Here is a 57,671-nt window from a genome sequence, read left to right as displayed (position 1 = left end):
ATGCCGACAGGAGCAAAAGGGATCGAATATTCGGCCGGCTTCGAGAAATCGTTCGCGGGGGCGGAAAGCAATGTCGCGATCGGGCTCGCCCGGCTCGGTCACAAGGTCGGCTGGTGCGGCCAGCTTGGCGACGATCCGCTTGGCCGTTATGTGCTGAAGCAAATTCGCGGCGAAGGCGTCGACGTGTCCCGCGCCAGCCTGGTCGCAGGGGCTCCGACCGGGCTCATCATCCGCGAGGTCGTAAACGGCAAATCGTCCGTTTACTATTACCGCCGTTTTTCGGCGGCCAGCACGATGCGTCCGGAGCAGCTGGACGAGGCGTATATCGCCGGAGCGAAGCTGCTTCATCTGACGGGGATTACGCCAGCGCTCAGCGAAACTTGCCGGGAGACGGTCAAGGAAGCGGTGCGGCTCGCTAGGAAGAACGGCGTCAAAGTGTGCTTCGATCCGAACCTCAGGCTGAAGCTGTGGTCGGCTGCCGAGGCCAGATCGTTCCTGCTGGGGCTTGCCGAGGAAGCGGACTACTTTTTGCCCGGGCTGGACGAGCTGAGGCTGCTGTACGAGACGGAGGATTTCGAAGCGATTGCGGAGCGGCTTCATAGGCTGAAAGCCGTCTCGATCGTCAAGGGCGGAGGCGACAGCACTTATGTGGTCGAGAATGGCGCGATAGCCGAGGTGCCCTACTTCAAGGCGGAGCGCGTTGTCGATACGGTTGGTGCCGGGGACGGATTTTGCGCGGGCTTCATCGCCGGGCTGCTGAACGGGGAGTCGAACGTCGAGGCGGTCCGTCTCGGCAATTTGATCGGCTCGATGGTCGTGCAGGCCGAAGGCGATTGGGAAGGGCTGCCGACGTGGCCGCAGGTAAGGGCAATCTTAAACAACGAGCAGCATGTGGAACGGTAACATGCGGTCGCAACATCTTTGGAACCGATTCGTTATGGCGGCAAAGGACTGGAGGCCTCAGGGCCCTTCCGGTCTTTTGCATAGGGAAGGAGGCAATTGCACAATGGCCGTTGCTACAATAGCGCTATTCGGATTGCTGATTTTCTATGCGATCGCATTTGTGGCGGTGCTCACTATTGTACGAAAAAAGTTCGGAATCAAATACGCTCTCATGGTCATTGGAATAGCGCTGCTTGCGGGACTGATTTATTCCGTATGGATCGGAAACTGGCTGCTAGCCGCCACCATGGTACTGCTTGGCGTCGGCATCCGTAAACATGCTTCTCGCTTAGCTGCATTGGCAAAACGATCATGAAACAGAAAGCGGCGCCCATGCGCGGTGCACGGTGTCACGCCTAACACAGACATATCAGCGTCATAACAGAAGTCGAACTGGATCGACAGAAATGGGTGGACTCGCGATGAAAAAAATAAAGCTTGTGCAGCAAATAGCGGAGGAGGGCGTCGTCGCTGTACTGCGCGGAGAGACGCCGGAGGAAGTCGTCGGCATGGCGAAACATGCAATCGCAGGCGGCATCAAAGTGATCGAGGTGACGATGACCGTACCGTTCGCACTCCGGGCGATCGAGGAGCTGGCGCGGACGTATTCGAGCGCGAAGCCGGGCAGCGACGATTACGCCATCATCGGTGTCGGCACCGTGCTCGACCCGGAGACGGCGAGAGCGGCGATTTTGAGCGGAGCGGAGTTCGTTGTAGGACCATCGCTCAATCCGCAAACGGTGGTGCTGTGTAACCGATACCGGGTGCCGGTTATGCCGGGCGTGATGACGGTTCAGGAAATCCAGTCCGCACTGGAGTTGGGCGTGGACATCGTCAAGCTGTTCCCGGGCAATCTGTATTCGCCTTCGATGATCAAGGCGATCAAAGGGCCGATGCCACAGGCGAACATTATGCCGACGGGAGGCGTATCGCTCGCGAATCTGGGCGAATGGATCGAGGCGGGAGCGGTAGCCGTCGGCATCGGCTCCGATCTGACTAGCGAGGCGGTTAAGACAGGCAACTACGCGCTCGTAGCGGACAAAGCGGCGCAATATGTGGCCGCTTACCGTAAGGCGAAAGGCAAGCATTAAGGCGAAAAGCGAAGGGACCGGGCGCTTATGGCGCATCCGGTCTTTTTGTTTGCTCCGCACTGCAAAAGGATCATTTCGTCGTCCGGTTGCGCTTCGCTTCCTCGATCCGTTTCAGCGCCAGCTCCTCCGCTTCCCGGAACGCCGTATTCATATCTTGCGTTCCGTTCGCCACGCTCAGGGCGGTGCCGGCATACACGCTGTTCACCGCGAACGTATAGTCCGCGAAAGGAGGGATGGCGGCGTTTTTGTACTTGAACAGCGCCTCGTAATGTTTGTCCGGAAACGCCGTTTCCTTCCCGTACTCCTTCTTCGTTTCGTCCGTCGTCAAAGTCGGAATGAAGCCGCGCCGCGCGACCCAGCTTTGGTATTCGTCCGAAATCATAAACTTCAGAACTTCCGTCGCCGCGTCTTTATCCTTCGTCATATTGGTCAGTCCGAAGTAAAACGGAGTTGTTTGCGTGCCGACACCAGGGGCATCGGGAAAGACGGGGATCGTCACCATATCCCAATTGAATTTTTGCATGGCGGGAATGAGACTCGGGCTGATGTAGATCGCAATATTGTAGGCGTACATCGCCAAATCCTGCTTGGTGACGAAGGCGTCGTTGCCAGGAATGCTCTTCAGCTCCAGCAGTTTGTTGCGGACGCCCGTGTCCTGTAGTGGCTGCACGAACAGCGCGTCGAACAGTCTGCGCCAAGCGGGGTTCGTATTAATTGTCGGCATATCCTTGGCGTTGTCGACCATCGGAACCGACAGCTGGTTTTGCGCAATGAATTGGCTCGGGGATGTGCTTAGACCGACATACTGCTTGCCGTCTTCGATCCGGGTCAATTTTTTGCCGAGCGCGATCGCTTCGTCCCAGGTCATGCCGTCTTTCGGGTAGGCGACACCGAACTTGTCGAAAATATCTTTGTTGTAGAACAGGATGAACTTCATATCGCTGACCGGAATGCCGTACGTCTTGCCCGCGGAAAATTGCTTCATCGCTTTGATCGATTCCTGCTCGAGGCGGCTCAGGTCAACGTTATGCTTCTTCATCAAGTCGGTCATGTCGTATTGCAGCCCGAGTGAAAACAGCGTATTCTCGAAAATGCCGATATTGTTGTAGAAAATATCGATCCGCTGGCCTTCCGTAAGCAGCTTGGTCGTCGCTTCCTGAATGCTCATCGAGGCGGGCATCTGTATATATTTGAACGTATGCTGAGGAAATTTTTTGTACAGCAGCTCGCCGTACTGCCTGTCGAAAAAATCTTGCGGCTGGGCCGAGCCTCCATAAAACACGATTTCGGCCGGAGCTGCCGGAGCCGGTGCCGACGGCTCCGAGGAGGGCGGATTCGCACCGCCTCCGTCCGATTTGCCGCAAGCCGCCAGAAGCAGCAAAGATACGACTGAAGCCATGTGGAATCGTTTTGTTTTCATTGCCTGTTCGCTCCTCTCGATTCACCAATATTGGAAGCGTTTACAATGGTGGTCGTATGTCTTCAGCGGAACTTTTTTCCGCTTACATCTTGATGCCCAGCTTGCCGTCCTCCAAGATAACCTCATAGCGGAGCAGTCTCATGTTCGGCTTTACGAGCGATTTGCCGGTCTTGATGTCAAACTCCCAGCCATGCCACGGACAGCGCACAATCTCGCCCTCTCTGCCAAAATCGTACGCGTAAACGTCCGAAGGTAGCGTCGTGCCGCATACCCGGCCCTTGCAAATTTCGGCTCCTTGATGCGGGCAGTAGTTGAAGTAGGCGAAATATTCGCCGCGTCTATGATAAACGACGATAGAACGGCCGCCGACCTCGAACACGCGATGCTGCCCGTCGGGAATCTGGTCGGCTGAGCCCAGCGCGTATACCGTCATGGCGTTGCTCCTTTCTACAGCCCGTATAGCTGCTTGGCGTTCTCGTAAAAAATGCGTCTTCGCTGCTCCGGCTTTAGCCATTTCAGGATATGATCCGGCGAATCGAAATCCCAATGCGGATAATCGCTCGAATACAGCAGCATATGCTCCGCGTCGAACATCTCGAAAATTTGCTTCAAATGGATGAACTGGCTCGGCTCCTCGATCGGCTGCGTCGTCAAATAGATGTGTTCGCGAATATAGTCGCTCGGCAGCTTTTTCAGCCACGGCACCTGGGAGCGAAGCGCCGTATAGTTTTTATCGAGCCTCCACATCAGATGCGGCAGCCACGAGACGCCGCCTTCGATCAGAACAACCTTCAGGCGCGGATATTTCTCGAACACGCCCTCGCAGATCAGACTCGTCAGCTGCGCCATAAAGGTGGTGGACAGGCAGGTGTGCCATTCGATATACCAGGTCGGGTAGCCGACGGCCGTCGGCGGATTCGCCTGTCCGGCGCCTTCCGCTCCGGGGTGGATGGCGACGGGCAGCCCGTTTCGCTCTGCCGCTTCATAGATCGGATGATAAAACCGCTGGCCGAGCGGCATGCGCGAGGCGCTGCTGCTGACGACCTGCACGATGCCCGGATGGGAGCCGAGCCGGTCGATTTCTTTGGCGGCGAGGTAGGGGTCCTGAAGCGCCACGAGCAGCGAGCCTTTGAATCGCGGGTCTTTGTCCAGCCAGTGCTCGATCGTGTAATCGTTAAAGGCGCTCGCTATGGCGGCGGCGAAATCCGGATCGTGACCGACCGATACGCTGAACAGATTGCCGGTTAATATCGCATGCTCCATGTTGTACGGCTCGAGGAGCTGCTTCACGACAAAATCCGGGTCGGACCCGGCTGGCCCTCCGCCTGGAGGTTGCGCATCCTGTCTGCCGACGCCGACCGGCGAATAGTAGCCGGAGTACAGGAGCCCGAGTCCGGCGCGGGCGACCCGGTCTTTCCACGTGTCCGCCAAGTACGGCAGCAGGTCTCTGTCGCTTCGCAGCGAATGGTGCACGTCGCTATCGATCACTTTCAATTTTTCACTCAATCTCTTGTCCCCTTTCTTTCTCTGGCGTGAAGCGCGGGCGAAACGCTAGCCCGGAAAAGCTCGCACAGCGCTTACCCTCAATGTATCACGGTGCCGAACCCATATCCATGAACGTTAACGATTCTTTTTGAACGATTCAACCGTTTTCGCGACAAGCTGTCGGCTGGGCATGTACAATGAAGGCAGGACCTTTCCGAAAGTGGCCGTCGTTTTAATTTCGGAAATCCGTCTTAGCATCGTAAGTAGGGGAGGCAGCGCCGCTTATGATTCATCTAAAGTCCGTCTTGTACGACGACCGTATCGAGAAATGGCAAATTCGCGAGGACCGGGTGCCGCACCATATTTTCATTTTCGTGACGGGAGGAACGGTTATTTATTATATAGGGGGAGAGCGGATCGAGCTGAATCCGGGGGACATCCTGTTCATCCCGTCCGGCACCGTCCGCTCCTGTCACAACGACAGCAAAGGTCCGCATCAGAAGTATTCCGCCCACTTCACGACCTCGGACGATGAGGAGGAGGCGATCCGTCTGCTGCAGGAGCGGGGAGCGAACAAGTGGAGCGCGCATAATGCGAATTACTTCCGCCAGCGCTTCGCCATGCTGCTGCTGCAATGGTTCGAGCAGACGCCGGGCGGACGGCTCATCTGCCAAGGAATCGTGCTCGAGCTGATCGGAAGACTGATTAACGACGCGTTGTCGAAGACCAGTTCGGCGGTCAAGAAGGATTTGATCCACAAGCTGCAAAATTACATCGTCCACAATCATAACAAGCCGATCCAGCTGTCCGATCTGGCGCATCACATCGACCGCTCGCCGAACCATGTCACCCGCATCTTCAAGGAAGTGCTCGGGCAAACGCCTATCGAATATATTCATCAGGTGAAAGTAGCGGTGGCATGCGAGTTGCTGAAGAGCAACCTGATGACGATTGCAGAAATTTCCGATCATCTGGGCTATTGCGAGCAATCGTACTTTCATCGCGTATTCAAAAAGTTTACGGGCGTCGCCCCCACGGCTGTGCAGAAAGGGGCTCCGCTTTCCTTCATTCCTCATCCGGCGATCCGCACGGCGGCAGCCAAATAACGGCGCAATAGAAAAGCTCCCTTCGGCGTAAGGCCGCAGGGAGCTGGCAGCGCATATGCGATCGGGAGCTATCGATACCTATTTATTGATCACAAATCGATGTACCAGTTCAGTCTGGCAAGATGAGGCTTGTCTTCATACGCATACCGTTCGATCGTTCCCAGATGGGCTCCTTGCTGCGCATAGAAGCGGCACGCCGCTACATTGTTGCTTTGCGTTTCTATTTTCAATTGCTTGCATTCTTTGGATCGGGCCCATTCCACGGCTTTCTCCATAATGGCCTTGCCTACTCCTTGTCCGCGAAAGATCGGTTTAACCCGCAAATCCCATAGACCGGCGATGTCCGTCCTGTCCTCCAGAAAATGTACCCCTGGCGTGTCATAGGCCAGCACCGCGCCACCGATGCGCTCCTCTTGCTCGTTGTAAGCGGAGACGACGCACCAGTTGCGTAAATCCCATCTATTCAGCCAGCGCTCCGGGCCGCGTCCTTTTTCCGCATCGTAATCGACCGTATACGGACGCTCGATCGGGACCTCGCGCAAGAGGAGACCGCCGAGACCTTGTTCCAGCGGCTCAATGTGGTATTCGCTAGTTGCTACGAAGGCGATGGTGATGTCTCCGTAGCTGGGCAGTACGTCCGGCTTTTCGTATTTCAGCGTAATGTTCATTTATGGTCCACCTCCAAGCGTAAAGCGGTTATTCTTTTAGATAAGCTTCGACTTCTTCTATGTAGCTTTCCAGAGCTTGTTCCGTATCGACGATGACATAACGGGCTTCGGAGGGTCTTATGCTTTTGCTCTGTTCGGGGGTGAGGATCGTGTTTTTCAGCTCTGCGGGCAGTTCGCCCACCTGGCTGATTTTTCGCTCGCGCGTCTTCAATCTGTGGTCCCGGATCTGGTTATCCCCAAGAAAGCACTCTACATATTTGTACCGTACCCGATACCGCTCGGCGAGCGCCGTTCCTTTTTCCAGTTGGATCGAATATAAGCAGGGGCTGTCCATAATGACGCTTCTGCCTAAAGAGAGCTGGAACTCTACGAGCGCCCAGTCGATCTCGTACGAGATGCCGCCCGCGTCATCCGGGACGCGGGATGCCATCGCTCCCAGCAGCGCCGATTTCACCACATCATGGTCGACAATAACCGCTCCCGTTCGTGCGGCTATCGCTTTAGCCAGCGTAGACTTTCCCGAGCCGGGATAGCCAGACATTTGCAGAAAGAACACTTGAAATCCCTCATCTCTCAGCATATTAATTGTACGAAATGGATGCGGACGTGTGAATGTATAAAGTAATTATATAAAAGGTTTACACGTTCGCGCGAAGAAAGTCGTGGTAGTATAGATGAAATAATGGATTGCTGGAGGAGCACCGGAATGAGCATTCAATTTCGCCATATTGCCAGAGCGGTTGTAGTAAGTGACGGCCAAATTTTGATCGCCAGGATGAAAGGAGCGCATTCCTTTTTGCCGGGAGGGGGCGTCGAGCATGGGGAAGGAGCCGTAACGGCTCTCAAAAGGGAACTGCGAGAGGAGTTGGGCGTCACTGCCGTGGAAGTCGTCCGTTTCCTCGGTGTTGTCGAGTTTGGCCTTGAGCATAAACAATATCACGAGATCAATCATGTGTTCGAAGTTCGATGCGAGGAATTGAGGGGCGGAACGAATCCAAAATCGCAGGAGTCGCATCTGGAATTTTACTGGACCCAGCCTACGGCCGAGAAGCTGAAAGAGCATGACGTTCTGCCGTACCTGGTTCAAGAAATGATTCCGGAGGCATTAAGAGAAGGCAGGCCGCTGTGGGTGAGCAATATGTCCGGAGAGGGCTGACAGTGCAGCCGAACTTGTTTACTTTGGAGCAGTTGGCATTCGGCCTATTGTGCGGCCGGCTCTACGTTCGAGTTTTGTTAACAACGAAGGAACTTATGGAGGTGAAGCGAGATGGGGGTAAGGTTCCGGCCATATGTTGAAGAAAACGATTACACCGTACTTCGAGAACTCATCAGGCAAAAGTTCGCGGACCCGGAGCGCCGGTTTTATCCGAGTCTGGGCGACTGGGATTACAATCGCGCATTTGGCGGCGATGCGTTTCGTAACCAGGTGACAGTCTGCGAGCTGGAGGACGGTACGACGATCGGGGCGATTTGGCCGGGGCATTACCGGATCTTGTACGTTTTTACCGGCCCCGAATACGCCCATCTCGAGAATGAAATTTTCGCTTGGGCGGAAAAGCGGTACTGCGGTCCTTCGCTGGAAGATCGAAGCGGGCAAGAGGTGTACGTGTGGGCCTATCTCGAGGATCGGATACGCGCTCCCATTTTGCGGGACAGAGGTTATACGCCGCACACCTGGTATATGTACTCGGGCGTGATCAATCTGGAGCAAGCGATTCCAGAGCCGAATTTTCCGGCAGGCTACTCCGTACGGCCTATCCAGCCCGGCGATTTACCGCAAAAAGTGGCTATAATGGCAGGTTCCGCAGGACTCACTAAACCGACGTTGGATATATACAATCGCCTTATGTCCGGCTTGACGTACCATCAGGAGCTGGATTTGGTCGTCGTCGACGAAGCGGAACAGGTTGTCGGCTTCGCCAACGTATGGCACGATACCGCGAACCGTATTGCCATTATCGAGCCGTTCGGCACGGCAAAGACACACAGAAGACGAGGACTCGCCACTAACCTGCTGTACGAAGCGATGCACCGGTTGAAGGAACGGGGAGTCACTCAGTTGTATATCAATCATGGCGGGCTGTGGACGCTCGATCGCGAACCGGACGACGCGATGCGCGTTTATACGAGAGTAGGTTTTCGGGAGCTAGGCAACATGTTTGTCTGGTGTAAATCGTGCTCCCAGGTGGACTAGAGTCTTTGCTTGTGGCGGTGGGCCGTCAAAACGAATACGAGCTGGAGCAAATCTGAATGTTTGATGCAGCTATGGCGACGCTGATTGAAGATTTCCTGCCAGATCCCGGTTCAGGGGAGCAGCTTCACGAAATTTGCACTTATGTGCTTCAGCCGATCGGCGGCTGGATGAAGGAATCTTGGAAGTCGTAGCGAATCAAGAGGATGACAGGGCGCCGAGGATCATGGCATGTTCATCGCAGTTAGAAAATTTGGAGCAGTGCATGCAGTCTTTCCACACTTTGGCCATCGGCAATTGCTTTTTATCTACAAGACGAAATCCGCATTTTTCGAAAAAATCAACCTGATAAGTTAAGGACAATAAGGTTTGAATCCCTAAAGCTTTCGTCTCGCGAATGGCGGTTTGAACGAGACGCTTCCCGATTCCTTTTCCAAAAAACTCGGATGAGACGGTAAGCGATCTTACCTCCGCCAGATCTTTGTCCAAGATGTGCAGACTTACGGTACCGATCACTGCACCGTTGTATTCCGCCACATAAAAGCATTGGAGATGTTCATAGATCGAGCCAAGCGTCCGATGCAGCAGTTTCCCTTCTTCGGCATAATCGTTAATGAGCTTAAACATGTCCGGGGTGTCGTCCATAGTCGCTTTTCTAATAGGGTACATGATGCGTATCGCCTCCCTAAGATAGAATTTTAATTAATGTACAACCATTTGTATAAAAATACAACAAATTTTAAGGAGGAGCGCTATGAGAATTGCTGCCGCAGAAGATTCGGATTACGGGTACATACACGATCGGGACGCTCATATTCTGGAAAGCTTAATACTGCCGAAAATCAGAGGAAACGAAATTTATATCTTTCTGAGTGAAGAGGAGCAGCGCATCGGCTGGATGCGGTACGGTTATTTTTGGGATAACACGCCTTTTCTGAATATGATCTGGATCGATGAGCCGTACCGGGGGCAAGGAACGGGAAAGCAGGCTGTACTGTTCTGGGAAGAGGAAATGAGGCGGAAAGGCTGCAATCGGGTGATGACTTCGACTATGGCGAATGAGGCTGCCCAGCATTTTTACAGAAAATTGGGGTACCGGGATGCCGGCTGTTTGCTGCTCGAACAGGAGCCGCTCGAGATTCTGATGGTGAAAACGATAGGATGCGGCTGAAGGCTCCGCCTCGTTCCCGCAGCGGGAAAAGACCGGGACATTTCAGCGCAAAAGCGTTGTAGAAGCGCTGAACGGAGGGACTCTATGTTGTCACAAAACCGGATCGACCGCATCCGGGAAAGCGAAAAGTTGTATCACGACAACTGCTATGAAAACCATACGCTTTTTCAAGAAGGGTCTTGGCTGCATAAGCCCGTCAAAGCCGTGCTGGATGTATTCGAGCTGCTGGAGCGGCGGGACGATCTGCGGCTGCTGGACCTCGGCTGCGGTGTCGGAAGGAACAGCATTCCGCTGGCGCGCAAGCTGGCGGGTACGAAGGGAAAGATCGTATGCGTCGATTTGCTCGAGTCGGCGATCCGCCATCTGGACAAATACGGTCGCGAATACGGTGTTCCTGACCATCTGGACTTGGTCGCCGCGAACGTTGCGGATTTCCCAATAGCGCCTAATGAGTACGACTTTGTGTTCTCCATCTCCACCTTGGAGCATCTGGATAGCAAAATGGTGTTCGAACGGACGATTCGCAGGATGATAGAGGGGACAAGGTCGAGTGGCGTACATTGCCTGCTCTTGAACTCGAACGTCAAAGAAATCGTAAAGGAAACGGGCGAGGAGCTCGATCCGATGTTTGAGCTTGTGTTCGATACGGAGGAGCTGTTGCAGGCGCTCTCGACTCTGTATGAGGGCTGGAACGTACTGCTGCGGAAGGTGAAGCCGTTCGCTGTGGAAATAAACAGGGACGGCAAGCCGGTTATTCTGAAAAGCGAGGTTGTAACTTGGGCGGCGCAAAAAAGATAAGGATGGGGCGATGAGCGGTTACCTCCGGATATAGTGTTATCCCGACCGCTTTTTTGATGGAAAAACAGCTATAAACATTGACAGTATAGTAGAAGCTGCACGATTATCGTCGTGTAGCGGCTGGTGCGGAATATGGCATATATTTTGCAAGTTTTGGCTTGTCGGCTCAGAAACCGATTGCTATAGTGATCATAGAACTTGGAAGCGATTGACGAATGCAATCCGTATCCGACCTAAGGGGGATCCAACGATGTCGTACCGATTTGGAATTTACGGCTGCCAGCACGCCCATATCGCATCTTTTGTCGATCAAATGCTTGCGCTCGGGGCTACATGCGCGGGCATTTACGAGCCGGAATCGCCAAGCTTGGCGCAGAGTTTGGCACAGCGCCACGGCATTATGCTTGTAGACAGTCCGGACGCCTTTCTGGATAGCTCTGTGAATGTAATTGGCTCGTCTGCGGTCAACAACCGGAAAATCGATGTCATCGAATGGTGCGAGCGCCACGGCAAACATGTCATGCTGGATAAGCCGGTCGCAACGAACCGGGAGCAGCTCGAGCGGCTGGAGGCGGTTTTGAACCGGGGGAGCATTCAGGTTGGCGTTATGCTGACCGAGCGGTTCCGAGCGTCGATTCATACGCTGAAGCAGGCGATCGACGCGGGGAAGCTCGGGCGGATCGTCAGCATCTCGACGCGGAAGCCTCACCGGCTGTCCCCGGCTTCCCGGCACGCCTGGCATTTCTCCAAGCGGGAGAGCGGAGGCCTCGTGATCGATCTGTTCATTCACGACTTCGACCTGCTGCGCTTTTTGACCGGTCAGGAGGTCGCTTCGGTGCACAGTCAGGTGGCGAAGCACATCCTTCCCGAGTATCCGGACTTCTACGATACGGCAGCCGCTCAAGTATCGATGAGCGGAGGAACGATGGCCCAGCTGTATACGGATTGGCATACGCCGACCAAAAGCTGGACGTGGGGCGATTGCCGCATTTTCATCGTCGGCACGGAAGGCTGCGCCGAGCTTCGGCTGAACGGGGACCCTTCTGTCGGTCAGGAGGAGCTGTATTTCCAGATTACGCACGACGAGCCGTTTGCGAAAATGGAACTGACGAAGCCGGAGACCAACTTGACGCAGGACTTTATCCGCCGCATCGAGAATAAACCGAGTGTGCTGACGCACCGGGATATTGCCGAGACGATCCGGGCGACGGTGCTGGCCGACGAGAACGCTTCTGTATTCAACGCGTTCCACTCTTAACCGCGCATGAGCGGACAACAAAACGATGGGTATCCGAGCATCGCTGCCGGACCCATCGTTTTCGTTAAAGGGGCATATTTTTGCCTATATCGCAATCGTCCGGCCGCCGCTTGCCTAGAGCTTCAGCTCTCCCGGCGTAATCCCCCAATAGTTGCGGAAAACGCGGATAAAGTACCCGGTATCCTTGAAGCCTGCTGCCAAACCGGCATCGGCGACTTTGCTCCCGTTCTGCATTAGCCGTTTGGCATATATCATTTTTTGTTCCATCATGTAGTCGGAGAACGACTTGCCCGTTTCCTGTTTGAATAGGCGGCTCAAGTGGGAGGCGTTCACATGCAGCCGCTGCGCGGCCACGTTCAGCGTGAAAAATTGCTGGTCCATCTCCTGTTCGACCATTTCCTGAAGCTGCTGGACTAGCGGGTGCAGGGCGGATGTCCGCGACGTTTGCGAATAGTCCGCGATTCGCTCCGCCACCTGAAGCAGCACCTGGCCGCTCGTTTCGTCCCCAGCCTCCGTCTGCAAGCTCAAGAAGCGTTCGTACAAATCCCCGACGACTTGCTTCATCGGCCACTGTTTCCGTTCGATAAACCCGGCGAGCAAGCCGCTGACGTAGAGGAGCTGTTCGCGGTCTTCTCCCGAAGTCCGTTCTTTGGTCTCCTCCGCCATAAGCCGTTCCAGGGCAGAGCGCAGCTTCCCTTTGTTGCCCGTCTCGAGGCCCATCTCCAGATGCTTCTCGAACTGCGACGGCGACGGAGCCCGGAAGTCGCGACGGTCTGCTGCCGGCGCGGCGTACGCCTCAGCTTGCCTGACCGCCGCTGTTCCACCTGCTGCCGCGGGCCGCTTGGATGTCGTCCAGCTTTTGCGAGCCGCCTCGCCGCCGTGCAGCAGCTCGATCCGTACGGAACCCGACCGGTTTTTCCGCTCCTCTACATGGAGGTGAAGGACGCCGGTTGTCCTGTCGAACGACCAGCCCGCCTGAAGCTGCGACTTTTTCGCCCGAGTCGTTTCCTGGTATTCGCTCCCGTCCACCGTCACAAGCGAAGGCTTCGTTTGCAGATGGACGAACACGTCATAGCTGCGTTCGGCCGACATGCCGTCGTACTGTCCGTTTCTCGCCCCGATATGCACCAAGGTGCGGTGTTCGGACGATTCGCAAAGCACCGTAGTGAGGGAAAACGCCCCCTCCTCGTATTTGCAAGTGACGCCGTCATCCTCATACAGCGTAAACTCGCTGTCCTTGTGCGGATAAATGTGCAAGCTGATCGTGTCGACCGGCTTCTGTCCGACATGATTCATCTCCGGCCACATCGGGAGGATCGCCCCGGCGCGGACGAATAGCGGCCCGCCGGCCTGCTCGGGGGCGTGATACTCCAGCTTCGCCGGTCCCCGGTAGCGTCTGCCCGTCCAGTAATCGATCCATTCGCCTTCGGGCAATTCGATCTGTTCGGTAAATGCGCCCACCAGCAAACTGTCTCCGAACATATACTGCGTCGTCATCTCCGCCATCTCCGTCTGGCGCGGGTACATCAGCGGCATTGCCCGGATGATCGGCATGCCCGTTGCGTATGCCGTGTAGGCCGACGAATAAATATACGGAATAAGGCGGTACCGGAGCTTCGCATACCGTTTGAACATTTCTCGCAGCGGAACGTCGAGCAGGCACGGGTGACGCCAATACGCCCAACTGTTCACCTTCGACCACGGCTGCAAAAAGCCGAAATGGATACCTTCCGGGGAATGAATGTCCATGTCGTTGGCCATATTCGACAAGCCGCATAAGCTGGCGTTTAAAATTTTGACGAGCGATCGCGGCTCGTCGGGCTCGTCGGCCAGCCCGCCGGCCCACATGGCCGCGTACTGCTGAATGCCTGCATAACCCTCGGCTGCGTACACCATAGGCCGTTTTCCCGTTTGCCGCTTGAAGCCGTCATGCATTTGCTTGGCGAGAAGCAGCGGATACAGATGGTGCATCTCCTCGTCGCCCATGCCGTTGCTCCAGCTTTTGCCCTTCAGCGCTCCGCTGTTCTCGGTCAATTTGAAGGCGCTGACGCCTTGATCGACGAACTTCTCCAGATGGGTATACCAGATTTCCTCCTGCTCCTGCTCCCCGTTCGATTGTCCGGCCGTGTCTGGGCTCGCCGCATCCCCGTCCGAAAGCTTGACGCGCTCGGCCGCGAGCCGTTCCTCGTAACGAGTCAGGTCGAAATCGGAGCCGAGCCACAGGCTGAGCTTGAAGCCCATCGCCCGCAGCGTGCCGATAAACGTATGCTGCCCTTTCGGGTTCCAGCGAGGGATAAAAAACCGCTCCGGGTGCCAGTTCTGGTTCGTGGAACGGTCATAATGAACTTCCATCCACGTCGCGTCCAGGCCGATCATATCGCAGGGGATGTCCGCGTCCCGGAACTTCATCGCATCCTCGATCGTTTCACGCGCGTTCGCCTGCTGATTGCCGATAAAAGCGAGGCCATATGCCCATAGTGGGAGCAGCCGCGGCTTTCCGGCAATGGCGGTATAGCTGCTCAGCAGCTCCGCATACCCGCTTCCGGCGAACAGCAGATAGTCTAGCGTTGGGGACGGGACGCGTAGCATGATCCGGTCGGGGTCAGCATGCCCGATATCGAAATCGTGCGGGTCCGAAGTATTCGCGTATAGCCCCCAGCCCCGGCTGCTCATCAAAAACGGCACCGGCGTATATGCGTCCCGCTTCATCATGCGCATACGGATATGCTGGCCGCGTTTCATGATCGTATCCGACCCGATGCCGGTGCCGTATATCCGTTCCTCCGCATCCAGCTCGAACCGGGCCTCGAAGAATGTCCCAGACGGATCGGAGAGCTCGGGAGAGGAGGGGAGGGGAGCGTGGCCGATGGCCAGTTCGCCGCGCGAATGCTGAAACGACAGCCGCCCGTCGCGTTTGGCCGCCCGCAGCGAGGCGCGGCCGGTTCGGAGCGTATACGCCTCGTCGTCCTCCTCGAGCTTGAAGTCGGGACGGCTTGCGGGGAAGCGGACGATATCGTAGCGGACAAGAGGTGATTCAGGGAAATGCTCCGTTTCACTGACGGTAATATGAAAAATGTTGGAAGCGATTGCATTGATGCGCAAAAAGGAGCCTTCAGCGGTTTGGAACTGGGTACATGTTGGTTTTCTGCGCATAAACCGACCTCCGGACAGTGGATTTAAACGTTACAGGAAGCTTTTCTTACATATTATAGCATATTTTTAGTGCAAACGCATGAGATTACGATTCGCTGCAATCAAATTCCTATCGAGCCGCTTGCGGGCACGAAGAGGCGAGCTTGCGAGGTCAAGACGCAGCCCAAAAAGCCTCCCGATTCCGCCGTTTTGGCGAAACCTGGAGGCTCTTGAAGCTGTATTTCTTGGATGCATTGCGAAAAGGAAGAGGACGGGCCGAGGCCACTTCCTCACAAGAGAATTAGTGCGATAGTTCGACAATCACGCCGTCCGCTTTGGCGCGATCCTCAGCAGCCAGGAGACGCACGATCGATTCCGACGAATCGAATGTCCACGCCGAAGCCGGAGCGCCGGAAGCGGCTGTCGTACCGGGATCGGTCGCTTCCTGCCATACGACGCGGTTAACCGTTACCTGCTTCGGTTTTGCGGCGGTATGGATGGACAGCTCGTAGCTGCGGTGTTCCGGCATACCTGCGTATTCGCCCGAACGGAGGCCGATTTCGATGGCCGTGATGCCACCGCCGGTACGGCAGCTTATCTTTGTGACGGCCACCTGTCCGTCCTGGTAGGAGTAGCTCATGCCATCATCCTCGTACAGCGTAAACTCGCCGCCTGCGAAAGGATATACGTTAAGGCCGATTGTATCCACCGGCTTTTCGCCGACGAAGTCCATCTCCGGCCATTCCGGGATAATCGCTCCCGCTCGGACGAACAGCGGACCTCCGGCATACGCCGGGACGCTGGTGGGCAGCTCCTGCGGGCCGAAGTAATGGGCGCCCGTCCAGTAGTCGATCCATTCGCCCTCGGGCAAATAAACGGTATCCGCAAAGGCGGCTACGAGCAGCGAATCGCCGAGCATATACTGCTGCAGCAGCTGGCTGGAGCGGGGATCGTCCGGGAAGGCGAGCGGCATCGCCCGCGCGATCGGGAAGCCGGTACGGGCGGCGACATGGGCCGCCGAGTACAAGTAGGGCAGCAGCTTGTAGCGCAGCTTCGCGTACAATTTGAACATTTCCAGCAGCGGCTTGCTCAGCAGCCACGGATGCCGCCAATACGCCCAGCTGTTCACCTGCGACCACGGCTGCAAAAAGCCGAAGTGGATGCCTGCCGAGGTGAATACTTCCATATCGCAGCTCGTATTGGCATGCCCGGACATGCCGTGGTTCAGCACGGATACGAGCGGCTTCGGCCCGCCTCCCGTATCGCCCGCCCATGTGGCGGCGTACTGCTGGATACCGGCATAACCGCCGGCCGTATAGATCATCGAACGCTGTCCGGTGTGTTCCTTGAAGCCCAGGTGCATCTGCTTGCCGAGCAGGAGCGGGTACAGGTTGTGCATCTCGTTGTCCGGCAGCCCGTTGCCCCACAGCCGGTCGGGATGCTCCAGCGTCTGGTTGGACGCATCGAGCTTAAACGCCGAGACGCCTTGATCGACGAATTTTTGCAGATGCGTAAACCAGGCCTCGTCCGGCTTCGTTATTTTGTCCAGATACGTTGGCTGCTGCAGTCTTACGTCCTGCTCGTAATCGTCGGCATGAGGCACGAACGATTCGTCCTCCGAGGCGGAAACATCTTCTTCGCCGCCTGCAAGCAGACGCTCCTCGTGATGGGTCAGATCGTATTCCGAGCAGAGCCACAGGCTCAGCTTGAAGCCTAGCCGATCGAGAGCGCCGATGAACGTGCCCGGCCCCTTGTCGGCCCAATACGGCAAATAAAACCGTTCGGGATGCCACTTTTTGTTCGTCGAATAATCGTAGTGCTTATCCATCCAGCCGGGCTCGAGTCCGATCAAGTCGCACGGGATGCCCTCCCTGCGGAAGTTCAGCGCGTCGGTCAGCATTTCCTTCGCATCGGCCTGCTGGTTGCACACAAACGTCAGCCCGTACGCCCACATCGGGAGGAGCTGGGGTTTGCCGGTCAAATCCGTATAGCTGTCGAGCAGGTTCTCATAGCCGTCCGCCGCGAACAAATAAAAATCGAGCTGGCCGCTTCGCCCCCAGAGGCGCATCCGGTCCGGCGCCGTTTTGCCGATATCGACGGCATGCCGCGAAGTCGTGTTCATGAACAGTGCCCAACCCTTGCTGCTCATCAGAAACGGGATCGGGGCGTACGATTTTACGTTCTGCACCCACATATCGGCGCGGTGGCCTCTTAGGTTGATTTGCTCCCGGGTCACGTCGCCTAACCCGTAAAACTGTTCGTCCTCGGCCAGCGCAAATTCGGTTCCGAAGCCGGCCTTCCGGCTGGACCAAGGGGGGATGGAGTGAGAGGTCAGCAGGGCGCCGTTCGCCTTGCGCAGCGAGAGCTGTCCGCTCTCCTTATGAACGTCCAGAACGGCTTGCCCGGTATGGATGGAGAGGAGGTCGCCGGCATCGCGGACCGAGCACGGAAAATCCGCCTCGGGATGAACGACGATGCCGTAGCGGACGAGAGGCGGCTCCGGAAACGAATCGGTCTCGTCCATACGAATGCGGAACGAATGAGGGGAGATCGCTTCGATTCGCATATAGCTGCCGCTTGCCAGCCGATGTACAAAAGTGGTCTGCTGCAAGCCCTCCCCGGATCTATTTGAAACGAATGGTTCGGTAGTAGACATTCGCGTTCTCCTTTCGCGGTAGATAGGCTCATTATACGAGCGGCCGCCGAGGAGTTGTAGGGAATCGGATTGCATTTCATCGTAATTTGATGCGGGAATGGAGCCGTTATGCGACTGCCTGCCACAGGGGAATGACGGCCAGCGTGACGATCGCGGCGACGATCATCGAGATGCTGGCGATCGCGCCTTCCTCGCTGCCCCATTCGTAGGCAAGCGACGTACCTGCCCCGTGGGCGCCCATGCCGAGCAGCACGCCTTTCGCCACCGATCCGCGGATATGCAGCGCACGGATCAGCAGCGGAGCGACCACCGATCCGCCGATGCCGGTGACGATGACGAACACCGCCGTTACCGACGGAATGCCGCCGATCGTTTGCGAAACCGACATGGCGATTGGCGTCGTGATCGAGCGCGGGACCATGCTCGCGATCATTTGCGGGCTGGCGTGCAGCAGCGCCATGATGGAGAATGAGGAGAGAACCGCAACGGACGAGCCGAGCACGACGCCGGTGAGGATGGCGACGGCGTGTTTGCGCAGCAGCGCGTAATGCTTGTACAGCGGGACGGCAAAAGCGACCGTCGCGGGCTGCAGCATGTCGGACAGCAAGCTTCCGCCGCGGTCGTAAACGGCAACGGACGTGCGGGTGAGCGTCAGGCAGACGATCAGCGCCAGCGGCACGACGACGATCGGCGACAAGTACCATTTCGGAAACCGGACGTACAACCGCTGCGCGACGAGGAAACAAACTACCGTAACCGCGATCCATACTACTGTTGTCATCGTTTAGCCGCTTCCTTTCTGCGCGAGATGAGTTCGGCCGCTACACCCGAGCAGCCCATGACGGCAACTGTGCCAAGCCCGATAACAAGAGCGAAGCCGATTCCGGACAAGCCGAACAGCTCCTTGTGGCCGATAATGCCGACGGCCGCCGGAACGAAGAAGAGCAGCATTTTCGAGAGCAGCCAGTTCGCCCCCGCTTCGAGCCATTCGACGCGAAGGACGCCGAGCTTCAGCAAAGCGAAAACGAGCAGAAGTCCAACGATACTGCCGGAGACGGGCAGCTTTAGAAGAGCCGAGATGAGACTGCCGATATAGGAGAAAGCGATCAGCACGACGATTTGCCGGACGATCGCGAAGTATGCTTGCATTGATATCGCCACCTTTCCCCGTCAGTATACAGCCGCCATCGTCATAGGTAAAATACATATATGGAATCAAAGTCATTCCATTTGTCTATGACGATTTGCTAAGGGGGAATCGCGCGATATGGATATCCGCCATCTGAAATATTTCATGGAAGTCGTACGCTACCGCAGCTTTACGAAAGCGGCCGATTCGCTGCACGTCACGCAGCCGACGATCAGCAAAATGGTCAAAAGCATCGAGGAGGAGCTCGGAGTCGTCCTACTGGACCGCTCGGGGAAGCATGTAGTGCCGACGGATGCAGGGGAGGCGATGCTGCAGCAGGCGCAGCTGATCGTGAACGCGTTCGACAGCCTGTCGTCCGACCTCGCCGATATCGTCCAGCTGAAGAAGGGGAAGATCCGGATCGGGCTGCCGCCGATGGCCGGGGCGAGATTTTTTCCGAAGGTGATCGGCGAGTTCCGACGGCAGTACCCGCTCATCCGTCTGGAGCTGATCGAGGACGGGGCGAAAAAAATTGCCCAAAACGTAGAGAGCGGTTCCCTCGATATCGGCGTCGTCGTATTGCCGACGGATGGGGAGCTGTTCGATTCGTTTGCGTTCGTGCGCGAAAACTTGATGCTGCTCGTCCACCCCGCACACCCGCTTGCGAGCGCGGAATCGGTTCCGCTGCAGGCGCTGAAGGAGGAGCCGTTCCTCCTGTTCCGCGACGATTTTGCGCTGCACGACCGCATTCCGGCGGCTTGCATCGAGGCGGGCTTCCAGCCGAACGTCGTGTTCGAAAGCTCGCAGTGGGACTTTATCAGCGAAATGGTGGCGGCCGACCTCGGCATTGCGATGCTGCCGGAGACGATATGCCGCCATCTCGATTACCGCCGCATCGCTGCGGTAAAGCTTACGCCTCCGGGGATTCCGTGGCATTTGGCGATGATCTGGCGCAAGGAGGCGTACATGTCCTATGCGCTGAAGGAATGGATCCGCTTCGCGAAGGAGAAGCTTGCGCCCGGCAGCGGCGGTTAGTCCGCAAGGGGCCATTGCGAGAAGATTTTAGCCCTCGAATCCGAGGCTTAGACGAATTGCGAGGGCGGCACGTGGAAGTAGGCTTTGAACGATTTGGAGAAGCTGTACGGATCGGGATAACCGAGCAGGCTGGCAATTTCTTTGATCGAATAGTTGCGCTGGTACAAATATTCCCTGGCTTTGTTCATTTTCAACTGATAAATGTACTGGCTCGGGGTCATGCCCAGCGTTTGTTTGAAATACGTGATGAAATATTTTTCCGATAAACCGGCCGCATCGGCGAGTTCCTTGGTGCGGAGAGGCAGATGGGTGCGGCGGTTGATGTACTCGAACACCGGCTGGAGCGAGGACAAGCCTTTGGATCGGCTTTGCCGGGGAAGCCGTCCGGGGAAAACTCCGACATATTCGCCAGCTTCGTACAGCTCGATGACCCGGGCCACCAGCAGCGTGAACGCTCCTTTCAGCTTCAGATCGGCGATGCCGCTTTTCCTGCTCCGTCGTTGTTCGTAAGACTGGCGCATCAGCGAAATTTCGTCGCGCAAGCCCCCGCCCGGCACGATCCCGGCAAGCGGCAAGCTGTCCAAAATGCGCAGCTGATCGCCGATGCCGAAGTCGAAATGGACGAACATAAACCGGGTGCGCCCCTCGTTCGTGCTCGCCGTGTACGGAACATGCGGGTAATAAAACACAAGGTCGCCCGCCTCGGCCCGATGGACCGATTCTCCGATGCGGATATCGATGCTGCCTTCGTACAGAAGCCAGACATCGTAATCAGAATGGACCTTGCTCTCGGACCAGCCGCTCTCGTGGGTATCTTCCAGACAAGCGCGGATGCGAAGCGTGAGCTGGTCGGACATCTCCTGTAAAAACCGGATCGGGTTTACGGGCTTGCCGGCGGTCGTCATCGTTTTCGTACTCCTTGTAAGAAGGATTCGCTTGATCCCAATTATATCATGAGCGTAAGCGATATTTTCCAAATCGTACGATTTGACATCAGATCGGAACCGTCCCATATGTTCGCCGGACGCCCCCATCCCTATAATGAAGACGAAAAGAAACGGGGAGGGATAGGCAATGCAGACAAACGTACAAAAACCGAAGGTAGTCGTTTTGGGAGCGGGGAGCTTGTTTTTCGGCCGGCAGTCGATCTGGCAAATGGTTCATTCCGAGCATTTGAACAAGGGGACGCTAGCGCTTGTCGATACGGACGAAGCGAGGCTGAATAAGCTGGTCAAGCTGGCGCGTATGGTCGCGGAAGAAAACGGAGTCCAGCTCGCCGTAGAAGGGTCGACGGATCGACGGGATGTGCTGAAGGACGCGGATTTCGTCGTGCTCAGCTTCGCCCGGGATACGGTAAAATACCGCGGCATCGATTGCGAGGTATCGGAAAAATACGGCATCCGCATGTGCTCCGGCGATACGATCGGACCGGGCGGCATATTCAGGGCGATGCGGGAGCTGCCTATCATTATGGACTGCGCCAGAGATATCGAAGCGATCTGTCCCGATGCGTGGGTTATTAACTACATTAACCCATCGGCCGTAAACGGAATCGCCTTGCAAAAATTCGCACCGAAGCTGAAAAGCTTCGCGCTGTGCGACGGCCTGCACATGCCCCACGTCAAGCGCAATTATGCCGTGAACGCGGAAATCGTGCCGTCGAAGGAAGCGTATACGGAGGAGATCGCGAACCGTTTCGATTTCCGCATCGCCGGCGTCAACCATTTTACGTGGCTGCTGAAGGCGGAATTTGACGGCCGCGATGTGGCGCCGAACATTGCCGAGCGGCTGCGGCGGCGGGCGGAAACGGCGACAAACGGGGGAGATACAGGGGCGAAGGCAGCGTACAACGATGCGATCGGGTATGAGCTGTATCAGGCTTTCGGCTATATTCCAACCTGTGTAGCCCATACAAAGGAATACGTCCGCTTCTGGCAGGGGCTCGGCCGTACGAAGGAAGCGATCCCGCAGCTGTCGATCTGGGAAACGGAGGAGCGGTACAAGCGCCACGCGAGCATGTGGGAGCAGGTGGACAGCTTCCTGAGCGGAGCGAAGCCGATATCCGACTATATGCGTACGTTCGGGCCGGACCACGCGACCGATATTATCGAGAGCATGGTCGGCGGTCTGGGCAAAAAGTTTTTCGTCAACACGGCAAACCGGGGAGCCGTTCCGAATATGAGCGGCGACGCGTTTCTGGAGCTGATGTGCGAGGTGACGACGGACGGGATCAAGCCGCTTCCCGTCGGCAACATGCCGACCGGCCTGCGAGGAATGCAGCAGATTGTGCTCGATACGCACGAGCTGACCGCCGAGGCCGTCGTCGAACGAAGCTTCGCGAAGCTGAGAAGAGCGATGCTGACCGATCCGCTCACGAATTCGATCGCCGACGCCGACCGTATTATCGCGGAGATCATGGAGCGAGAGCGGGACGCGCTTCCGGCGTATTGGTTCGAATAAACGAATGGGTCCTTATCGCCTGAAGCTTCGTCTAACTAAATAGGGAGTAACAAGATGAGGGCGCTCTCCGTGCGGAGGGTGCCTTCTTCCTTTTTTCTAAAAACAATTTGCTTTTGTTAATGGATTTGAGTTTTTGACGTATTAACTATTGTGAGTTCACAACAAACAAATTGCGCAATTTGTTAAACTCTCCTGCCAATCCGGGCTGCAGCCCACTCATTCGAAAAGGAGGAAGGCGGATGGAAGTGGTGCACCCCGCCGCGGATCGTTACCTGGACAAGGCGGACAAGCCGGACCGATTGATGTCCAAGGAAGATTTCGCGCATATGTTCGACCTTTATCACAAAAGGGTTTACAAATATATTTGCTACCGGATCCATCATCATTACGCTGCGGAGGACCTGTGCAGTCAGGTTTTCGAGACCGTTATTTGCAAATATGACCGGTATTCCCCGGAAAAAGCGGCATTCGAAGTTTGGCTGTTCGCCATCGTCAGAAATGTCGTGACCGACTATTATCGGACGCAGAAAAAAAGAGCGTTGTTCTCCCTCGATGCCTTGCGGGATCTCGTGATGTCCAAACATTCGCCCGAAGAGCAGGCCATTCGCGACGACAATCATCGGGAATTGTTCAAGGCGCTGAGCAAGCTGCGGGAAAAAGAACGACATCTCGTCGCGATGAAGTTCGGCGCCGGATTAAAAAATGCCGAAATCGCAGAGCTGCTGGGAATTAGCGAGTCGAACGCGGGCGTTGTTTTGCACCGGAGTTTGAAAAAGCTCCAAAAGACCTTAGAGGCCGGGGGGGTCAACTATGAGTGACCAAAACGATCTGGACAAGCTGGGCCGGTTATCGAACTATCTGGAAGCCGACGAACCGAATGATCCGTTTCTGAAAGAGCGGCTTTATAACCGGATCGTTCGCAATATGGAGAATGGAAAACTAAACGATTCTAAACGGACAAAGGACGGGAAAATTACTATGAACAAACGGAAATGGAGATCGGGTATTGCGGCTGGGGTTGTCGCCCTTGGCCTGATCGGGGGATTTTCGGCAACGACTTATGCGCAGGAGATGTTTCAAACGATTTTCGCCCAATTCCATATCGGCAACATGAAAATTACGCAATATGAAGGTGCGGTTCCGGTTCAGCAAAATGAAGGAGCAGGGACGGGAGTGGAAACGAGCTCTAGTAACGCAGGAAATCCTGTAAGGGAAGCCTCCAAACCGGTTACACTGAGCCTTCAGGAAGCCCGCAATGCCCTCGGTTTGAATTTTCCAGCCCCTGGGTGGCTGAGCGGATACGAATATGTAAATACGGTCATTCAAGGGAGCAGCATGGCCGAGTTACAGTACAGGAAGGGCGAGCAATCTTTGAATATGCTGGTCTCCAAAGGAGGAGAAAACGGAATTTCCACAGCGGATGAAGTGAAAAAGCAAACGATCGGCGGGACAACGGTGTTTTTTGCAAACGGAATTGTCATCTGGGAAGACCGCGGCTTTACGGTTGAGTTGTATGCCCAGGAGGACTTTGATGCCGATACGCTCGGTAAAATCGTTTCGGGAATGCAAACCGGGGACCCGGTCGCTCCTCTGACGGAAGAAGGGAAGGATAAGCTCAAAAACTTGCAGCAAACCCAAAGAGCCGCACCCGCTCCGGCGGAGTAACGCTCGCGCCGAGAAGGGCTGTCCCTTACAGTCATCAGATGACTGGGGACGCCCTTTTTTACGAAGCATTATATCGCGCTGTACCGTCCTATGGCCGGAGGCACGTCAAGCAGTTGATGCAGCTGTAAAAAGGCGCGTTTCGGCTTGACGTCGATGTCTACCACGTTATATTGCCATTCCAGAATAGCAGGAATATGAATGGCGTTAATGTCGGTTTCCAAAGCGGGTACGACATCGGTGCGGATCGAATTGCCGATCATCCACGTTTTGTCCCGGTTGAATTTTTGCCGGGTCAGTATCGATTCCAGCACATCCGTCGTTTTATGCGCCGAAATGAACAGCCGGTCGCCGAAGTAGGCGGTAAGGCCGGCGCGTTTCACTTTGCTTTCCTGTATAGTCTCGTCGCCGCCCGTGTACAGAAACAGCTCGTGACCTTGATCGCGGAGAAGTCCCAGCGTTTCGGTCATATTCGGGTACGGTTCGATGTTCGGAAATTCGTATACGCTTTTGCCAAGGGAGATGAGCTGCTCGCGCTCGTCCGCGCTAGGCTCGCGACCGGACATGGCCGAGTAATGCTCGTACGTCTCCACGAGCGAATTGGGGAAGTGACCGGCGGCGAAGCCGAGCTTGTGAACGCCGACCGAATCGAACTCGTATTGCTTCCGTTTCACGTCGCCCGCTTGCAGCGGCATGCTGCGAAACCAGGTCGTCATTAGATCGGCGAATTGGTCGAGCACCTCGTTGAAATATTTATTGCAATGAATAAGCGTATCGTCCAGATCGAATAAAATCGTTTGTTTGTTCATCGGAATTCGCCTCCTTGCTGTCTCGATGAAACTTGATGAAAATTGCGGCGGACATGTCTATTGTACCACTTCTTTCGGGGCAACCTAAATAAGATTTCATCCATACCGCACAGGAAGAAGGTGGACCTAGATGAAAAAAGCGAATTGGACCGCCGCAGCGGCAGCCGTGCTCGTCGTTTTGTCGATATCCGGCTGCCGGCAGGGCGATTACCGGATGCAGCAGCAGCCCGTACGGACCGAGGATACCGAAGATACCCGCGGCATGAGGAAGGGCGAGCATATGGAGGACCGGGTCAATACGAATTTGCCGAAAGGCAGCTCCGTGCCGGAAACGAAGCCCGTACTGCCGAAAACGAATCCTTCGGGCATTTCGGACGGCGGCGCGCCCTACACGACGGAGGAGGGTGGCGGCACCCAGCTTCAGGAAATGGGAAGGCCGGCCCGATAAAAACGAGAATCCCCCGGATGCGCCAGGCATTCGGGGGACTTCGGTATTAGCATATAAAATTATTCCGTTGCCACCGATTGATCGGCCTGCATGCCGACCGGGGAAATGCGTACGAAGCTGGCGTCGAGGTTGCCTAGCAGCGCCTCGATTTTTGCCGCCGTTTCCGCTTGCCCGGACGCTTGCAGCTCGTCGCGGTATACGCCGAGCAGCTCGGTCAAATCTTTGCGGCTTTGCGCGCCGAGCGGCTGGATGCTCACCTTTGCGCCTTTGGCGACGCGGCGCTCGATCGCTTTCTGGTCGAGCCCCATCTCCGGAAGCAAGCGCTGGTAGATGACGCCGCCGGTCATCCCCGCGCAAATCCACGGACCCGGATCGCCCATCACGACGGCGCGGCCGTTCGTCATATATTCGAAGGCGAAGCCTTTCAGGTTCGCGCGGCTGGCGATCGAGCCGAGCTCGTCTTGCAGCGGCTGGGTTATCTCGCCGCCGAAGATGACATCGGCGCCGGACAGCCGGATGCAGGCGCGGGAATCGGCGCCGCCTTGCACGATAAACGTTCCTTTTTGCGCGCCGTAGCAGAACGATTTGCCGACCGAGCCGTCGATGAACCGGCCCGTTTTGCCCGGCGATTTCAAGATGGCGACTTTGCCGCCGAGCGACATTTTGCCTACGCCGTCCTCAGCCCCGCCGTGAACGGTAATGTTGACGCCGCGGGCGTTAAACGCGCCGAGACCGATACCCGGTACGGAGCCGTCCTTCAGAACGAGCGATGCTTCCGGAAGCTTATCGTAGCTGCCATCGAACCGGTCGCGTACGCGGTGGCTGGAGAAGCGGGTTCCGATAATGCGCGATTCGGCATCGATGCCGGACCAGTTCCGCTCGACCGACTTGTTGTACGACAGCGAATCCGGGTAAAACTCCTGGCCTTCCGCGCCGGCCGCAATGCGGATATCCGATGATACGGCGGCAGCCGCTTCGGCTTCGGCCGCTTGCAGGAACGACAGCGGAGCCGGACGAAGCAGATCGGACAGATCGATTCGTTCAAGCTGGGCCGTTTGCTTCAGCAGGTCGGAGCGGCCGACGAGCTCCTGCGCGCTTTGGAAGCCGAACTGCGCCACGATTTCGCGGATTTCGTCGCCCATGCCGCCGAACAGCCGGACGAGGGATTCAACAGCAAGATCGAATTGGCGCGGTACGAAGCGGCGAAGCCCTTTCTCTTCCGCTTCCTCCATCGAGTCGATCTGTGTGGCGATCCCGACGTGGCACGTATCGAGATGGCAGCCGCGGCAAGTCGTACAGCCGATCGCCTGCATGGAGAGGCTTCCGAATCCGACGCGGTTTGCGCCGAGCAGGAACATTTTCACAACGTCCGCACCGGATTTCATGCCTCCGTCGGACCACAGCTCCACCTTGTGGCGAAGACCGGCTTCAATAAGCGCGACGTGCGCCAGCTTCGTGCCGATCTCGGTCGGCAAGCCGACGTGGGTGAGCGAGTGGACGCGAGCCGCCCCAGTGCCGCCGTCGAAGCCGGACAGCGTGATGACGTCGGCTCCCGCCTTGGCAACGCCGACCGCAATCGTGCCGATGCCCGGTACGATCGGTACTTTGACGATAATTTGCGCTTTCCGTCCGCTCGCTTCCTTCAGCTCGGAAATAAGCTGCGCCAAGTCTTCGATCGAATAAATGTCATGGTTGTTGGACGGCGAGATCAGATCCGAGCCGATCGTTGCGTTACGGGCGGCGGCGATTTTGGCCGTGACCTTCGAGCCCGGCAGGTGACCGCCTTCGCCCGGCTTTGCGCCTTGGCCGATTTTGATTTCAAGGAACGCGACGGCGTTCGCCAGCTCGACGTTAACGCCGAATCGGCCGGAAGCGACTTGGGCGCCGCGTGTTTTTTTGTAGCGGCCGAGCATGTCTTTGATTTCGCCGCCTTCGCCGTTCATCGTCACCATGTTCATCCGTTCGCCCGCTTCCGCATAGGCACGGAACGCCGTTTCGTTCTGCGAGCCGAACGACATGGAGGAGATGAGCATCGGCAGGCTGTGTTTGCCTACGGAAATATCCACCTCGGACGGATGAATTGGCTTGCGTCCGGATTTGGCAAAGTCGAACTCCGCCACGTGACGGATCGAGATCGGATTTTTCTTCTCTTCCTCCTGCAGCTTGTCGCGGTATTCGCTGTAAGGCGCTTCGCCGGAGGCGGCGTCGCCGAGCGCTTTCCACATCCGCTGGAAGAAACGGAAGTTTTTCGCCGCTTTCGCCTTCGGGTTTTGAAAATCCGCATAACGGGCTTCCGCATCCTTCTCCAGCTCGGCGTAGCCGGTGCCTGCGTTCTCGCTGCCGAGGTAGCTGACGATGTCGAGCACCTCCGCCAGCTCGGGCTTCAGGCCGATCGCCGAGAAGAAGCGGGTATAGCCGCGAAGCTCATGCGTACCGATGGTGGAAATGACTTTCTCCAGCCCTTTTTGCAGCGTCAGCAGCACTTTGCGCGCAGCCGCCGCGCCGTCCTTGGCCGCAGCCGTCTCGAACAGGATGTACGGCGAGACAATCTCTGCGCCGAGGCCGCATGCGAGTGCAATGTCGTGCAGGTTTCGGATCGCTGCCGAGCGGACGGCGATCGACGCGTGCCGGCGCAGATTGTCGCCGAAGCCGAGCTTTTCGGCGCGCAGCGCCACATCAATTTTGGAAATGGCAAGATGCGGGTCCATCCACAGATTGTCGTCCTGATGCGCCTTCGCATCGTCAAGCAGGACGAGTGTTGCCCCACCGCGGACAGCCGCTACGGCTTCCTCCGCTAGCCGATCCAGCGCCGCTTGCAGCGAGGTGCCGCGTTTGAACGTAATCGACAACTCGGCTACCGCTCCTTCGCCTTGCTTGCGGCATTCCGCGATAATTTGCTCCAGCGACAGATGGCCGATTTCCTCGGAGGAGCCGATGCCGTTCTCGCCTTCCAGCACCATAGGCGCCATAATCTCGAAGCGAGTTTCGGCTCCCGGCTGGCCGTACAAGGACGGGCGGCGTCCGATGACGACGCGGGTCGAGAAATGCTCCTGCTCGCGGTCGCGGTCGATCGCCGGGTTCGTCACGACGGCTACGCTCTCCTTGATGAAGTCGGGAATGTTTTGCCGCTCCCAGTGAATGGCGGCATGCGGCGAGTCGTGGCCGAGCGACCGGATCGGCTCCGCGCCGGTTTGCGCCATCGATTCGATCATCTGGATGCCGTCGCGGTCCCAACCGAACGCGCTGTACAGTTTATCCGTTGCCGTGACTTTGGCGAGCGGCTGCGCGGCGGCGTCCGTTTTGCCGAAGTAAAGATGCTTGCCTTCGCCTTGCAGGCTGAGCCGTTTCGCCGTACGCTCCAGCACTTTCGTTTGCACATCAACGTAAGGGATGACGCGTATTGGCTGGCCGTTCGTCAGCTCGACGCCGATTTTTTCGCCCGGCGCTACCGGCTTCGGCTCGGCTACCATCTGATCTACCGTAATGACCCCTTGCTCGGAGGAGAAGTACAGCGACGTTTCGCTTTCCACCATCCACAGCGGGCGAAGACCGAGGGCATCAACGCTGAAGATGCATTCGTTGCCGTATCGGGAAACGATGCCGGCCGGACCTTGAGCATAGTGGCCCCAAATTTGGCGATAATACATATACAAGTCCTGAAGCTCGGGACGGAACAGCTTGATCTCGTTATGAATCGGCGGGAAAATGAGCTCCATCGCTTCGAACAGGCTCAGGCCCGAGCGGTGAATAAACGTCTCGATAACACGGTTCATATCCTGCGAGTCGCTGCCGCCGTCTACGAGCGGGACGCCGATCATATCGGCTTCGTAACGCATTTTCTTAACCGTGTTAATTTCCCCGTTATGACCGAGCAGGGAGAACGGCTGCACCCGGAAAAAGTTCGACAGCGTGTTCGTCGAATACCGATTGTGACCGATCGTCACCTGAGCGGCGAACAGCGGGTCTTGGGTGTCCTTGAAATATTTCGGCAAAATGCTGGCCGCGCCAAGCACTTTGTACGATGCGGTATAATTGCTGAGCGAGGCGACGTGTACGTTGAATCGGTCTTCGATCGCCACGTGCAGCTCGAACAGATGGTCGGCTACGACGACGCCTTCCTGCTCGCACAGGGCAGCTACTTGCCAGAAGCACGGTTCGTCGAGACGGCCGTTTTTACCCAGTATGCTGCTGTCCGTTTGCGCTTCCTGCTCAAGCAAGATGCGGATGCCGCGTTCTGCGAACATGGAGCGAATCGCCGTCTGGATTTCGGCTACGGATAAATCCAGCTTGCGCGGAATGAAGATGTGTGCGATCGAAAAGCGAGAATCTTGGGCAATCTCGCCGGACAGTCCGGCGTCCGTCAGGCGCTTCGACCAGAGCGCGCGCGGAATGTCGGTCAAAATGCCGCAGCCGTCGCCTTCGCCGTCGATAAAACCGGAGCGGTGCTCCATTTTGACGAGCGCTTCGATCGTTTTCTGGATGTTGTCTCGGGACGGCTGACCGTTTTTTTCAATGATGCATATAATACCGCAGCTATCGTGCTCGGTTTGAAGCAGGTTTTGGAAACGTCCTTCGTTGATCATCTTTTCGTTCATATGTGATTTCGGCCGGTATTGCCGTTAGCCTATCATTTGTCCCCGGCCTACTAACCTCCTTGATGGAATGGAATAACGTTCGCCGAGATGGCGAAATAGAAGCAAGCTCTGCTCCGAAAAAAAGAATATGGGTACTTGAAGCCGCGTATCGGCATTAAGGGCAATAGTAAAAGAATTCCGTTGAAAAAGGTTAGGGAACGGGTGAGGGGTTAAGGTTTTGGGTTTAAGGGTTTTGGGTTTAAGGGTTTTGGGTTTTGGGTTTTGGGTTTTAGGTTTTGGGTTTAAGGGTTTTGGGTTTTGGGTTTTGGGTTTTAGGTTTTGGGTTTAGGGTTTAGGGTTTAGGTTTAGGTTTAGGGTTTAGGTTTGGGTTTTAGGTTTTTGGGTTTAAGTTAGGTTTAAAGGGTTTTTCTTTTAAGCCGGGAGTGCTTTTTAACAAGATTCATTTTTAGCTGCATAAGGTGATGGTTAGATCCAATTGATGAAGTATACATACTATAACACGCATTTTACGATCATTCAATACATCGTATGAAAATGGCTGAAAAGTATATATTCTTACAACGATAAGCAATTGTTATTGTTCATGCCAATATTCTGGAAAAAAATACACGAACAAAAGAACGAAAAATCGCTTCGAATGTTCGTGTATTTGTATTTCTCCGTTATGCCTGTATGGCCACAAAAGCTTGTTCGGCTGCCGCAAGCGTCTCGTCGATATCGGCCTCGGTGTGGGCAATCGTCAAAAACCATGCTTCGTATTTCGAAGGGGCTAAACAAATGCCACGGTCCAGCATGAGGCGGAAGAAACGGGCGAACAACTCCCCGTCCGATTTCTGGGCATCGTCGTAATTGCGTACCGGATGATCGCAGAAATGGGTCGAGAACGCGCCGCCAATCCGGTTCACGGTCAAAGGAATCCCGTGCTTCCGGGCGCTGTCCGCGATACCGTCCGCCAGCCGTGCGGCCAGCGATTCCAGCTTGTCGTAGACGCCAGGCTGGCGCAGCGTCTCCAGACAGGCGATGCCCGCCCGGATGGAGGCCGGGTTGCCCGCCATCGTGCCGGCCTGGTAGGCAGGGCCGAGAGGGGCGACGCGCTCCATAATTTCGCGCCGCCCTCCGTAAGCGCCGATCGGCAGGCCGCCGCCGATAATTTTGCCGAGTGCGGTCAAATCCGGCTCGATCGCCGAAAAATCCGGGCAGCCCGCTCCTGCGTAGGTCTGCACGGTGCCGTAGTGAAACCGGAACGCGGTGATCACTTCGTCGTAAATGACGAGGGCGCCATGAGCCCGCGCCATACGGCATAGCCCTTCCAGAAAGCCCGGCTCCGGCATAACCATGCCGAAGTTGCCGACGATCGGCTCGACCATGACGGCCGCCGTTTCGCCGCCCCAGCGGTTTAGCGCCAGCTCCAGCGCGGCCAGATCGTTGTAAGGAACCGTTATGACCTCCTGTGCAATGCTGACCGGAATACCGGCGCTGTCGGGAATGCCAAGTGTAGACGGACCCGAACCGGCCGCTACGAGCACAAGATCGGAATGCCCGTGGTAACATCCGGCGAACTTAATGATTTTGTTGCGTTCCGTATAAGCCCGAGCCACACGGATCGTCGACATAACCGCCTCGGTACCGGAGTTGACGAAGCGGACTTTATCCAGCGAAGGAATCGCTTCCTTCAGCAGACGCGCAAACGTGTTTTCGTGCTCGGTCGGCGTTCCGTACAAGGTGCCGTCGGTCGCTGCCTGGCAGATCGCTTCCGTCACATGCGGGTGGGCATGTCCAAGAATGATCGGGCCGTATGCGGCCAAATAGTCGATATAACGATTGCCGTCGACGTCCCAGAAGTAAGCGCCTTGACCGCGCTTCATAAAGACGGGCGCGCCGCCGCCTACCGCTTTAAAGGATCGGGAAGGGCTGTTTACGCCGCCCACGATATGCTGCAAAGCTTCTTCGTACAGTTGCGCCGACATCGGCCGGTTACGGCTGTCGTTCATCCGATTCATCTCCCTATTGTTCAAGCTTGCTTCCTCCTGTAACCGGAAGCTCGCAATTTCATCGATATTTGCCGCCCTTAATTGTACACGGATTGAATGAAAATTTCATCCCGCAGTGGCCGTATACTACCCGCTTGGCCTAATGTGATGGCCCTGCGCGATATGCCGATCGTTCGTTTTTATGCGGTTCATCCGAAAAAACGACATTGCGGCGATTATGCAACGAAAAGGCGATATACGGCATAGGAGCCGGCGGGTACACTTGGAGATAGCCGGGTGTTGTCCGCTTGCGTCGCAGATTGGTCTGGCCAAAACATTCGCGGAAAGGAGAGAAAGCAGTCGCGTATCGCTTGCCGGTTGTTGTACGATAAGCTTATCCGAACTGAAACGAAAGAGGTTGACTGGGGGGCTTATCCACAATGAGAAAAAGCGGGCTGATCGCGGCGGCCGCTCTTTTGTCCGCCGTTACATGGACGACGAGCGGCTGCGAATGGAAGGCGGACAGTACTAACGGGGCCGAAGCGGGGGAGAGCGATAAGCCTAGTCTGCGAATAGCGACGCTCGACAACTATTTTGCGGCCAAAAGCTACACGGAAGATCTGCCCGTTTGGCGGGAGATCCAGAAGCGCACCGGCGTCAAAATCGTCTGGGAAGTGGTCCCGAGAGATCAGTTCGGCGATGTGATGAGGCTGAGGCTATCGAAGGGCGTGGATTTGCCGGATATTTTTTATATCCCGGAAAGCGATCCCGTCCAACTGGCGGGCAAAGGAACGATTGTTCCGCTCGATGAGCTGATCGCCAGCCATGCGCCGAACATAGCGGCTTTTTTGCGGGACCATCCGGATGTAGACAAGGCGCTGCGGCTACCGGACGGAAAACTGTATGCGCTTGCATCAGTAGTGACCGGCGTCGCTTATACCGATCCATACGGACTGATGCTCCGCAAAGACTGGCTCGATCGGCTCGGCCTCCGGGAGCCGACGACTTTGGACGAATGGTACGCCGTTTTGAAAGCGTTCAAGCATAACGACCCGAACGGCAACGGGCTGGCGGACGAAATTCCGCTGCTGCCGGATATTGGCCTTAAGGGGCTGAAGCTGTTCGGCAGCGCTGTCGGCCGGCATTTGTTTTACAGCGACGGCTTTTATCCGGATGCGGACGGCAAGGTGAGCTACGAATGGCTGGACCCGGAAACAAAACGGCTGGTGGAGTGGTGGCGCGGCTTGTACGGCGAAGGGCTGCTGGCTTCCGATTTTTTGACGAAAACGCCGGATTCGTTTCTGTCCGAGGTGGCGGGAGGACGCGTGGGCGCGCTTAACGGATTTTTGAATTTGCGGCCGAAATACGTATCGGGCAATCGCGAGGCGGGTTACCCGGGAGCCGAATGGGTGATGACCGTGCCGCCCGGAGGCGGGGAGCGCGACGGCTTTTATGAAATATACGGCCCTGTCAGCTCGTGGTTTGGCATTTCCGCCAGCAGTCCGAACCCGGAGCTGGCGATCCGCTGGCTCGATTATATTTACGCCAGCGAGGAAGGGAGCCGGATCGTTAATTTCGGCGTGGAAGGGCTGAGCTTTACGATGGCGGACGGCAAGCCGAAGTTTACCGATTATGCGGTTCACAACCCGGACGGTCTGGACTTGACCCGATTCCTGCGCTCTATTGGGGCGATGCCGACACTGCCGTGGATTCGCGCGGATCATGGTCCATTGTCGCTTCAGCCGCAGGCGATGCTCGATTCTGATCCGGTCGGGGCGGAGTTGGCCCGCAAAATCAAACCGTATCTGGTCAATTCGATTCCGCTGACGCTCCCTACTCCCGAGGAGAAGGAAACGGAGGTGCTGTACGGCGCACCGCTGCGCGCCTATGTCGAGTCGACGCTGGCGCGTTATATTACCGGAGCGGAAGCGATCGACTGGGAACGGTTCGATAACACGGTGCGTTCGCTCGGGCTGGAGCGCGTGCTTCAGGCGAAGCAGAGGCAGTATGACCGGTATAACGGCGCACCGTCGCGCTAAAGAGCGCCGTTATCTGCCGCGAGTGCGAGCCTCACGATTCGCGCCCGTTCATATGCTGCAGCGCCGCCCGGCGGTATTCGCCGGGAGTGATCCCGCATATTTTTTTGAACATGCGGATGAACGAATTGACGTTCCGGTAGCCGACCTCGGCCGCCACCTCGCCGATGAGTATAGGGTCCGCGGAGCCAAGCAGTTCCTTCGCCTTGCTCATGCGCAGTGCGTTCAAGTAATCGGTGAAGGTCATCCCGGTTTTGTCGCGGAAATAGGTGGACAAATAGCTGCGCGACATTTGCAACTGATCGGCAACCGACTCGAGCGACAAGTCCTCGCGGTAATGGCTGACGATGTAGTCCAGCACGAAATCTTTGACCGGGTCGTGACGCGACTTCTTCTCCCGGACGAGCGCGCAGAGTTCCTCGATCATCCGCGCGAGCAGCCCCTCGAGCTGGCTCGCTTCGCTACACTTGCCGATCCGCTCAAGGGGCAAGTGATGCTCGGCAAAAAGCTTCGTATCGAGCTGGTAAAACAGCAGCGTCTTCTCGATTTTCGCGGCGATTTCACGGGCGAACAGGGCGAACCGATGGGCACTAGCGCCCTTCTCCTCGAGGCGGCGCATGGTTTTGCCGAGCAGCTCCAGCGCGCGCTCTTGTTCGCCGGCTTGCAGTTGTATCGACAGCTCCTGATCGTCCGCAGGGGCGATAAGCAGATCGGTCGACGGTGCCGAAACGCTTGTGATGATCTGCGTTTCCGCCGCGAGCCGGCGCTCCAGCAGCATGCGACAAGCCTCCTCGTAAGCGGAGGAGAGCTCGCCTGGACGGCACGACTGCGGATATACGGCGGCCGTCAGCAGGAACAGCTCCCGGTCCCGGTCCGCCATTACTTTCAAGCCGCCGAGGACGTCCAGCAGCGCTTCGTGGGAAGTTTCGCCTCCGACGAGCGTCATCACCTGGTCGCTCTCCACTTGCAGCGTGGTCGATTCGGGGAAGCTTTGGCCGATCTGGAGAGCGATCAGCTCCCGGATATAATAGGAGGCCTTCTCGCGCTCCTCGCCGCTCAGCGCGTCGAACCGGTCCGTGAACGTCAGTCGGAACAGCAGGAGCCGGAACGGCTTGTCGGTGTCGATCAGCTCGTTCAGACTTTTCTGCTGCATATTTTTTACCCGGCTTAAATAACCGTAAGATTTGAGCAGATCGTTCTTCAGATCGAGCCGGTTGCGGATATCCCGCTCGGAGCGCACGATGGCGTCGATTTGATCGCTGATCCAGTCCAGCTCGCGAATGTTGCTTTTTGCGAGCTGCAGGGAGCCCGGCTTCTGGAAGCCGGAAATGATTTTGCGAATCGGGCGGTTGAACTTGATGCTGAGCGCGACCGACAGCAGGAAGCCGATCAGCAGCGCGCAACCCAGCACGACGGCAAGCACCGTGTTTAGCCGCGATACTTGGCTCGCTATGTGCGAGAAAGGGACGATGTTGATATAGGTGAAGCCGGTGTCGGCGCCTTTTCGGTAAAACAAGTAATCGTCGCCGATGCGTTTGTGACCTTCTGTGGGCGGCAGCGCGATGTTATTCAAGTCGTCGTGATTCGCCGGATCGCCGTTTCGAAACAGCGGCTTGCCGGCCGAATCGAGGATGAGAAACGCGCCGCCGGAGGACACATGGAACCGATCGAGCAGACTTCCCGCATCGAGAAAGGAAAGGATCGTGTAGGAGCCGGCCTGCACCGCGATCGGAAACAAATTGCCTTTATCTGCGACGCCGTTGACCGGAATATCGGAATAAAACCGCGCCGCCGGATAAAGCCGGAACGCAGACGTATTTCCCGGCAGCTCCTTCGCCCAGAACGCCGCATCGTAGCCGGGGCTGGCGTATTGCTTGACGAACAGCTCCGCTGTGTTCCCCGTGCCGTTTTTCTCGAGAAAGTACGGGCGGTTCGGGGCGTAGATGAGGATGTTGTTCAGAAATAACAGCGGATTGCCGGTCAAGGTGCGGATTTGCTCGATCGCCTGCGCGGCGACGGTGTAATTGTAGGCGTCCGCGCTTTTGTCCAGCGCCGCGATCGGTCGGCTGAGGCCAAGCTGAAGCAGGTTAATTTCGATCAGGCCGAAATGCTTTTCATAACTCTCGACCGATTTGGCCAGACCGAGCATATTGTAGCTGACAACGTCTTCATGGACGTTCGTTTTGAAGAAAGCGAATGAGAACAGATTGAAGGAAAGCAGCAGGACGATCAGCAGCAGGAACGATGAAAGCAGTTTGACGAATAACGAGTTCCACTTAAGCGAGAACGGCAGACGTTTCATCATGAGTAATTCCTCCTAATATGATCGATATACAGTAATCGATTTCCTTCACAACCATTATAACGGCCGTCTGTTTTGCCGGTCAACGGCGGAAATGAGGCCACAGCGAAACCGTTTTCAATATGACAATCACATAAGGGGTGCCAGCGATGACGAATCAAAACAAAATGTGGCGGGCGGCAATAGGCTGCTTGCTCGGAGCTAGCCTGTTAACGGCATGCGGAAGCAATTCGGGGGATGGGAAAGCAGGAAACGGCAGCCAGCCGGCCGCTCCGGAGGAGCCGAAAGCAAACGCGGAGCCGGTCGAGCTCGTATTTCAGGACCAGGGCGGTGCGGGCGAGGAAGTTTTCAACCAGTCGTACGGCTCCTACATCCGCAAAAAATTCCCGAACTACACGATCAAATACATTCAGTCGGCAAAAGGCACGACGCTCCAGGACCTGATCGTGGCCGGTCAAACCGTCGATATTTTGATTGCGGGCATTAACGGCATGCCGGACCCGCTGTTCGGACTCGATATGAAGTTCGATATGACCGATCTGGTCAAAAAGCACGGCGTCGATCTGGGCAAGTTCGAGCCGACGCTGATCGACGGCATCAAAACGATGGGCGACGGAAAGCTTTACTTCCTGCCGGTGACCAATCTGGTGCAGATTATGTTTTATAACAAAGGCATTTTCGATAAGTTCGGCGTTCCGTATCCGAAGGACGGCATGACCTGGGACGAGGTAGGCGAGTTGAACCGGAAGATGACCCGCAGCGAAGGCGGCTTGTCTTATTTGGGTTACTCCGCCTCACCCGCCCATATTCTCAACATGAGCCAATATTCGATGCCGCTGTTCGATCCGAAAACGAAAAAGCCGATGCTGACCGACGAACGGTGGGGGAAGGCGTTTGAGACGTATTTCCTGAACAATGCCACGGCGGGTTACAAGGAATGGGCGACCGCGAAGAAAAAGCTGCCGTATTACACGGAGATGACGTCCTCGCAGGAGCTGGCGATGATGGTGTTTAATTCGCAGTTTCCGTTCGACGGCCCGCAATACGTGAAGGATATCGACTGGGACCTCGTCTCGCTTCCCGTGCTGAAAGACAAGCCGAAGGTCGGATCGCAGGCGAATCCGAAGACGTTCGCCATCACCAAAACGTCGAAAAACAAAGACGCGGCGATGGAAGTGATCAAATATATGATTTCGCCGGAAATGCAGATGAACTATTCGAAGCAGGGGTACATGACCGTTCTGAACGACGATGCGATCAAAAAGGCGATCGGCTCGGAGAGCCAGCATAAAGGGAAAAACTGGAGCGCCGTTTACTACAACAGCCTGGCTCCGATGGCGTACAAAAGCATCTACGATACGAAAATTTTGTCGTTCTTGACGCCGAACGTGCTTAAGGTCGTCACGGGCGAAACGGATTTGAACAGCGCCATCCGCAGCGCGCAGGAGCAGGCGGAGAAATATTTGGAGAGCGAGATGAAGAAATAGGCGGAAGGGTGGTCCGGCATGGGACGGAACAGGCTTGCGAATTTTGCGCAGCGGCTTGCGTTTATGATAGCGGTTGGCTTGCTGCTGGTGGCATCGGCACCGCCGCTCGCGACCCCGTACGGCTCGGACTGGACGTACGTTTCATCGACCTTCACTGCGGTCCCTGGCGCAGCCAAGGCGATGCTTTACTTCGGCATTTTGGAGGACAGCTTCGGCGGCTCGGTTTGGTTGGATGATGTCGTCATCGAGAAAATCGTCGAGTAGGCGAAGCGAAGAGACTGCCGGTAACTTGTGGAGCGGTGTAACCCGGTCCGTACAGCAGACCGGCAGTTTCTGTCCGCTTCGACTTGCCCGATCTGCGGCGGTGGAGCGAGGACAAGGAATCGTGAGGAAAAGTATGGAATATAATCCTACGACGAAAGGGGAGGGGCAATTGAAAAGAGCCGTCTGGATCGTTGTTGGTATATTCCTGCTTATTGGTATTGGGGGGGCGATTGCTTTGTATGTGAACTGGAATGAAAGAGGCCGGTATTTGGTATACGAGGGAGAAGCGAGGGCGGTAATTGTCCGGCAGAACGGAGCGATCGGCAAGGAGTCGATAGACGAACTGCAGGCGCGGATTCGCAAGGCGACCGGCGTGAGCTTGCCGATCGTCGAGGCGGAGCAGGTGGAAAGTCTGCAGTTACCGGAAACGCATGTGCTGATCCTCGTAGGGCCCGGACCGATGACGGAAGCGCTGGGCATTCGCGGCAGCGACTTCGACAAGGAAGCTTACCGGGTGGCAGCCATCGGGGACAAGCTTGTTTTGACGGGGGCGAGCAATGCGGCGATTTTTTATGCGACGAGTTATTTTCTGGACGAATATTTAGGTGTCCGCTATTTGTGGCCGGGCGAGCTTGGCACTTATGTGCCGAGGTGCGATACGATCGCCTTGCCGGCGGTTGATGTGACGCGGCGGCCCGAAGCGGAGCAGCGGCGGCTGCGGGCAAGCGACACCGGTCCGGACACGGTGCGCTGGATGAACGCTCATATGATGGGCAGCCGCAGCCAGTTTGCCTTCGGCCATGCGTTTACGGAGTGGTACGAGAAATACGGGAAGGAGCATCCCGACTATTTTGCCCAGCCTCCCGCCGGCGAGCGGCAAGTGCTGCCCGAGCGGGTCAAGCTCGATCTGAGCAACGAAGCGGTCGACGAGGCGATTATCCGCGAATGGCGGGCGGCGGGGACGCCGGACAATTGGAACGTATCGCCTAATGACGGAAGCGGCTTTTGCGTCAGTGCAGGCTGTCTCGCGATGGACGAGCCGCCCGGTCAGTCGATCGAGGCGATCTGGAGAGCCGACGGCAACCTGACTGCGCGTTACGTGAAGTTTTGGAACCGACTGCTCGGGAAGATGCGTGCGATCAATCCGAAGGTCACGCTGTCGACCTATGCCTACAGCTCGTACAAGGAGCCGCCGCAGGGGGGATTGAGGCTGGGCGAAGGGATGGTGATCGGCTTTGTCCATACGTTCCAGGCGTTCGATCAATGGAAAGGCTGGAGCGATGCCGGTGCGAAGCTGTTCCTCAGGCCGAACTGGTGGCATTCGGGTGCGATCGCGCCGAATCTGATGCTGCATGCGACCGGTGACTACTTCAAGTTCGCCCGGCAAAACGGCATGATCGGCTTTGACTTCGACAGCATTATGGGTTATTGGGGGACTCAGGGGCTTAACTATTATTTGATCGCCCGGTTATCCGTCCGCCCGGAGCTTTCCGTAGACGATGTCATAGACGAATATGCGTCCGCCTTCGGCAAGGCGAGCTCCGCCATCCGGGACTACATCCGCTACTGGGAACGCTTCTCCGTGGAGACGGCGTACAACGTATCCGCCGGAAATGGCGCAACGATCGACCCGGCCGGCCGGTTCGAGGCGGTAGTGAAGCAATACGATCTTCCCTCCTCCCCGCTGAACAGCGGCTGGTATACGCTCCCTTATTTGTATATCGACTCGGTCATGCAGGAGGCCTACGCGTATCTCGACCGCGCCGACAAAGCCGCATCCGCCGACGAAGCTGAAGTGCTGGAGCGCATCGCTTTTTTGCGCGAAGGGCTGCGGCATTTGGAGCTGACCCGCGAGGTGGTCCGCTACGGCTACGAGAAGACGCGTCCGGCCGGAGCGACGCCGGAGCAATTCAAACGGATGAGCGAAGAGCTGGACAACTACCGGAAACAAATCGCGTCCAGGCAGGTCATCTGGTATGACGCCTTGAAGGCGTCGGAGAAGCAGCGGGATATTCCGACCGTGCCGGAACGTACGAAGGGCTGGAATACAAGCAAGCCGGGCGGTTCGAGCGGAGCAGAGCTGGACGAGGCTTTTCGCGGGTTGTAAGCTTAATACAGTTTTATTTTTTAACAAAAAATCAGCCCTGAACCGGTTACGGTCAGGGCTTTGTTGCAGTATGTAAAGAGGGGAACGTGAGGGTACCCGTCCGTTCAGTAGCTTTTGTTCGTAGGAGCAGGGCTGTTCATCTCGGCAGGCGTTCCCTTAATCTCGGGGGAAGCGTTACCATTACCGCCGACTTTTGGCGGTTCGGACTTGCCTGTGGCTGCACTAGAAGAGGAGCCACTGCCGCTCAGGCTGGGCGCTGAAGCGCCGGCCGCCGGGTCGGTTTTACCTGAGGTGCTGCCTCCTGCGCCGGAAGCGGCGGTCCCGCCCGAACCGGTCTTGCCTGCGCCGCTGCCGCCGTTACCGGTAGTTGCACCGGTGGATGCGCTGCTGCTGCCCGTACCGGGCGCAGAAGAGCCGGCTGCCGAGTCGGCTTTGCCTGTGGAGCTGCCGCTGTTGCCTATGGCAGCTCCGGAAGACGAGCTGCTACTGCCCGAGCTTGGCGTAGAAGCGCCAGCCGAGTCGTTCTTGCCTGCAGAACTGCCGCTGCTGCCGCTGCCGCCCGAGCCTGGCGCGGTCACTCCCGTCGAGCCGGCCTTGCCGCCTGTCGTCGACGACGGAGCCGTCCCGGCTTTGGCGTCACCGCCGCCGGCTGCCGTTCCCGTCGCTCCGCCGCTTGTCGCCGTGCCGGTGGAGCCGGCTGGCGTCGTCGCCGGCTTGGACGTGCCCGTACTCGTCGCGGGCTTGCTCGCGCTTGTGCTGGCCGGCGGCTTGGCAGCGGCGCTGCCGGAGCTACCCGTAGAAGCGGAGCTGCCGCTTGTTCCCGTAGACGTCGCATTGCTTCCGCGGGCTGCCGTCTCGCTTCCACGGGTGCTGCTGTCCGCCTTCGTGTCGCCGCTATCCGGCTCGTCCGCATCCGCTACGGCCGTTCCCGTCGCGCCGAGCTGCTCCTTGACATACTTTTGCAGCTTCGCCGGATTGACGGTGAGCACCGAAGCGCCCCCGATATTTTCTTCGTCCAGCAAATTCGATGGCGGGACTTGCACCCCGGTCACGCCGTTCGCTTTCACTTCAAAGCCGAGCGAAGCGAGCTTGATCATGTCGGAGATGGACATATTGGTCGTAATGTACGGATCGATCTTGTTCAGGATGCTCGGCAATCGCAGAATCGAAGACGTCGTTTGCATCTCCTCGGCGACGGCCGTCATAAATTTGCGCTGGCGTTCCGTCCGCGCATAGTCGGACAAGGCGTCGTGACGGAAACGGACGTATTGGAGTGCCGTTTTGCCGTCCATATGCTGCAATCCTTTTTTCAGATTGATGTCGAATTCCGGCTCTTCCGAATCCCGGTACTTCATATCCTTCTCGACGTCCAGCTCGATGCCGCCGATCGCGTCCACAAGCGCCATGAATCCCTGGAAGTCGGTGTACACATAATATTGAATCGGCAGCCCGAGCAGGTCGCCGGCCGTTTTCATCGCCAAGTTCGGTCCGCCCAGCGAAAAGGCGGTATTGATCCGGTCCTGGCCGTGCCCGGGAATTTTCACATACGTATCGCGCAGGATCGAGAACAAGGCCGCTTTTTTCGTTACCGGATCGACCGATGCGATCATGATCGTGTCCGACCGAGGTGTATCGTTTTTGGTTGTTCCGCGGGAGTCGGCGCCGAGCAGCATAATGTTGACCCGCTCCTTGCCCTCCCATTTCGGCGGCGCCTCTTCCTTCTGGCTTGTATTTTGCGTCGTGAATTGGGTGAAGAACGGCTCGTCCTTCTTCTCCTGAATATGATTGCCGAATTGGTACAACGAATATCCATAATAGCCGATGACGCATAAGATGACCGCCGTGCAGGACAAGGCGATCCATTTCACTTTTCGCCACATGCGCTTATTACCACTCCTTCTGGTCCCGGTTCTTTTCCCTCGCCCGTTATATCGTGGTATCATAAACATGAAACGCCTAAGGTAGCCGCCTAAATTTCGTGAAAGTTCAACAAAGTTAATGTGTCCAAAATGCGGAGCCTTATAAGTTCGATTATAAGGGCGGGAGGAAGACGGCTGCAAGTGTAGCCCTTACGGGGCCAAGGCACAGGCGGCAATAGTCTTGATCCCGGCGCCGCGGTTTTCCGCCGGGTAGAACCTTTCGCAGCGAGAGTCGAGAACGGGCTGGTTTTGTCGGAACGAATTGGTTTTTGCGGAACTTCCCCTTTTTACAGACGGGGGAATGTGCCAAAAAGTTCATGTTTTTCTGCAGAGGATCTGAAACGGGAAGAGATACGGGGGGGGGGGAAGCTTGTGCCTGAGCTGGCAATAGGACAACCGGCGCCGGACTTTACGCTGCCGGCATCGACGGGCAAACGGATTACGCTCAGCGGTTATTTGGGGAAGAAAGTCGTGCTGTTTTTTTATCCGCAGGATATGACCCCGACTTGCACGGCGGAGGCTTGCGATTTCCGCGACGGGATCGGCCGGTTTCGCAGAAACGGAACGGTTGTGCTCGGCATAAGCCCGGACCCGCTGAAGCAGCACGCCAAATTTGCGGAAACCTACGAGCTGCCTTATCCGCTGTTGTCGGACGAAGAGCTGCAGGTGTGCAACCTGTACGACGTCTGGAAACTGAAAAAATTGTACGGCCGCGAATATATGGGCGTGCAGCGATCGACCTTTCTGATCGATCGAGAAGGCAGGCTTGTCAAGGAGTGGCGCAACGTAAGGCTGAAGGGGCATGTCGAGGCGGTGCTTGCCGCAGCCAAAGAATTGGAATGAAGGCCGGCTGAAGCGGCTGCATTTCGTCTACGGGGTCATCTGTGTGGTGATTTTTAAAAGAATGAAGCTTTCGATATCCGAAGGCTTTTTCTTTTTTTTGGCGCAGGCTCGTCCCGGTCATACTCGATTCGCTCCTACCATATACTCTATCTGCAAGCGAAAAAAACGATAGACATGTTCGGAGGGAAAGTCATGCGGTCTTATATTCCGTTATTGCTTGTTTGTCATCTTGTCTTTGCCGCCCTCCTGACCTTGCTTCCGGCGCAAACGCTCGCGGCCGGCGGCCCGTTCGGGCAAGAGGATACCGCCGTATTCGAGTCGCTGCAAGCGGGCCGGAAGATCCCCGATCCCGGCGTGTACGAGGCGCCTGCGGAACCGACCGTCTTTTTGACGTTCGACGATGGACCAAGCGAGCATACGGGGGCCGTGCTCGATCTATTGCGTCAGGAGGACGTTCCGGCTACGTTTTTCGTGCTCGGACAGAACGTATCGTCGCATGTCGAGCTGCTAGGGAGAATGGTACGGGAAGGGCACGCGGTCGGCAATCATACGTTCGATCATGTATACGATAAATTGTATGGCAGCTTTGCCGAGTTTTGGAGACAGACACAGCTCACCGAAACGGCGCTGGATAGCAAAGCCGGCATTCAGACGCGGCTTCTCCGAGCGCCCGGTGGAACGTATACGAACTTCGACGGCGCTTACTTCTACTTATTGGAGCAGGCGGGTTACATCGTCCATGACTGGAACGTGGACAGCGGAGATTCGAAGCGAAAAGGGGTACCGGCCAAAGAAATCGTAGCGGGTGCAACCAATCTGTCCTCCACCAAAAAAACGCCGAATGAAATCGTCGTCCTGATGCATGACGGGGCGGGACACGGCGAAACGGTCAAGGCGCTGCCGGAAGTGATCCGGTTTTACAAGGAGCGCGGCTACAAGTTCTCCTCGCTGTCGCCCGCCGTACAGCCGATTCAGTCGCCGCTGGGCAAGCTGAAATGGAAGCGCGGCCTGGCTCTGACCGATTATACGCGCTGGCTGGCTGCCGCTAGGGAACATTCAGCCCTTTATGCGGAGAAGCCGGTTATGGAAACACTGCCTGCGGATACAGCTGCGGAAACACGGGAGGGGACGGTGGACGAATCAGCGAGTAAAGCGCCTCTGCCGTTGCCTCCGCTAACATTGGATGTTTCGGGCCGGGCGGTAACCTTTACGGGGAACGGTTACTCCATGCGTGGAGATAAGCTTTACATGCCGCTGCGCGATATAGCCGAGGCTATGGGAGCTTCCGTCGAATGGCGGGGCAGCAGCAGCGTTGCCGTATTGAAGCTCGGAATGAGAGAAGTGATCTATGATCTGCCCCACCGGTTCATTACCGTATCGGGCCCTGGCAAGCCGGATAAACGGATGAATCTTGCCGATATCAGTCTGATCGATAGCCGACTGATCGTTCCTCTGTATACGGCAGTCGAACTGCTGGGGGGAGAGATCGGCAGTGACTCGAAGGGCGGGGATCACAGGGAGGTCCGGATCGAGCTGCGTCCCGGCTATCCGCTTGCCTTTGCTCCTACATTCAGCTTTGTTCCTCCGAATTCTTTGAAAAAATAATAGATTCCGCGTCTAAATCGGTAGAGCGGCGGGAAAACTGAAACTATCAAAGTTTCAACGGGAGGTTTTCCCTATGCTTCCAGGTCGCGGTACTCCGCTGCCGTTTGACTCGCGTCAACCATTTGTAGATATGATCGTTCATCAAGTAGAGAAGGCGATTGTCGGAAAAAGAGAAAGCATCGAGCTCGCCGTTATCGCATTTTTGTGCGGCGGCCATATGCTGCTGGAAGATGTGCCCGGCGTCGGCAAAACGATGCTGGTCCGGGCTTTGGCCAAAACAACGGGCGTGACGTTCAAGCGGATTCAATGCACGCCCGATCTGCTGCCGTCCGACGTGACCGGTGTGTCCGTCTTTAACCAGCAGACCGGCAGATTCGAATTCCGGCCCGGCCCGATTATGGCCGGTATCCTGCTCGCCGACGAGATGAACCGCGCCTCGCCGAAGACGCAGTCGGCGCTGCTTGAGGCGATGGAGGAAAGGCAAGTCACGGTGGACGGCGAGACGTACCGGCTGCCGGAGCCGTTCATGCTGCTCGCTACGCAAAATCCGATCGAACACGAAGGAACGTATCCGCTTCCGGAGGCGCAGCTCGACCGCTTTCTGCTGAAAATCCGGCTCGGCTATCCGGAGGAGCGGCACGAGGTGGAGATGCTCGGCCGTCTGTCGGAGCGCAGTCCGCTGGACGACGTGAAAACGGTACTGCTCCGCGAGGAGTGGGTCCGGCTCCAGCAAGAAGCGCGTCATGTTCATATCGACGAAGCCGTCAAGCAATACATTGTCCGGCTTACTTCGGCTACGCGCACGCACAAGGATGTTGCGCTCGGGGCAAGTCCGCGCGCTTCACTTGGGCTGATGCGAGCCGCTCAAACAAAGGCGTTTTGCTCCGGGCGCACCTATGTCGTGCCGGACGACGTGAAGTCGCTGGCGGTTGCCGCGCTGGCTCATCGTCTCGTGCTGCAGCCCGAAGCGCGGTATACCGGCAAAACGGCTGATTCGATTGTGAACCAGCTCCTTACGGCTGTTTCCGTACCGGCCGCGCAGACGGCTGCCGGAGGTTCGCGATGAGACGGCGGTCCGGCTGGGGCAATTTTATCGTGGTCGCGGTGTTATGCGCGGGCTGTTACGGACTTGCCGAATGGCGCGGCGGCTATTCCGCCTTCTTCTTATTTTATGGAACCGCCGTTATGCTGGCGGCTGCCGTCGTTCTGCTCGGGTTCGGCACGCGCCGTCTGCAAGCGGAACGGCTGCTTTCGGAGTACCGTTTTTTTGCAGGCGACGACGCTCATGTGCGGGTATACATCAGCCGCAGTTTGCCGGTGCCTTTCGGCTGGATGATCGTCTCCGATGTATGGACAGACGGCACTGCGGAATACCGTCACAGCCGGCTTTTGTTTCCGGGCTTTAAGCGTGACATCCGCTTTCGCTATAAGCTGAACCGGGTGGCAAGAGGAAGGTACCGGTTTGTCCGTCTTGAGGTGGACGCCGGAGATTTTCTCGGTCTGCTGCGCAAAAGGGTGACGCTTGCGGCGGAAACGGAGTTCGCCGTTTATCCGAAACCGCTGGCGCTCCATTTCTATGCGTTTGGCGGCGAACCGGATTCCGACCATGCGGCGTCCGTCTTTCGGCTTGAAGCCCGCTTGACCCCTCTTGTCACTTCAGTTCGCGACTATGCGCCGGGTGACCCGCTGCACCGTATACATTGGAAAGCGACAGCGCGCACCGGTTCGCTGCAAACGAAGATGAGCGACCCTGCCGAAGCGCAGCGGCTGGCCATTTTGCTTGATCCTTCCCACCCGGGTTATGCGGGCGGAGAAGGAGCCGCCCTGTTCGAAGCAAGCGTGCGCGCCGTGGCCGCCCTGCTCGAATGGACGGTCAAGGAAGGCGCGTACGCGAGCCTGCACGCGGGGGGTGATCAATCGCTGCCGTACGCTCGCCGGTACGATCTGCTCGACGCATATGAGCTGCTAAGCGGCGCGCGGAGCAGCGGCAGCGTCTCGGGAGCGGACATGCTGCTCCGCGAAGCAACGGGAGGGCCGGGCGGCTGCGCGGTCGTGTTCGTCACGGCGGCGCTCGACGAGCGGCTCGCTCACGCGGCCCGCACGCTGACGGCAGGCCGCCGCAGATTGACCGTCTGGCTGATGTGTTTGAGCCGGGAGACTGCCTTGAGCGAGCATCAGCGCCGTTTAATCGGCGAGCTGGAAAACTCGGGCGGGCGGGTCGTTTTGCTGCGGGCGCCGAAGGCGTCGCTTGCGGACGAGGGAGGTGCGGAAGATGTTATCGCCTGAACGATCGCTGCTTCGCGACGGCGTCGCCTCCGTGCTGCTGTACATGCTGCTGCTCGAATGGCTGCGTCCGCTGCTGGATATGTCGGAGTGGAGCGGCGTTTACGAGATCAGCCCGTTTATGATCGCTTTCGGCTTGTTCGTCGCCGTAGACTGGCTGAGGCTCTCGCCCTGGCTCGCCTGGCCGGTTAAAGTCGCCGTCTGCATCGGAATGGTCGTTATTTTGTTCGATGCGGCTTCACCCGGCTTGCATGGTCTGCTTCGGTACGCCGAGCTGACCAAGAAGGACGCGGTGGCGCTGGCGGATCAAGACTATGGCGCGATCAGTCCGGATAATCGGACGATGCTGTTTTTGCTCGGCTGGTCGATGATGATTACAGTTTTCTACGCTTTGGTCGTGGAGCGGGGAACGGCGCTCTGGTTCGTTGCCGCTACGCTGCTTTATTTGCTTGGGCTTCAGCTGTGGCCGGGCCTGAACACGTCGGGTGCGATCGTTCGCACCGTCTGGTTCGGCTTTCTGCTGACAGGCTTGCAGCAGCTTTCGCGGCTGGAACACCGGTTCTCGCTCCGCCGCCGGGGCGCGGGCTGGCCGCTCGCCTGGCTCGTATCCGTCCCGCTTCTGCTCGCCTCCGCAGTGGCGGCCGGGCTCTGGCTGCCGCCGGCTGCTCCTTCCGGCGCGATGCGGCCGCTCGACACCTCGCTGCTCGCCGAGCGGTTCGCCGCCTGGGGCGGAGGCGACTTCGGCACCGATGCACCCGGCAGCGGGACGGCTTCCGCCGCGCGAACCGGCTACGGCGGGGACGATACGCTGCTCGGGGGGCCGGTCCGTCTTGACGATGCGGTCGCGTTTACCGCCATGACCGAAAAGCTGACGTATTGGCGCGGGGAAGCCAAGACCTTTTATACCGGCAAAGGCTGGGAAGCCGGCGGCGCTACGGATGAAACGGACAGTCCGCTGCCGCAGCGCGCGATTTTGCAGGAGGTTACCGTTGTCGACCCGAGTTTGGCCGGACGCCTGTTCGCGGGCGGACCTGTCACGAAGATCGAGGAGCTGGTCACCCGAAGCGGGAAGTCGTTATCTCCGGTTGATTCGGTGGTGAATGTGCACGGCGTTTATATGCTCGCCGAACCGGACGCGAAAGATCCGCTGCGGCGGTACATGCTTCGGGTTTCGGTTCCGGAGGACGAGGGTTCCGCGACCGGGGCGAAGCCGCAGCAAGCCTCTGTAGAGGAGGCAGGTACGGCGGCGAATGGCAGCGGGGAGCCCGCAGATGCTGCCGCCTCGGCCGAGACGGAGCCGCAGCGGGGCAAGTTCGCGCCGGAGCTTCAGCTTCCGGCCGGGCTGCCGGTCCGCGTGAAGGTGCTCGCCGAGACGGTGGCGCTGACAGGCTCCAGCACAAGCGATTATGACCGGGCCAAAGCGATCGAAGCTTATCTCCGGACGAACTACCGCTACAAGCTTGATGTGGCGGCTCCGCCGAAAGAGATGGAAGACTTCGCCGATACGTTTCTGTTCGAGAGCAAGGAAGGATATTGCGACTATTTCTCCACCTCCATGGTTGTTATGCTGCGTTCTATCGGCATCCCGGCGCGATGGGTCAAAGGGTTTTCCTCCGGCGAGGTGACGGACTGGGCCGGAACCGGCGGCGGGGACGCGGGATTGACGCAGGTAACGGTACACAACCGGAACGCCCATTCCTGGGTCGAAGCGTACATAGCGGGAAGCGGCTGGACGACGTTCGATCCGACCCCCGGCAATACGCTCTCGGCATCCGGCGGATCGTCCGGCGCGGAGTCCGTGTTCGCATCGGCCCAACCTTCGGGTGCGTTGTCCGCCCCGGTTAAGCCGGACTCAAGCGCGGGCTGGGCCGGCTCGCTCATGCAGTGGAAGCAGAAGGCGCGGGAGCGGCTGACGCCCGCTTGGCTGAGCAGCGGCGAATACGGGCCTCGGCAGCTGTGGCCGGCCGCTGCGCTGCTGCTTGCGTTTTCGCTAGTCTTATGGGGCGTTTACCGTCTTGTCCGTGCGCGGGACGGCAGCGCGGAAGGTTCGCTATCGCTCCGTTATGCCGCCGGAGACCGGGCGGGGGCTTACCGCGCTCTCGATAAGCTCTGGCGGGCTCTGTTCCGCCGGCTTGGCCGCAAACAGCCGTCCTCGACCGTCCGCGAGTATGTCGAATCGCTGCCGCTGGCGGAAATCGGCAAGCGGGACGCGCTGCTCGATTTCGTTAAGCAGTACGAAGCGGTCCGTTACGGCGGCGAACCGCTGCCCCGTTCGGCGAAACGGAATTTGAAGGAGCTGTGGCGGAAAATCAAGTCGCGGTAAAGTTTAACTACATATAGCGTTAAGCGCGTTAAACCGGAACATGGAGGCATGTCCGGTTTTTTGCTGTTAATTCCGCCGAAACCAATCGGAACTTGTTCCGTCTACATGTTTAGGAGGGGAAGCTTCATGATTGCGATTTACAACGACCCGAAGGGAGAGGCGTACCGGCGGCTAGTCGATTATGCCGTCCGGCATTCCGCAACGTTCGCTTTGGCCGAACGGGAGTATAGGGAGCTGAGCGAAACCTGCGCCTACGTTTTCGAGGCGCTGAGACCGTACTTGATCCGCTCCCGCAGCTGCGAAAGCTTGCTCGGAACTTCGGCGATCGCCTATACCCGCGAAGGGACGATTTATGTGTACCGCTGCTGCCCGGAAGCGGCGGACATTTTGAAGACAGCCTCGCCCAGTCTGTTTGCCTGGCAGCATCCGCAACTGCCGGAAGATTTGACCTTCATGGACGAGGAAGGTCGCGATTGGTTGATGAACGTGGCTCACGAACAGAGTGCGAGCCTAAATATCGAGGAGGAAGAGGCGAAGCGGCTTTCGGAGGAAATCGACGGCTTGTTTCTGACTGGAGAATTCAATCGCTCGCTGGACGCTATGATTCGGGATGCAATCCGGCATAACGCGGAGAAGCTGTATATCGAGGGCTACGGCATCGATCGGATTCCCGAGGAGGTCGGGCTGATCCGATCGCTCACGACACTATCGATCTTCGAGGATGAGGTGACCCGGCTGCCGGGCAGCTTGTTCGGCCTTGAGAATCTGGAGCATCTTCGCGTAAATACCGCCGATCTGGACGAAATTCCGGCCGCTATCGGCAAGCTGAAAAACCTGAAAATGCTGGAGATCAGTTGCGGCTGCTATAGGAGGCGCGAGCCGGGCCAGCCGATTATCGATAACGCCGACGTGGGCGTGAAGCGTCTTCCCGCCGAAATTGGTCTTCTATCCAAGCTGGAAATTTTAGTCGTTAACTATACGGCCATCGACGCGCTGCCCCCGGAGTTTACGCAATTAACAGCCCTGAAGTATGCGGATCTGGCCCGTAACCGGTTCGACTCCGTCCCGCCGGAACTGGACAATTTGCCGAACCTGATGCATGTCTATATGGGTCAAAATTGGGTCGATGTCAGAGGCCAGTGGCGGCATTGGGAGCAGGCGCTCGGCCTGGCGGGCGGGCATTATGAACGCGGTGGCTGGCTCATCCGGCAGCAGCTTGGCGAGAGGAACGAAACCGAATACGTACTCGAGCTGGAGTGGAATCCGGCGGGCCGCAGCGGCGCCGGGGCAGGTGAGGCAGCAACGGGCGCAAATGAAGACAAGGACGAGGAAAACAACCTGCCGGGCAAGGTGCTCGTCAGCGTGAACGTATACAGCGGACAGCTCCGCTCTTACATCATCGTACGCAGCGGGGAGTGGTTTGACGCGGCAGCGGAGCGCCTTCGGCTTGCATCGGACGAGCTGGAAGCGGCCGCTCTGAATTGGATCCATGCCCATACCGACTACCGGGCTTGGAATAATCGGCTGCAATTCGTACGTACTTCCGAATCGGGCGAGCGTATCAGCGCGCAGTTCCGCGAAACGGCCGTAGACGGGATTCGCCTCTATCCGCCGAACCTTGTCAGCGTCGATATGCTGATGGATGGAACGGTTATCGGTTATTCGTCAATCGGGGCTTCGGCGCTGCATAGCGTTATCGATGAAGGAACCCGGTATCCCGCTCCGGGGGAAGACGCTATTCGCCGTGCGGCTTACGAGTCTTTTTGCCGCTTTTCCGTGCCCGGTCGATCGGATGGGGGCGAAGAAGATCGGGCCACCGTTCGCTGGATGTACGGCATCGAGGAAACGTTCGTCGACTTCTGCAAGGGGGAAACGATTCCTTATGAACTATCGACCCGCCATTTCGGCGAGCCGCCGCTGAACCGTCCCCTCGTTTGGACCGAACTAGAACGGCAAGAGTCTGATGTGCCTCTGGCCGCCGATCCGGCCAAGCCCGGTGAACGACTCCGTCGTTTCATCGAAGGAACGGAAAGCCGCTCTTTATGCGTCGATTGGCAGGCGAAGCATCCGGATAGCCTTCCCGTAGACGAAACGGAAGCGGAGCAGGCATTCGCCGCGGTTCGGGCCTGGATGATGCGGAATAAGCCGGACGACTCGGGAAGATGGCTGCTGAACCGGCTTACCCGCCATAACGGGATGTTCGTCGCATCCGTCCGAAGAGCGGAAGAGGAAGGTAAGCCCGGTATGTTCGGCAAAATCAATCTGCTGCTCGAGCCCGGCACCTACGGTTTGATCGATGCGATAGAGCTGCCCGCTCCTCCGAAAGTACCGGTGCCCGAGCTACTTGCGCCGGAAGAAGCTTTTGCCCGCATAGCGGACAAGCTGCTGTGCACGCCTTACTACGTATGGGACCGCGCTGCGGACTGCTACCGCTATATGCATTTGCTTGACTGCGATACGTTTGTCGACGGTCTGAGCGCAGAAACGGTGCGCAGACTGTAACGCATCAATCCAATTTTTACAAAAACGCTCCCGCTACGCCGTTCAGCCTTTTTCCTTGCCTTGCGTTTCCGCGTTTTATATAATATTCTCTATTGAAAACGAATGAAAATCGGAAGCGAGACGCTTCAAGGAGGCTTTTATGAGCAAGCCGAACGAAATGATTGTCGTATTGGACTTCGGGGGTCAGTACAACCAGCTGATTGCACGCCGTATTCGGGATTTGGGCGTGTATAGCGAACTGTTGCCTTTTAACACATCGGTGGACAAAATCCGTGAGCTTGCGCCCAAAGGAATTGTTTTCTCCGGCGGACCCGCCAGCGTGTATGAAGAAAATTCGCCGAAGGTCGATCCGGCGATTTATGAGCTTGGTCTTCCGATCATGGGCATATGCTACGGCATGCAGCTGATGGCGTATCAATTGAATGGCAAGGTCGACAAATCGAGCAAGCGCGAATACGGCAAGTCGGATGTTGAATTCAAGGATAACTGCCGGCTGACCGAAGGTCTTGAAGCGAAGCAGACGGTATGGATGAGCCACGGCGACCACGTATCCGAGCTGCCTGCCGGCTTTGTCGTCGACGCGAGTACGGAACATGCGCCGGTTGCGGCCATGAGCCACCCGGACAAGCAGTTTTTTGCCGTTCAATTCCATCCGGAAGTGCGACATTCCGTTCACGGCAACGAAATGATTCGCAATTTCTTGTTTAATGTCTGCGGATGCACCGGAGACTGGACAATGGAATCGTTTATCGAAGACACGATCCGCGAAATCCGCGAGCAGGTCGGCGACCGCAAAGTGCTGTGCGCCCTCAGCGGAGGCGTCGATTCCTCGGTAGTGGCGATTCTGATCCATAAGGCGATCGGACCGCAGCTTACCTGCATGTTCATCGACCACAACCTGCTCCGCAAAGGCGAAGCGGACAGCGTCATGGAAACGTTCGTCGGCAAGTTCGACATGAAGGTCGTCAAGATCGACGCCCGCGAACGGTTTATGTCCAAGCTGAAGGGCGTGGACGATCCGGAGAAGAAGCGCAAAATTATCGGCAATGAATTCATTTACGTGTTCCAGGAGGAGTCCGCCAAGTTCGACGACTTCGAATTCCTCGCGCAAGGAACGCTGTATACCGATATCGTCGAAAGCGGAACGGCTACGGCCCAAACGATCAAGTCGCACCATAACGTCGGCGGTTTGCCGGAGGACATCAAGTTCAAGCTGGTCGAGCCGCTGAAGGCGCTGTTCAAGGACGAAGTGCGTAAAGTCGGTGAGGAGTGCGGGCTGCCGGAGGAAATCGTATGGCGTCAGCCGTTCCCGGGGCCGGGACTTGCCATTCGCGTACTCGGCGAGGTGACGGAGGAGAAGCTGCACATCGTGCGCGAATCCGATGCCATTTTGCATGAGGAGATCGCCAAGGCTGGCCTGAAACGCGAAATTTGGCAATATTTCACCGCTCTGCCGAATATGAAGAGCGTCGGCGTCATGGGCGACGGGCGGACGTATTCGCACACCGTCGGTATTCGTGCCGTAACCTCGATCGATGGGATGACCGCGGACTGGGCGCGCATTCCGTGGGATGTGCTGGAGAAAATCTCCGTACGTATCGTCAACGAAGTCGAGAACGTCAACCGTGTGGTGTACGACATCACATCCAAGCCGCCAGCGACGATCGAGTGGGAATAAAATAAATTTCCGCTTGAAACCAAACGTCATTTCCCCCGTATACAACTAGGAAAACTGAATCGTGCTTAAATCGGAGGAGCCTGTCACCAGGGCCATGCTATGTTCGCATAGCGGCTGTGGTTTGACGGGCTCTTTTTGTGTCCGCGGCTTCTCCGGAACCGGCTGGCATGGCGCGGGCCGATTTTGCAAATTCTAACGTATCGGAAGAGGGGGACTCGTATGCTTATTTTACAAATTGCTATTATCCTGCTTGCATCCAAGATTGCAGGGGATGTGAGTGTCAAACTGGGACAGCCGGCCGTGCTAGGCAAGCTGCTGATCGGCATCGTGCTCGGACCTACCGTGCTCGGCCTTGTGAACAATACCGAGATGCTCCAGGAGCTTAGCCAGATCGGCGTCATCCTGCTCATGTTTATCGCCGGGCTCGAAACCGATACGCAGCAGTTAAAGCAAACGGGCAAAGCTTCCGCTTTCGTCGGAATCGCCGGTATTGTGGTGCCGTTCTCCGTCTGCTTCCTGGCGGGTTATATGATGGGAATGTCTACGATCGAATCGATCTTCCTAGGACTGCTCATGTCCGCAACGAGCGTCAGCATCTCCGTACAAGCGCTCAAGGAGATGGGCAAACTCAAAACGCGCGAAGGCGCGACCATTCTAGGAGCGGCAGTTATCGACGATATTCTCGTCGTAGTCGCGCTTGCGTTTGTGATGAGCTTTGCGGGCAGCGATGTAAACCTCGGCGTTGTTATTTTGAAAAAAGCCGCTTTTTTTGTAATCGCGATTTTGGCGGCGTGGAAGGCGGTTCCGTGGCTGTTAAACAAGTTTGCGCCTCTGCGCGTAAGCGAATCGCTCATCTCGGCTGCACTCATTATCTGTTTCTTTTACGCTTATTTCGCGGAATATACGGGCGTGGCCGCCATTATCGGCGCCTATATCGCTGGACTTGCGATCAGCTTGACCCGGTTCCGGCACGAGGTTTTCGAAAAGGTGGAGACGATCAGTTACTCGCTGTTCGTACCGGTCTTTTTCACTTCGATCGGCGTTTCGGCCGAATTTGGCGGTATCGGCAAAAACATCGGGTGGATCGCCCTGCTCAGCGTCCTGGCCATCGCCTCGAAGCTGATCAGCTCCGCTATTGGCGCGCGTTTGGCCGGCTTTCCGAACCGGTCTGCGCTCGGTATCGGCGCAGCTATGGTTTCGCGCGGAGAAGTCGCTCTGATCATCGCGGCGATCGGCCTGGAGGCGGGGCTGCTGAATCGGGATATGTTCGCGGTGCTGGTCGTCGTTGTCCTGATTACGACTTTGGTCACACCTCCGATGATGAAGGCGCTGTTCGCCCGTCCGAAGGGGCACGAAAGCGCAATGAAAACGGATACTTCCGAATGAATGATTCGTTAATTAAAAATAATGTTCGGATTTATATTGACAGCGCTCGACAAATGCTTTTAGAATATGGGTGAATAACAACATACTGTTTCGTATAATCTCAAGGATTGGCTTGAGAGTCTCTACGAGATCACCGTAAATGATCTATCTACGAAAAGGGAACCTTTAACGATGCGTCTGCCCTGCGCGCGGGAGGGCGCATCGGTATAACGATTCCCTGGGAGTGGAAACCTAGATGATGATCACGGATCATGTCGGGTTTTTTTGTTTTTCCGCGAGGGATGCGGAAAACTCCCCGCCGAGCTTTTGTTATTCCAAGTAGAAGTTTATTTTATTTGGGAGGCACAGAAAACGGATGGATCGTCTTTTTAGGCTCAGAGAAAACGGCACTACCGTTCGAACCGAGATTATTGCCGGTTTGACCACATTCATGACGATGGCGTACATTTTGTTCGTCAACACGTTATTTTTGGGAGAAGGCGGGGCAGGCATTCCGAATCACGGCGTCTTTTTCGCTACGGCGGTCGGCGCTGGACTCGTCACGCTCGCTATGGGATTTTTCGCGAATATCCCGGTTGCTCTTGCGCCAGGTATGGGGCTTAACGCTTACTTTATGACCGTGGTTCTGACCTCGAACGGTCAGATTACTTGGCAGATCGCCCTCGGCGCCGTCTTTTTGTCCGGTATTATCTTCATCATTCTGACCGTGACGAAAGTGCGCCAAATGCTGCTCACAGCGGTTCCGAACAACTTGAAGGTGGCCATTACGGTAGGGATCGGGCTGTTCGTTACGATCATCGGCGCGAAGCTGTCCAATCTGATGATGGTGAGCGTCAATCCGGGAACGGACGTTGTCAAAACGCCGATACTGAATTCCAATCAATTCAATATCGTTCTGGGCAATTTCATTCACAATAAAGACACGGCTCTCGCCTTGATTACTTTGTTTATTATCGCCGTACTGATGGTACTTCGCGTAAAAGGCGCGCTGCTCATCGGTATCGTGGTGGGTACCCTGATCGGGATTCCGATGGGCGTCACGAACGTCAGCGGCTTGTCCGGCGCAAGCTGGCTGCCTTCCTTCGACGATCTGGCTGTCGGTAAAATGGACCTCGCCGGCGCGTTCGGAGTCGGGATTATCGAGATCATCCTGATCTTTACGTTCGTCGAATTGTTCGATACGTTCGGCACGCTCGTCGGTACGGCCAATCGCGCCGGGCTGCTGAAGGACAAGCAAAAAGGCGAAAAAATTATCGGCAAGGCGATGCTCGTCGACGCCGCGGGCGTCAGTACCGGCGCCCTGCTCGGAACAAGCACGATCACCGCATTCGTCGAAAGCTCCAGCGGCGTGGCGGAAGGCGGCCGCACTGGCCTCACAGCCGTTACGACGGGTGTATTGTTCCTGCTCGCGCTGTTCATCGCTCCGCTCGCGCTCGTCGTTCCGTCGGCCGCTACGGCTCCGGCATTGATTATCGTCGGCGTGCTGATGATGGCCCAGGTGAAGGAGATCGACTGGAGCAACTTCCTTGAAGCGTTTCCGGCGTTCCTGACGATCGTGATGATGCCGTTTACGAACAGCATCGCTAACGGCATTTCGTTCGGTATCGTTTCTTACACGGTATTAACTGCGCTGCACAATATGATTTCTTCGAAGAAAACGCCGATTCACTGGCTGATGTGGATCATAAGCATACTGATTGTGCTCCGGTACGCTCTGCTCGGCGGAGAGTAAGGGCATAACGAAACCCCCAGAAGATCGAATGGAATTCGGTCGTCCGGGGGTTCGTTCTTATTTGTATTGATACCGTTCCAACACTTCTTGCTTGAGAAGCCGGTAAGCTTCGAGTCGATGTTCCAGTTCTTTTTCGCGCCGATCGGTACCGTCGACGTTGAATTTTCCCTGATGGGAGGCGGCCACCCAGTAGGCTTGTTGATTTTCTGCCCACACCAAGTAGAATATATAGGTTTTTCCGGCTTCGGCTTTTCGGTAGTCCCCGATCGGATACTCGGTTTGGCCGGGAGCGAACAGCCCGCCGTTATCTGTAAGATAAGTCGGCTCCAAAATGGTGAGAGTATGCTTGTCGGTGCTGCGAGTGTCCTTCCGCAACCACCTGTTGACTTGGACTTCCGTAACCATCACCTTATAATCGACAGGGGTGCGGCTGCTCGTAATATGGCGGGGCAACGTACGGGAAGTGACGGTGCCTTCGATAACGAGGACATCCGGAATGCTCTCCAGTTCCAGAACATGATTGTATGGAATGACCCATTCGCGGGAAGAAGTCGCTTGAACCATTATTTGCCGATCTTTCACGATATAAATGACTGCGAGCAGCAAACAAAGGACGACTACGGACGATGCGGTTATCAGGACGGATTTGTTCATCGGGAGCCTCTTTTCATACGTCGGGAAATAGATCTAAAATCCATATGTAAATAGTATATGGGATAAAATGGTTTGTGCATATCGCAATATTCAGCAAACGACAGCGATTATTTCGGTAAGACTTGCATCGATCGGATTAATTTGTTATAGTTATTTTCGCCGCTTAAAACGGCATCGCATCAACACTTCAAAAGTTTACGAAAAAAAAGCTTGCATTGAAGATTGCGGATGTGGTATATTAAAGAGGTCGCCGCTTAAAACCAGTTAAAACAACGGTAGAGAGCGACACTAGATTTGCTCCTTGAAAACTGAACAACGAGCGTGCAAGTGAAGGTCTCGCAAGAGACCACAACAAGCTAGTCAAGTAATGAGCTATCGGCTCATCTAATAAGGTTTCACCTTTTTGGAGAGTTTGATCCTGGCTCAGGACGAACGCTGGCGGCGTGCCTAATACATGCAAGTCGAGCGAATCCTTCGGGGTTAGCGGCGGACGGGTGAGTAACACGTAGGCAACCTGCCCGTAA

At 56.7% G+C, this 57,671-nt stretch carries 44 protein-coding genes, 1 rRNA gene, 1 pseudogene and 1 riboswitch (1 of these 47 running past the window's edge); of the genes and pseudogenes, 29 read left to right on the top strand and 17 right to left on the bottom strand.

All coding sequences use genetic code 11. From position 1 onward, the window contains the following. The 3 genes from D7M11_RS29450 to D7M11_RS29440 all read left to right on the top strand — a co-directional run. Positions 1-903, top strand: partial view of a sugar kinase gene (locus D7M11_RS29450; protein ID WP_120750857.1) — the 3' portion only. The gene continues 81 nt to the left of window position 1, outside the view; the window shows 903 of its 984 coding nt (coding positions 82-984); the start codon falls outside the window, past its left edge; its stop codon occupies positions 901-903. Positions 904-1,006: 103 nt separating this feature from the next. Then, positions 1,007-1,258 carry a hypothetical protein gene (locus tag D7M11_RS29445; RefSeq protein WP_120750856.1) on the top strand — a complete coding sequence of 84 codons (252 nt, stop codon included), beginning with the start codon at positions 1,007-1,009 and terminating at the stop codon, positions 1,256-1,258. A gap of 106 nt (positions 1,259-1,364) precedes the next feature. Further along, the gene (locus D7M11_RS29440) at positions 1,365-2,033 is read left to right on the top strand and encodes a bifunctional 2-keto-4-hydroxyglutarate aldolase/2-keto-3-deoxy-6-phosphogluconate aldolase (protein WP_120750855.1); all 669 of its coding nucleotides are present in this window, start codon (positions 1,365-1,367) and stop codon (positions 2,031-2,033) included. 70 nt (positions 2,034-2,103) lie between these two features. Here the strand turns inward: D7M11_RS29440 and D7M11_RS29435 are convergent, their stop codons facing one another. From D7M11_RS29435 to D7M11_RS29425, 3 genes are all read right to left on the bottom strand, one after another. Next, a complete protein-coding gene (locus tag D7M11_RS29435; protein WP_120750854.1) occupies positions 2,104-3,453 on the bottom strand; it encodes an ABC transporter substrate-binding protein in 1,350 nt (449 codons plus the stop codon). A gap of 82 nt (positions 3,454-3,535) precedes the next feature. Further along, on the bottom strand, positions 3,536-3,886 hold the full coding sequence (locus tag D7M11_RS29430; RefSeq protein ID WP_120750853.1) for a Rieske (2Fe-2S) protein: 351 nt from the start codon (positions 3,884-3,886) through the stop codon (positions 3,536-3,538). Positions 3,887-3,900: 14 nt separating this feature from the next. After that, positions 3,901-4,959, bottom strand: coding sequence for an amidohydrolase family protein (locus tag D7M11_RS29425; RefSeq protein WP_120750852.1), 1,059 nt, complete (start codon positions 4,957-4,959; stop codon positions 3,901-3,903). A gap of 263 nt (positions 4,960-5,222) precedes the next feature. On the opposite strand from D7M11_RS29425, the gene D7M11_RS29420 reads away from it, so the two are divergent. Beyond that, complete coding sequence (locus D7M11_RS29420; RefSeq protein ID WP_120750851.1) at positions 5,223-6,044, top strand: helix-turn-helix domain-containing protein; 822 nt, start codon at positions 5,223-5,225, stop codon at positions 6,042-6,044. An 89-nt stretch (positions 6,045-6,133) separates the two neighbouring features. Here the strand turns inward: D7M11_RS29420 and D7M11_RS29415 are convergent, their stop codons facing one another. Further along, positions 6,134-6,712 carry a GNAT family N-acetyltransferase gene (locus D7M11_RS29415; protein ID WP_120750850.1) on the bottom strand — a complete coding sequence of 193 codons (579 nt, stop codon included), beginning with the start codon at positions 6,710-6,712 and terminating at the stop codon, positions 6,134-6,136. Between the two features lie 28 nt (positions 6,713-6,740). Then, entirely contained in the window at positions 6,741-7,268 is a 528-nt protein-coding gene (locus D7M11_RS29410; RefSeq protein WP_120750849.1) for a P-loop nucleotide/nucleoside kinase family protein, read from the bottom strand. A gap of 150 nt (positions 7,269-7,418) precedes the next feature. Here D7M11_RS29410 and D7M11_RS29405 point away from each other — a divergent pair, with 150 nt between their 5' ends. The 3 genes from D7M11_RS29405 (at position 7,419) to D7M11_RS37820 (ending at position 9,097) form a co-directional block, all read left to right on the top strand. Beyond that, positions 7,419-7,868: an NUDIX domain-containing protein gene (locus D7M11_RS29405; RefSeq protein WP_120750848.1), complete on the top strand. Its 450-nt coding sequence runs from the start codon at positions 7,419-7,421 to the stop codon at positions 7,866-7,868. Positions 7,869-7,979: 111 nt separating this feature from the next. Further along, positions 7,980-8,906 carry a GNAT family N-acetyltransferase gene (locus D7M11_RS29400; RefSeq protein WP_120750847.1) on the top strand — a complete coding sequence of 309 codons (927 nt, stop codon included), beginning with the start codon at positions 7,980-7,982 and terminating at the stop codon, positions 8,904-8,906. A gap of 56 nt (positions 8,907-8,962) precedes the next feature. Then, positions 8,963-9,097, top strand: a complete 135-nt coding sequence (locus D7M11_RS37820) for a hypothetical protein (protein WP_275671746.1) — start codon at positions 8,963-8,965, stop codon at positions 9,095-9,097. A 4-nt stretch (positions 9,098-9,101) separates the two neighbouring features. Here D7M11_RS37820 and D7M11_RS29395 read toward each other — a convergent pair whose 3' ends face one another. Continuing rightward, positions 9,102-9,572: an N-acetyltransferase gene (locus D7M11_RS29395; protein WP_120750846.1), complete on the bottom strand. Its 471-nt coding sequence runs from the start codon at positions 9,570-9,572 to the stop codon at positions 9,102-9,104. Positions 9,573-9,657: 85 nt separating this feature from the next. On the opposite strand from D7M11_RS29395, the gene D7M11_RS29390 reads away from it, so the two are divergent. The 3 genes from D7M11_RS29390 (at position 9,658) to D7M11_RS29380 (ending at position 12,130) form a co-directional block, all read left to right on the top strand. Beyond that, entirely contained in the window at positions 9,658-10,074 is a 417-nt protein-coding gene (locus D7M11_RS29390) for a GNAT family N-acetyltransferase (protein ID WP_120750845.1), read from the top strand. Positions 10,075-10,158: 84 nt separating this feature from the next. Beyond that, positions 10,159-10,872 (top strand): class I SAM-dependent methyltransferase, encoded by a 714-nt coding sequence (locus D7M11_RS29385; RefSeq protein WP_240041359.1) that lies wholly within the window; start codon positions 10,159-10,161, stop codon positions 10,870-10,872. 250 nt (positions 10,873-11,122) lie between these two features. Continuing rightward, positions 11,123-12,130: a Gfo/Idh/MocA family protein gene (locus D7M11_RS29380; RefSeq protein ID WP_120750844.1), complete on the top strand. Its 1,008-nt coding sequence runs from the start codon at positions 11,123-11,125 to the stop codon at positions 12,128-12,130. Between the two features lie 114 nt (positions 12,131-12,244). Here the strand turns inward: D7M11_RS29380 and D7M11_RS29375 are convergent, their stop codons facing one another. The 4 genes from D7M11_RS29375 to D7M11_RS29360 all read right to left on the bottom strand — a co-directional run bounded on the left by D7M11_RS29375 (position 12,245) and on the right by D7M11_RS29360 (position 19,067). Next, positions 12,245-15,283: a TIM-barrel domain-containing protein gene (locus D7M11_RS29375; protein ID WP_120750843.1), complete on the bottom strand. Its 3,039-nt coding sequence runs from the start codon at positions 15,281-15,283 to the stop codon at positions 12,245-12,247. Positions 15,284-15,563: 280 nt separating this feature from the next. After that, a complete protein-coding gene (locus tag D7M11_RS29370) occupies positions 15,564-17,918 on the bottom strand; it encodes a glycoside hydrolase family 31 protein (protein WP_158606892.1) in 2,355 nt (784 codons plus the stop codon). 106 nt (positions 17,919-18,024) lie between these two features. Next, on the bottom strand, positions 18,025-18,699 hold the full coding sequence (locus tag D7M11_RS29365) for an LrgB family protein (protein ID WP_120750841.1): 675 nt from the start codon (positions 18,697-18,699) through the stop codon (positions 18,025-18,027). Beyond that, the gene (locus D7M11_RS29360; protein ID WP_120750840.1) at positions 18,696-19,067 is read right to left on the bottom strand and encodes a CidA/LrgA family protein; all 372 of its coding nucleotides are present in this window, start codon (positions 19,065-19,067) and stop codon (positions 18,696-18,698) included. Before D7M11_RS29360 ends, D7M11_RS29365 begins: the two co-directional genes overlap by 4 nt. Before the next feature lie 118 nt (positions 19,068-19,185). Between D7M11_RS29360 and cidR the strand changes: the two genes are divergently transcribed. Further along, positions 19,186-20,082: a cidABC operon transcriptional activator CidR gene (cidR, locus tag D7M11_RS29355; protein ID WP_120750839.1), complete on the top strand. Its 897-nt coding sequence runs from the start codon at positions 19,186-19,188 to the stop codon at positions 20,080-20,082. Positions 20,083-20,129: 47 nt separating this feature from the next. On the opposite strand, the gene D7M11_RS29350 is transcribed toward cidR, so the two are convergent. Next, the gene (locus D7M11_RS29350) at positions 20,130-20,987 is read right to left on the bottom strand and encodes a helix-turn-helix transcriptional regulator (protein WP_120750838.1); all 858 of its coding nucleotides are present in this window, start codon (positions 20,985-20,987) and stop codon (positions 20,130-20,132) included. Positions 20,988-21,156: 169 nt separating this feature from the next. Here D7M11_RS29350 and D7M11_RS29345 point away from each other — a divergent pair, with 169 nt between their 5' ends. From D7M11_RS29345 to D7M11_RS29335, 3 genes are all read left to right on the top strand, one after another. Further along, complete coding sequence (locus tag D7M11_RS29345) at positions 21,157-22,542, top strand: family 4 glycosyl hydrolase (RefSeq protein WP_120750837.1); 1,386 nt, start codon at positions 21,157-21,159, stop codon at positions 22,540-22,542. Positions 22,543-22,781: 239 nt separating this feature from the next. Continuing rightward, complete coding sequence (locus D7M11_RS29340; protein ID WP_120750836.1) at positions 22,782-23,360, top strand: sigma-70 family RNA polymerase sigma factor; 579 nt, start codon at positions 22,782-22,784, stop codon at positions 23,358-23,360. Continuing rightward, positions 23,353-24,207 carry a hypothetical protein gene (locus D7M11_RS29335; protein ID WP_120750835.1) on the top strand — a complete coding sequence of 285 codons (855 nt, stop codon included), beginning with the start codon at positions 23,353-23,355 and terminating at the stop codon, positions 24,205-24,207. Before D7M11_RS29340 ends, D7M11_RS29335 begins: the two co-directional genes overlap by 8 nt. Before the next feature lie 68 nt (positions 24,208-24,275). On the opposite strand, the gene D7M11_RS29330 is transcribed toward D7M11_RS29335, so the two are convergent. Then, entirely contained in the window at positions 24,276-25,013 is a 738-nt protein-coding gene (locus tag D7M11_RS29330; protein WP_120750834.1) for an HAD family hydrolase, read from the bottom strand. Positions 25,014-25,143: 130 nt separating this feature from the next. On the opposite strand from D7M11_RS29330, the gene D7M11_RS29325 reads away from it, so the two are divergent. After that, positions 25,144-25,461: a hypothetical protein gene (locus tag D7M11_RS29325; protein ID WP_120750833.1), complete on the top strand. Its 318-nt coding sequence runs from the start codon at positions 25,144-25,146 to the stop codon at positions 25,459-25,461. A 59-nt stretch (positions 25,462-25,520) separates the two neighbouring features. Here the strand turns inward: D7M11_RS29325 and D7M11_RS29320 are convergent, their stop codons facing one another. Continuing rightward, positions 25,521-30,056: a glutamate synthase-related protein gene (locus D7M11_RS29320; protein WP_240041358.1), complete on the bottom strand. Its 4,536-nt coding sequence runs from the start codon at positions 30,054-30,056 to the stop codon at positions 25,521-25,523. 662 nt (positions 30,057-30,718) lie between these two features. Then, the gene (locus D7M11_RS29315) at positions 30,719-32,047 is read right to left on the bottom strand and encodes a glutamate-1-semialdehyde 2,1-aminomutase (protein ID WP_193556315.1); all 1,329 of its coding nucleotides are present in this window, start codon (positions 32,045-32,047) and stop codon (positions 30,719-30,721) included. Between the two features lie 419 nt (positions 32,048-32,466). On the opposite strand from D7M11_RS29315, the gene D7M11_RS29310 reads away from it, so the two are divergent. Beyond that, positions 32,467-34,065 carry an extracellular solute-binding protein gene (locus D7M11_RS29310; RefSeq protein WP_120750832.1) on the top strand — a complete coding sequence of 533 codons (1,599 nt, stop codon included), beginning with the start codon at positions 32,467-32,469 and terminating at the stop codon, positions 34,063-34,065. 31 nt (positions 34,066-34,096) lie between these two features. Here D7M11_RS29310 and D7M11_RS29305 read toward each other — a convergent pair whose 3' ends face one another. Further along, positions 34,097-36,367 (bottom strand): helix-turn-helix transcriptional regulator, encoded by a 2,271-nt coding sequence (locus D7M11_RS29305; protein ID WP_120750831.1) that lies wholly within the window; start codon positions 36,365-36,367, stop codon positions 34,097-34,099. A gap of 146 nt (positions 36,368-36,513) precedes the next feature. Here D7M11_RS29305 and D7M11_RS29300 point away from each other — a divergent pair, with 146 nt between their 5' ends. The 3 genes from D7M11_RS29300 to D7M11_RS29290 are packed head-to-tail and all read left to right on the top strand — an operon-like array spanning position 36,514 to position 40,222. Continuing rightward, complete coding sequence (locus D7M11_RS29300) at positions 36,514-37,851, top strand: ABC transporter substrate-binding protein (protein WP_120750830.1); 1,338 nt, start codon at positions 36,514-36,516, stop codon at positions 37,849-37,851. Positions 37,852-37,869: 18 nt separating this feature from the next. After that, positions 37,870-38,115 carry a hypothetical protein gene (locus D7M11_RS29295; protein WP_120750829.1) on the top strand — a complete coding sequence of 82 codons (246 nt, stop codon included), beginning with the start codon at positions 37,870-37,872 and terminating at the stop codon, positions 38,113-38,115. 25 nt (positions 38,116-38,140) lie between these two features. Continuing rightward, positions 38,141-40,222: a DUF4838 domain-containing protein gene (locus D7M11_RS29290; protein ID WP_205127130.1), complete on the top strand. Its 2,082-nt coding sequence runs from the start codon at positions 38,141-38,143 to the stop codon at positions 40,220-40,222. Between the two features lie 809 nt (positions 40,223-41,031). Here D7M11_RS29290 and D7M11_RS38180 read toward each other — a convergent pair. Then, a pseudogene (locus D7M11_RS38180) lies at positions 41,032-42,102 on the bottom strand (LCP family protein); the annotation flags it as partial. Between the two features lie 411 nt (positions 42,103-42,513). Between D7M11_RS38180 and bcp the strand changes: the two are divergent. The 9 genes from bcp (at position 42,514) to D7M11_RS29240 (ending at position 56,493) form a co-directional block, all read left to right on the top strand. Further along, positions 42,514-42,984, top strand: coding sequence for a thioredoxin-dependent thiol peroxidase (bcp, locus tag D7M11_RS29280; RefSeq protein ID WP_120750827.1), 471 nt, complete (start codon positions 42,514-42,516; stop codon positions 42,982-42,984). 192 nt (positions 42,985-43,176) lie between these two features. Continuing rightward, the gene (locus D7M11_RS29275; protein WP_240041357.1) at positions 43,177-44,589 is read left to right on the top strand and encodes a polysaccharide deacetylase family protein; all 1,413 of its coding nucleotides are present in this window, start codon (positions 43,177-43,179) and stop codon (positions 44,587-44,589) included. A 73-nt stretch (positions 44,590-44,662) separates the two neighbouring features. Continuing rightward, positions 44,663-45,655, top strand: a complete 993-nt coding sequence (locus D7M11_RS29270) for an AAA family ATPase (RefSeq protein ID WP_120750825.1) — start codon at positions 44,663-44,665, stop codon at positions 45,653-45,655. After that, positions 45,652-46,875, top strand: a complete 1,224-nt coding sequence (locus D7M11_RS29265) for a DUF58 domain-containing protein (protein WP_120750824.1) — start codon at positions 45,652-45,654, stop codon at positions 46,873-46,875. The genes D7M11_RS29270 and D7M11_RS29265 overlap by 4 nt, the downstream gene beginning before the upstream one ends. Further along, positions 46,862-49,195: a DUF4129 domain-containing transglutaminase family protein gene (locus tag D7M11_RS29260; protein WP_120750823.1), complete on the top strand. Its 2,334-nt coding sequence runs from the start codon at positions 46,862-46,864 to the stop codon at positions 49,193-49,195. Before D7M11_RS29265 ends, D7M11_RS29260 begins: the two co-directional genes overlap by 14 nt. 126 nt (positions 49,196-49,321) lie before the next feature. Next, positions 49,322-51,697 carry a leucine-rich repeat domain-containing protein gene (locus D7M11_RS29255; protein ID WP_120750822.1) on the top strand — a complete coding sequence of 792 codons (2,376 nt, stop codon included), beginning with the start codon at positions 49,322-49,324 and terminating at the stop codon, positions 51,695-51,697. Positions 51,698-51,836: 139 nt separating this feature from the next. After that, positions 51,837-53,375, top strand: a complete 1,539-nt coding sequence (guaA, locus tag D7M11_RS29250; protein ID WP_120750821.1) for a glutamine-hydrolyzing GMP synthase — start codon at positions 51,837-51,839, stop codon at positions 53,373-53,375. Between the two features lie 219 nt (positions 53,376-53,594). Then, on the top strand, positions 53,595-54,761 hold the full coding sequence (locus tag D7M11_RS29245) for a cation:proton antiporter (RefSeq protein ID WP_120750820.1): 1,167 nt from the start codon (positions 53,595-53,597) through the stop codon (positions 54,759-54,761). Positions 54,762-54,831: 70 nt separating this feature from the next. Further along, a riboswitch (purine riboswitch) is annotated at positions 54,832-54,932 on the top strand. Positions 54,933-55,116: 184 nt separating this feature from the next. After that, positions 55,117-56,493 carry an NCS2 family permease gene (locus D7M11_RS29240; protein ID WP_120750819.1) on the top strand — a complete coding sequence of 459 codons (1,377 nt, stop codon included), beginning with the start codon at positions 55,117-55,119 and terminating at the stop codon, positions 56,491-56,493. Positions 56,494-56,550: 57 nt separating this feature from the next. On the opposite strand, the gene D7M11_RS29235 is transcribed toward D7M11_RS29240, so the two are convergent. Continuing rightward, the gene (locus tag D7M11_RS29235) at positions 56,551-57,147 is read right to left on the bottom strand and encodes a hypothetical protein (protein WP_120750818.1); all 597 of its coding nucleotides are present in this window, start codon (positions 57,145-57,147) and stop codon (positions 56,551-56,553) included. A 400-nt stretch (positions 57,148-57,547) separates the two neighbouring features. Between D7M11_RS29235 and D7M11_RS29230 the strand changes: the two genes are divergently transcribed. Further along, positions 57,548-57,671, top strand: a 16S ribosomal RNA gene (locus tag D7M11_RS29230); the annotation flags it as partial.

The sequence above is a fragment of the Paenibacillus ginsengarvi genome (assembly GCF_003626695.1).
GTDB classification, from domain to species: Bacteria; Bacillota; Bacilli; order Paenibacillales; family NBRC-103111; genus Paenibacillus_AB; species Paenibacillus_AB ginsengarvi.
Note: the sequence above shows the minus strand (reverse complement) of the source record. Positions and strands in the feature narration are given on the sequence as shown.

Bases quoted from the DNA above. Each gene is read 5' to 3' on its own strand.
- D7M11_RS29445 (WP_120750856.1), top strand. From the start codon at position 1,007: ATGGCCGTTGCTACAATAGCGCTATTCGGATTGCTGATTTTCTATGCG.
- D7M11_RS29440 (WP_120750855.1), top strand. From the start codon at position 1,365: ATGAAAAAAATAAAGCTTGTGCAGCAAATAGCGGAGGAGGGCGTCGTC.
- D7M11_RS29435 (WP_120750854.1), bottom strand. From the start codon at position 3,453: ATGAAAACAAAACGATTCCACATGGCTTCAGTCGTATCTTTGCTGCTT.
- D7M11_RS29430 (WP_120750853.1), bottom strand. From the start codon at position 3,886: ATGACGGTATACGCGCTGGGCTCAGCCGACCAGATTCCCGACGGGCAG.
- D7M11_RS29420 (WP_120750851.1), top strand. From the start codon at position 5,223: ATGATTCATCTAAAGTCCGTCTTGTACGACGACCGTATCGAGAAATGG.
- D7M11_RS29415 (WP_120750850.1), bottom strand. From the start codon at position 6,712: ATGAACATTACGCTGAAATACGAAAAGCCGGACGTACTGCCCAGCTAC.
- D7M11_RS29405 (WP_120750848.1), top strand. From the start codon at position 7,419: ATGAGCATTCAATTTCGCCATATTGCCAGAGCGGTTGTAGTAAGTGAC.
- D7M11_RS29400 (WP_120750847.1), top strand. From the start codon at position 7,980: ATGGGGGTAAGGTTCCGGCCATATGTTGAAGAAAACGATTACACCGTA.
- D7M11_RS37820 (WP_275671746.1), top strand. From the start codon at position 8,963: ATGTTTGATGCAGCTATGGCGACGCTGATTGAAGATTTCCTGCCAGAT.
- D7M11_RS29395 (WP_120750846.1), bottom strand. From the start codon at position 9,572: ATGTACCCTATTAGAAAAGCGACTATGGACGACACCCCGGACATGTTT.
- D7M11_RS29390 (WP_120750845.1), top strand. From the start codon at position 9,658: ATGAGAATTGCTGCCGCAGAAGATTCGGATTACGGGTACATACACGAT.
- D7M11_RS29385 (WP_240041359.1), top strand. From the start codon at position 10,159: ATGTTGTCACAAAACCGGATCGACCGCATCCGGGAAAGCGAAAAGTTG.
- D7M11_RS29380 (WP_120750844.1), top strand. From the start codon at position 11,123: ATGTCGTACCGATTTGGAATTTACGGCTGCCAGCACGCCCATATCGCA.
- D7M11_RS29375 (WP_120750843.1), bottom strand. From the start codon at position 15,283: ATGCGCAGAAAACCAACATGTACCCAGTTCCAAACCGCTGAAGGCTCC.
- D7M11_RS29370 (WP_158606892.1), bottom strand. From the start codon at position 17,918: ATGTCTACTACCGAACCATTCGTTTCAAATAGATCCGGGGAGGGCTTG.
- D7M11_RS29365 (WP_120750841.1), bottom strand. From the start codon at position 18,699: ATGACAACAGTAGTATGGATCGCGGTTACGGTAGTTTGTTTCCTCGTC.
- D7M11_RS29360 (WP_120750840.1), bottom strand. From the start codon at position 19,067: ATGCAAGCATACTTCGCGATCGTCCGGCAAATCGTCGTGCTGATCGCT.
- cidR (WP_120750839.1), top strand. From the start codon at position 19,186: ATGGATATCCGCCATCTGAAATATTTCATGGAAGTCGTACGCTACCGC.
- D7M11_RS29350 (WP_120750838.1), bottom strand. From the start codon at position 20,987: ATGACGACCGCCGGCAAGCCCGTAAACCCGATCCGGTTTTTACAGGAG.
- D7M11_RS29345 (WP_120750837.1), top strand. From the start codon at position 21,157: ATGCAGACAAACGTACAAAAACCGAAGGTAGTCGTTTTGGGAGCGGGG.
- D7M11_RS29340 (WP_120750836.1), top strand. From the start codon at position 22,782: ATGGAAGTGGTGCACCCCGCCGCGGATCGTTACCTGGACAAGGCGGAC.
- D7M11_RS29335 (WP_120750835.1), top strand. From the start codon at position 23,353: ATGAGTGACCAAAACGATCTGGACAAGCTGGGCCGGTTATCGAACTAT.
- D7M11_RS29330 (WP_120750834.1), bottom strand. From the start codon at position 25,013: ATGAACAAACAAACGATTTTATTCGATCTGGACGATACGCTTATTCAT.
- D7M11_RS29325 (WP_120750833.1), top strand. From the start codon at position 25,144: ATGAAAAAAGCGAATTGGACCGCCGCAGCGGCAGCCGTGCTCGTCGTT.
- D7M11_RS29320 (WP_240041358.1), bottom strand. From the start codon at position 30,056: ATGAACGAAAAGATGATCAACGAAGGACGTTTCCAAAACCTGCTTCAA.
- D7M11_RS29315 (WP_193556315.1), bottom strand. From the start codon at position 32,047: ATGAACGACAGCCGTAACCGGCCGATGTCGGCGCAACTGTACGAAGAA.
- D7M11_RS29310 (WP_120750832.1), top strand. From the start codon at position 32,467: ATGAGAAAAAGCGGGCTGATCGCGGCGGCCGCTCTTTTGTCCGCCGTT.
- D7M11_RS29305 (WP_120750831.1), bottom strand. From the start codon at position 36,367: ATGATGAAACGTCTGCCGTTCTCGCTTAAGTGGAACTCGTTATTCGTC.
- D7M11_RS29300 (WP_120750830.1), top strand. From the start codon at position 36,514: ATGACGAATCAAAACAAAATGTGGCGGGCGGCAATAGGCTGCTTGCTC.
- D7M11_RS29295 (WP_120750829.1), top strand. From the start codon at position 37,870: ATGGGACGGAACAGGCTTGCGAATTTTGCGCAGCGGCTTGCGTTTATG.
- D7M11_RS29275 (WP_240041357.1), top strand. From the start codon at position 43,177: ATGCGGTCTTATATTCCGTTATTGCTTGTTTGTCATCTTGTCTTTGCC.
- D7M11_RS29270 (WP_120750825.1), top strand. From the start codon at position 44,663: ATGCTTCCAGGTCGCGGTACTCCGCTGCCGTTTGACTCGCGTCAACCA.
- D7M11_RS29265 (WP_120750824.1), top strand. From the start codon at position 45,652: ATGAGACGGCGGTCCGGCTGGGGCAATTTTATCGTGGTCGCGGTGTTA.
- D7M11_RS29260 (WP_120750823.1), top strand. From the start codon at position 46,862: ATGTTATCGCCTGAACGATCGCTGCTTCGCGACGGCGTCGCCTCCGTG.
- D7M11_RS29255 (WP_120750822.1), top strand. From the start codon at position 49,322: ATGATTGCGATTTACAACGACCCGAAGGGAGAGGCGTACCGGCGGCTA.
- guaA (WP_120750821.1), top strand. From the start codon at position 51,837: ATGAGCAAGCCGAACGAAATGATTGTCGTATTGGACTTCGGGGGTCAG.
- D7M11_RS29245 (WP_120750820.1), top strand. From the start codon at position 53,595: ATGCTTATTTTACAAATTGCTATTATCCTGCTTGCATCCAAGATTGCA.
- D7M11_RS29240 (WP_120750819.1), top strand. From the start codon at position 55,117: ATGGATCGTCTTTTTAGGCTCAGAGAAAACGGCACTACCGTTCGAACC.
- D7M11_RS29235 (WP_120750818.1), bottom strand. From the start codon at position 57,147: ATGAACAAATCCGTCCTGATAACCGCATCGTCCGTAGTCGTCCTTTGT.